Source organism: Microbacterium sp. NPDC091382 (assembly GCF_044757025.1).
Lineage (GTDB): Bacteria > Actinomycetota > Actinomycetes > Actinomycetales > Microbacteriaceae > Microbacterium.
The window spans coordinates 453,394-510,379 of the sequence record NZ_JBIVUD010000002.1; the positions used below are offsets into that span (position 1 = coordinate 453,394).

Sequence of the window (56,986 nt, forward strand, 5' to 3'; positions counted from 1 at the left end):
CGCCCCGCCAGGCGGGACAGCTCGGCGACGTACATCATGCCGATCGAGATGGCGGCGCCGTGACGCCAGCGGTACCGCTCGGCGTGCTCGATCGCGTGTCCGAGGGTGTGTCCGTAGTTGAGCACTTCGCGCAGGCCGGCCTCGCGGAAATCCTCGCTGACGACGCGCGCCTTCATCTCGATCGCGAGTTCGATGCAGCGGCGGAACTCCTCGGTCGAGGGGTCGACGGCGGCCTCGGGGTCGCGCTCGACGATGTCGAGGATCTCGGGGAACCAGATGAAACCGGCCTTCAGGACCTCGGCGAAGCCGGCGACCGTCTCGTTGCGCGGCAGCGTGTCGAGCACGTCGAGATCGCAGATGACCGAGCGCGGCGCCCAGAAGGCGCCCACGAGGTTCTTGCCCTCAGCGGTGTTCACCCCGGTCTTGCCGCCGATCGCGGCATCCACCATTCCGAGGACCGTCGTGGGGATCTGCACGACCTGCACGCCGCGCAGCCAGGATGCCGCCACGAAACCTGCGAGATCGGTGACGGCGCCGCCACCGAAACCGATGACGGCGTCGGTTCGGGTGAAGTCGGCCTGTCCCATGACCTGCCAGCAGAACGCCGCGACCTCGATGCGCTTGCCGTCCTCGGCGTCCGGGACCTCGGCGGTGAGCACCTCGAGAGACCCGTCGGCGAGCAGGAGTTCGCGGAGGTCGGCCGCCTTCGCACCCAGTCGCGGGGTGTGGACGATCAGCACCTTCTTGACCGTCGGCGCGAAGTGGTCGCGGACGCCGGCGAGCAGGCCGCGGCCGACGTGGATGTCGTACGGCGAGTCGCCGGTGACGCTGATGGTGGTGTGGGTCATGGGGTGACTCCCGAGGTGTCGGCGGCGGGCGCTGCCCAGTCCGCGATGGCGGTCACGATGTTCTCGAGCGGCCCCGACGAGGTGTCGAAGGTCGCGTCGGCGATGGCCTCGTAGACGGGCCGCCGTTCGGCGTAGATGCGCTCCCAACGCTCGATCGGCGTCTCACCGTCGCCGGACAGCAGCGGACGGGATGCCGCTTCGCCCAGCCGCCGGGCGACGACGCGCGGGGCGACGGTCAGCAGGGCCACCCGGTGGGAGCGCAGTCGCTCCCGGGTGGTCTCGTCGAGCACGGCGCCGCCTCCCAGCGAGACGACGCCGCCGGACTGCAGGGCTTCCGCGACCGCATCGCGTTCGAGAGCCCGGAAATGCGGCTCCCCCTGCGTCGCGAACAGATCCGCGATCGGTCCGTGCGCGCGAACGATGATGGCATCCGTGTCGTGGAAGGTGCGCCCGAGTCGTTTCGCGACTCGTTTGCCGACGCTCGTCTTTCCGGCCCCCATGGGACCGATGAGCACGATCGCCCGCGGATCAGGCGAGGTCATGCGCGAGGAGAGCCGCCTCCGACGCGGGGGTCGTCTTCAGCGTCTCGGGGATCGCCGCAAGGTAGGTCTCGAGGTTGCGACGGGTCTCGCGGATGCTGTCGCCGCCGAACTTCTCGAGCACGGCGTCGGCCAGCACGATGGCGACCATCGCCTCAGCGACGACGCCCGCCGCGGGGACGGCGCAGACGTCGGACCGCTGGTGGTGCGCCGCGGCGGTCTCCCCCGTGGCGACATCGACGGTGCGCAGGGCGTGTGGGACGGTGGCGATCGGCTTCATCCCGGCGCGGACGCGGAGGACGGTTCCCGTCGACATCCCGCCTTCGGTTCCTCCGGCACGGTCGGAGGCCCGCGAGATGCCGTCCTCGGTCGCGAACAGCTCGTCGTGGGCGGCCGAGCCGCGACGACGCGTGGTCTCGAAGCCGTCGCCCACCTCGACGCCCTTGATGGCCTGGATGCTCATGAGTGCCTGGGCGAGCTTGCCGTCGAGGCGGCGGTCCCAGTGCACGTGCGATCCGAGACCCGGGGGCAGGCCGTAGGCGAGGACCTCGACGATCCCGCCGAGGGTGTCGCCGTCCTTCTTGGCGGCATCCACTTCGGCGACCATGCGCTCGGAGGTGGCGGCATCGAAGCAACGGAGCGGATCGGCGTCGAGCGCGTCGACATCATCCGGCCCCGGAAGCTCTGCACCGTCGGGCACCTGGACCGGACCGATCGACAGCGTGTGGCTGACGAGACGGATGCCGAGTTCCGACAGGAAGCTCCGGGCGATCGCGCCGAGGGCGACGCGCGCCGCGGTCTCGCGTGCGCTCGCGCGCTCGAGGATCGGACGGGCCTCGTCGAAGTCGTACTTCTGCATGCCGACGAGGTCGGCGTGGCCGGGACGGGGACGCGTGAGGGCGGCGCCGCGGCCGCGGGAGCGTTCGCTCAGCTCCGTGGGTTCGGGGTTCATGACCTCGATCCACTTCGGCCACTCCGTGTTGCCGATGCGCAGGGCGATCGGGCTGCCGAGCGACAGACCGTGACGGACGCCGCCCGAGAGGTTCAGCTCGTCCTCTTCGAACTTCATCCGCGAGCCGCGGCCGTAGCCGAGCTTGCGGCGGGCGAGGTCGGCGCGGATGGCGTCGAGCGAGACGGGGACGCCGGAGGGCAGACCCTCCATGATGGCGACGAGTTCGGGGCCGTGGGATTCGCCGGCGGTGAGCACGCGGAGCATTGGTCTAGTCTCCCATGAGCGCGCGGCGCATGACGGACACGACCTCAGCCTCGCGGGGCAGCGGATCGTCCACCCCGCCGCTGGCGAACGCGCGGATCTGCAGCACGGCCTGGTGCAGCAGCATCCCCTCTCCCCCACGTGCGGACGCTCCGGCGCGCGCCCACGCCCGCGACAGATCGGTCGGCCAGTGCCCGTACACGACGTCCATGAGGGGGCCGCCGGTCGCGGCGAGACCGTCGGCCACCGCGTCGTCGATCGAGACGCCTCCTGGGAGGGTGGCTATCGTCACATCGACCGCCCGCCGCGCGGGCTCGACCAGGGGCACCGCCGTGACCGCTACGCCGAGGCGCTCGCCGAGCCCGACGAGCGGCGCCGCGGCGTCCGGACGACGTGCGGAGATCTCGACGTCTCGCACCCCGAGCTCCGACAGCGCGACGAGAGCAGCGGATGCCGTCGCCCCGGCGCCCACGATGCGCGCGCGATCGACCGTCGGGACCCCCTGTTCTCGCACAGCCGCGACGACGCCACCGACGTCCGTGTTGAACGCCCGCCACCCGTCGGTCGTCCTCACGAGCGTGTTGGCCGCGCCGGTCAGGATCGCGCGCGCATCCCTGTCGTCGCTCACGGCGAAGGCGGCGTGCTTCAACGGCATCGTCAGCGACAGCCCGCGGTGCGAGGCATCCAGTCCCGCCAGCTCCGCGAGGAAGGAACCCTCGTCGACCCGGCGCCGGCCGTACGTCCAGTCCCATCCGAGCAGCGCGTACGCTGCCCTGTGCATGGCGGGCGAGCGGCTGTGTCCGATCGGATCGCCCCAGACCTCCAGGGCGACACCGGTCATCAGGAGCAGCCCCCGTCGGGATTGTCACGGCACCACTGCTGGTACTGCGTCACGGCCTTCTCGTGTTCGGCGAACGTGGCGGAGAAGACGGTCTCGCCCGTCTGGAGGTTCACGGTGACGAAGTACTGCCAGGGGCCGTCCGCCGGTTCGAGCGCGGCCTTCATCGCCAGCTCGCCGGGGTTCGCGATCGGAGTGACCGGGAGTCCCTTCTTCTTGTAGGTGTTCCAGCCGTTGTCGTCCTCGAGCTCCTCGGCTCGCGAGCTGGCGCCGCCTTCGCGGTCCTGGAAGGGGTACTGCGCGGTCGAGTCCATCTGCAGCAGCCCGTTCGTGTCGCTGATGGCGGGGTCGAGGCGGTTCTCGATGACGCGCGACACCTTGTAGAAGTCGTCCGCGCTCCGCGCCTCCTTCTCGATGATCGAGGCGACGGTGAGGATCCGTTCCCGCTGATCGGCGGGGACGCCGACCTTGTCGAGGGCCTGAACCGTCCGGTCGACCATCCGCTGGATGACGTCCTTCGCCGTGACGTCGGGGTCGAAGGTGTACGTGGCCGGGAACAGCCACCCCTCCAGACTCTCGGCCTTCACCCCGTAGACGCTCGGATCCTCGACGGCAGCCTCGACGTCCTTCAGCGGCAGGCCGATCCCTTCCGCGATGCGCGGAACCGACTGGGCGACGGTCAAGCCCTCGCGCAGCTGAGCGGTGTACTCCTGCCTGTTCTCCGGATCGAGCAGAGCCTGGTAGGCGGCCTCGGACGTCATCTTCTTCTGCAGGGAGTAGACCCCCGGCTTGAGTGCGCTCGTGTCCTCCGCGCTGTCGATCAGGTACGAGTAGAAAGCCCCGGAGGTCTTCGTCACCCCGGCGTCGAAAAGGGTTCGCGAGATGTCGGCGCCGGTCTGACCCGAGAGCACGGTGACGCTCGCCTCGCCTTCGGCCATCCCCGCCTCGAAGTCCTTCGGCTCCTCCCAGCCCATCACCTTCCGGATCTGGTCCTCGTACGTGTTCCAGACGGCGACACCACCCCCGACCAGACCGCCGATGATCACGAGGACGATGGCGAACACGCCCCAGGCCGCCACCCGGCTCTTGCGGCGATCCTTGTCATGCCGTTTCGAGGAACTCGACGGAGCCCTCAGCCCGTTCTCCTCGAACAGCGCGTCGATCGGTGCGGTCGTCGATGCGATCGACCTCTCCGGCGTGCGCGGCCGTGGAGCGGGCGCGGATGCCGCGGGCACGGCAGCAGCCGGCCGACCCACTCCGTCTTCGCCGGGCACCGACGTCTGAGCGTCGGAGGCGTCCGGGGCGACACCGCGCTGGGCTTCGCGCGCTGCTCGACGGGACGACGGGGCCTCGGAGCGCACGCCGCCGAGCTGGTCTCCGCGGAAGTCGTCGGGGCGGTCGCCGGGCGACGGGGTCTCGGGCATCGGTGGACTCCTGCGTCTCCTACAGCACTGCGCCGGCCGGGTTACCGGTGCTCTTCTCGACGTCGATCGCCTGCTGGAGGAGGACGACCGCGGCGATCTGGTCAACGATCCTACGAGATGACTTCTGCGATCGCCCGTTCTGACGCAGCACGGCGTTGGCCGAGACGGTGCTCAGACGCTCGTCGACCAGGCGGATGGGTACCTCGACCGCGGCGCCGAGCTCGGTCGCGAACTCCCGGGCATCCGCCGTCGACGCGGTCTCCGATCCGCCCAGACTGATGGGCAGCCCGACGAGGATCTCGATCGGCTCGTACTCGCGGGCGAGCTCGAGAATACGCGCGACAGAGGTGTCCGCCCGCGGGACGGTCTCGACCGGGACCGCGAGCATCCCGTCGGGGTCGCATCGCGCGACTCCGACGCGGGCTCGCCCGACGTCGATGCCGAGACGGACCCCGCGACGGAAACCGCTCACGCGGTCGCACCCTCCAGCGCCGCGACGATGCCGCTCAGCGCAGCCGGCAGGGACGCGGCATCCGTCCCGCCGCCTTGGGCGACGTCGTCGCGACCGCCGCCGCCGCCGCCGAGGACACCCGCAGCGGTCTTCGCGAGAACACCCGCCTTGGCGCCTGCCGCGCGCGCCGCCTCGTTCGTTGCGACGATGACGACCGGGCGACCGCCGGCCTCGCCGGCGAGAGCGACGACGGCGGCATCGGAGCCGAGACGCTCCCGCACCTGAAGCGCCAGGGTGCGGAGATCGTCGGCCGAACCGACGGCCCCGACCGACTGCGCGACGACCCGGTGGGCACCGGCGGTGACGGCGGATGCCGCCAGGGCCGGCACACGCTCACCGAGCGCCTTCGCCTCGAACTGCGCGATCTTCTTCTCGGCGGCCTTCAAGCTGGCCTGCAGCTCGGCGATGCGGGCCGGCAGCTGGTCACGCGGGATCTTCAGGCCCGATGTGAGCTGCGAGACGATCGCCCGCTCGGCCGCGAGCTCCCGGAATGCGTCCTGCCCGACGAGCGCTTCGACACGTCGGTTGGAGGCCCCCACCGAGGACTCGCCCACGAGATTGATGAGGCCGACCTGTGCGCTCGAGGCCACGTGGGTTCCGGCGCAGAGCTCGCGTGACCAAGGACCGCCGATGTCGACCATCCGGACCGTGTCGCCGTACTTCTCGCCGAACAGGGCCATTGCGCCCGCGGCCTTCGCGTCGTCGAGAGACATGACGCGGGTCGTGACCTCGAGGTCGTCCCGGACGGCGTTGTTGGCGATCTCCTCGATCTCGCTCCGTGTCTCCGGTGAGAGCGCCTGCCCCCACGAGAAGTCGAACCGGAGGTATCCGGCGCGGTTCAGCGAGCCCGCCTGCGTCGCGCTCTTGCCGAGCGTGTCGCGCAGTGCCGCATGAACGAGGTGGGTCGCGGAGTGCGCCTGAGCGGCCGCGCGGCGGTTGGCGGCATCCACCACCGTCGTCGCGGCGTGACCGACGGCGACCTCACCCGTGGTCACCTCGACGGTGTGGCTGATGAGGCCGGGGACGGGCTTCTGCACATCGAGGACCTCGAGCTCGTATCCCGGACCGACGATGACGCCCTTGTCGGCGACCTGCCCGCCGGACTCCGCGTAGAGCGCCGTCTCCGCCGTGATGACCTCGGCGATCTGCCCCTGCGAAGCGCGGTCGGCCGGGGCACCGTCGACGAGGATGCCGAGGATCCGGGATTCCGTCTCGAGATCGGTGTATCCCGTGAAGACGGTCTCACCCAGGGCGCGGAAATCGCGGTAGACGCTCGTGTCGGCCAGCTGCCGCTTGCGGGAGCGGGCATCGGCCTTCGCGCGGTCGCGCTGCTCCTTCATGAGGGTGTCGAAACCGGCTCGGTCGACCGAGAGACCCGCCTCCTCGGCGATCTCGAGCGTGAGATCGATGGGGAAGCCGTAGGTGTCGTGCAGCAGGAAGGCCTGCGACCCGCTCAGCGAGGTCGCCTGCGTCGACTTCGCCGACTCGATCGAGGTGTCGAGGATCTCGGAGCCGCTGGCGAGCGTTCGGAGGAACGTCGCCTCCTCGGCCAGCGCGTACTGCGACAGGCGAGCGTAGTCCGTCTCGACGACCGGGTAGGACTCCTTCATCGCGTCGCGTGAGACCGCGAAGAGCTCGGCGAACGTCGGTCCCTCCACGCCGAGCAGACGCATGGAGCGGATCGCGCGGCGCATGAGGCGGCGCAGGATGTAGCCACGACCGTCGTTCGCCGGTGTCACTCCGTCGGAGAGGAGCATGAGGGAGGACCGGACGTGGTCGGCCACGACGCGGAAGCGGACGTCGTCGTCGTGGTTCTCGCCGTACCGCCTGCCCGACAGCTCGACGGCCTTGTCGAGGACGGGACGGACCTGGTCCGTCTCGTACATGTTGTCGACGCCCTGCTTGATGAATGCGACGCGCTCGAGACCCATGCCGGTGTCGATGTTCTGGGCGGGGAGGTCCCCGATGATGTCGAACTCGTACTTCGAGCGCACGTTCGTGATCTCGTACTGCATGAACACGAGGTTCCAGATCTCGACGTAGCGATCATCGTCGGTCGCAGGGCCGCCGTCGACGCCGTATTCGGGACCGCGATCGAAGAAGATCTCGGAGCAGGGACCCGCCGGACCGGGCAGGCCCGTCGTCCAGTAGTTCGTGTCCTTGCCCAGCCGCTGGATGCGCTCCTCGGGAAGGGTCGAGTGCTCGAGCCAGAGCCGGATCGCCTCGTCGTCCTCCTCGTAGACCGTCACCCAGAGGTCCTTCGGGTCGAAGCCGAGACCGCCGTCCTCGTCCGGCGTGGTCAGAAGCTCCCACGCGTAGCGGATGGCGTCCTTCTTGAAGTAGTCGCCGAAAGACCAGTTGCCGAGCATCTGGAAGAACGTTCCGTGCCGCGGCGTCTTGCCGACCTCTTCGATGTCGTTGGTGCGGATGCACTTCTGGTTGTCGGCCGCCCGCTTGTAGGGCGCGGGGACATCGCCGGAAAGGTACGGGATGAAGGGGACCATGCCGGCGACGGTGAACAGCAGCGCCGGGTCGTCGCTGACGAGGGATGCCGAGGGCACGATCGTGTGCCCGCGCTTCTCGAAGTAGTCCAGGTAGCGCCGGGCGATCTCAGCGGTCTTCATCGTGTGTCCTCAAACTGCATGCGGGATCGGTCGCGTCCGAGAGGCCGCGACCGGGAGATGGTGTGTGGTCAGTCGCCCTGCGGGGCGGACGCGGCATCCGTGGCGTCCGCGACGATGCCCTCGATCTTCGCTTCCTGGGTCCGGTAGGCATCGGCCATCCGGTCGGTGAATTCGGAGATGCGGAGGTCGACCTCGGCGAGGAGCTCCTGTCCTCGAGGATCCTTGTTGATCAGGTGCGCGGCGATGAAACCGCCGGCGATGCCCATCAGGAACCAGAGGACTTTCTTCATGGGGTCCATGTTAGGTGCAAAGCAGAAGGGGCGCCGGGAGAACCCGACGCCCCTTCCGACCGTGCGAACGGTCGAGCCCCGCTCAGCGCGCGGCGTAGTTGAACTGTTGTCTGCTCCGCAGAGGTACTACGCCTCGCTCAGCGCGCGGCGTAGTACTCGACGACGAGCTGGACTTCACAGGTCACCGGAACCTCGGCGCGCTTGGGGCGACGCTCGAGACGGGCCTGGAGCTTGTCGAGCTCGACCGACAGGTAGCCGGGAACGGGGGGCAGGACCTCGGCGTGACCGCCGGCGGCTGCGACCTGGAACGGCTCGAGAGCCTCGCTCTTGGCCTTGACGTGGATCGTCTGGCCCGGCTTCACGCGGAAGGACGGGCGGTCCACAAGCTGGCCGTCGACGAGGATGTGACGGTGCACGACGAGCTGACGCGCCTGTGCCGTCGTGCGGGCGAAGCCCGAACGGAGCACGAGCGAGTCGAGACGCATCTCGAGGAGCTCGACGAGGTTCTCACCGGTCAGACCCTCCGTGCGACGGGCCTCGTTGAACGTGTTGCGCATCTGCTTCTCGCGGATGCCGTACTGCTCGCGCAGACGCTGCTTCTCGCGAAGACGGACGGCGTAGTCGCTGTCCTGCTTGCGCTTGGTGCGGCCGTGCTCACCGGGAGCGTAGGGACGCTTCTCGAGGTAGCGGGCGGCCTTGGGGGTCAGTGCGACGCCGAGGGCGCGCGAGAGGCGCACCTTGCGGCGGTCCTGGGACTTCGTTGCCACGAAATCTTCCTTCCATGACGTGGCCATGTCTTTCACGGCTCACGGGCGTATCGCCTTCTCTCGCCCTTGCGGACTGCACGCCGGGGCACGCCGAAAGGTGGGAAAGAGAGAAGAGGATGCCCGAAAACACGGTTTCGAGCCGATTAAGCCTAGCAGACGGGTCGGATCACCCCTGGCCGCGCGCCAGATCCAGCGCACCGGGCGGGTAGAAGGGGAACGCATCCGGGTCGAGGTCGTGGATCCGGTACCAGCCGACCGAAGTGTCGCCGTCGAGCACCTGGATGCGCTCGTCGTCGCCCAGCGTGTCGAGCTCCGGACTGCGCACCGCGAAGACATACGCGATCTCGTGTCCGGACCGCCCCTCGTTGTCGAAGATGTTCTCGACGACGCCGAGCAGTCGGGCGTCGGACACCGTCGCTCCAAGTTCCTCGGCGAGCTCGCGTCGAACGGCCGCCTCCGCCGTCTCCCCCGGCTCGACGCCGCCACCGGGGGCTCGAAGGAAGGATGCGCGTTCGGGCGTCGCCCGATACTCCTCTCCCAGGACGGCTCCGTCCCGCAGGACGATCGCCACGGCGATGACGCGGATGCGGGGGCGCGTCGTGATCTCCGAGGCATACGACCGCAAGGCCCGGTTGTAGAGCGGGATCTCGTCGGACAGCGCCTCGAGCGCGGTCCGAAGGGCACGCACGGCTTTGTCGTCGTCGTAGAGCGCGAGGGCTTGGAATCCCGCCGCGGCCGTGGCCAGCGGATCAGTCGGCGAGATGTCCTTCAGAACGGCGATCGCTCCCGAGGCGTCCCCGACGTTCCGAAGCGAGCTCGCCAATTGGATCTTCGCCTGGGTCTCGTACGGAGGAGCGAGTTCGGCGGCCAGCGCAGCCCGGTACAGCGGTATCGCGGCTGCCTCCTGGCCGAGGTAGTCCTCGACCGAGGCACGCTCGAACAGCGCCCGCGGGTCGTGTTCGGGAACCTCCGACAGCACGTCCTCCATGGCGGCTCGCAGCGCCTCTGGCTTGTTGTCGTCGGCCCGTGCCCAGACCTCGTCGATCCGCCGCCGCCAGTCCACGTCCGCCCCCTCGACGTCACTCACCGAGGATCTTCCTGATCTTCTCGAGACGGGCTGAGATGTCGCGTTCCACGCCGCGAGCGGTCGGCTCGTAGTAGCGGCGACCGCGGAGCTCGTCGGGCAGGTACTGCTGCGTCGCGACGCCGACCTCCAGATCGTGCGGATACACATAGCCCTTGCCGTGGCCGAGGCGCTTCGCCCCGGCGTAGTGCGCGTCGCGCAGGTGCACCGGGACGCGCCCGAAACCGCCGGCTCGCACATCCGCGATCGCGGCGTTGATGGCGCTGTAGGCGGCGTTGGACTTCGCCGTCGTCGCCAGGTACGCCGTGGCCTCCGCGAGCGGGATGCGTCCCTCCGGCATCCCGATGAAGGCCACCGCGTCGGCGGCCGCGACCGCGATCTGGAGGGCCTGCGGGTCGGCCAGCCCGATGTCCTCGGCGGCCGAGATGACGAGACGTCGCGCGATGAACCGCGGGTCCTCTCCGGCTTCGATCATCCGGGCGAGGTAGTGCATCGCGGCATCCGGGTCGGACCCTCGAATCGACTTGATGAAAGCGCTGATGACGTCGTAGTGCTCATCGCCCTGCCGGTCGTACCGAAGGAGCGCACGGTCGACGGCCTGTGCGACGTGCTCTGCCGTGATGACCGCCCGCTCAGCCGGGGCATCCTCGTCGCCCTCCGACGACTCAGCGGGCTCGGCCATCGACGCCGCAGCCTCCAACGAGGTCAACGCACGACGCGCGTCACCGGACGCGAGATGGACGAGCGCGGCCCGCGCCTCGTCCGACAGCTCGACGGCGCCGGCGAGGCCACGGGCATCGGTCACGGCGCGATCGATGAGCATCCCGAGGTCCGCGTCGGTGAGCGGCTGCAGCGTCAGCAGGAGCGACCGGGAGAGCAGGGGCGAGATCACGGAGAACGACGGGTTCTCAGTCGTCGCGGCGATGAGGATGACCCATCCGTTCTCGACACCCGGCAGCAGGGCATCCTGCTGCGCCTTGGTGAAGCGGTGGATCTCGTCGAGGAAGAGGATCGTGGAGGCACCGTACAGGTCGCGCTGCGTCATCGCCTCCTGCATGACCTCACGGACGTCCTTGACGCCGGCGGTGACGGCGGAAAGCTCGACGAATCGACGACCGGAGGTCCGCGCGATCGCCTGCGCCAGGGTCGTCTTGCCCGTCCCCGGCGGCCCCCACAGGATGACGGACACCGCGCCGGTGGTCGCGCGCCCCGGGTCGGCGAGGGCGACGAGCGGTGAGCCCGGCCGCAACAGGTGGGTCTGACCGGCGACCTCATCGAGCGATGCCGGGCGCATCCTCACGGCCAGAGGCGTCGCTCCACGGAAAAGCGCGTCACTCTGTGCCATCCCTCCAGGCTAATCGCCCCCACCGACGTCGCGCCGCCGGCTCGGATACCGGGTTTGCCGCACGCGCGGGGCCCGAATAATCTGCAGGAGGCTGCGCTCACGCCAGCCTCGACGGGAGGTTCGCCGTGGCGACGGGCAAGGACAGGACACGCGCGACCGCGCAGGGTCGCGAGCGCGCACGTCTCTACGAGGCGCGTCGGCGTTTCCACGCGTCCGTCATCCAGCGTCGACGTCGCGACAACGTGATCGCCGGCATCGCCGGCGGCGTGCTTCTGCTCGCGGTGCTGGGCGGACAGGTCGCCTTCTACACCCTCGGTCCCGGCGCTCCCGAGCCCGCGCCGTCTCCGTCCCCGTCTCAGAGCCCGGACACGACTCCCGCTCCCTCCCTCGCGCCGTCGGATTCGCCGACTCCCACTCCGACTCCGTGACCGACGCGTACTAGGCTGAGTCACCAATCCGACCCCCATGCGGCGCATGCCGCCGACGAGGTGACCCCCGTGAGTTCCGCCACCCCCGAATCCGCCGAGACCCAGCCGTGGGGCCGTGTCGATGACGACGGCACCGTCTCCGTCCGAGAGGGCGATCAGTGGCGTGTCGTCGGTCAGTATCCCGACGGCACCCCAGAAGAGGCACTCGCCTACTTCGAGCGCAAGTACGCCGACCTCGCCTCCGAGGTCACGCTCCTCGAAGTACGCCACCGCCGCGGCGGTGCGTCGGCGTCCGATCTGCGCAGCACCGCCCGCACCATCCGCGAGCGACTCGACGGCGCGGCCGCCGTCGGTGACCTCGCCTCGCTCGACGCCCGCGTGACGGCGCTCGAGGGGGCGCTGTCCGAGGCGAGTGCGGAAGAGGCGCAGGCCCAGCGTGCTGCCGTCGACGCCGCTGTCGCCGAGCGGGAGGGCATCGTCGCCGAGATCGAGGCGATCGCCGCGAAGGATCCGCGGTCGATCCAGTGGAAGCAGACGACGGCGGATGTCGCGGCGCTCTTCGCCCGCTGGCAGGAGCACCAGAGCACCGGCCCCCGCCTGCCCAAGGCGGTCGGTCAGCAACTGTGGAAGCGATTCCGCGATGCCCGTGCCGTCGTCGACAAGCATCGCCGCGAGTTCTACTCGAGCCTCGACGAACAGCACAAGAGCGCCCGCGATGCGAAGACGCGCCTCGTCGAACGCGCGGAAGCCCTCGCCCCGCAGGGAGAGGACGGCATTCCCGCCTACCGCACGCTTCTCGATCAGTGGAAGAACGCCGGCCGTGCCGGCAAGAAGGCCGATGACGCGCTGTGGGCTCGGTTCAAGGCCGCGGGAGATGTCCTCTACGGCGCACGCATCGAGCGTGAGAACGCTGATGTCGAGGCTTCCAAGGAGAAGATCGAGGCCAAGCGCGCTCTCCTCGACGAAGCCGCCGGTGTATCGAAGGAGAAGGACAACGCCAAGGCCCGTGCCCTCCTCACGGGCATCCAGCGTCGGTGGGACGAGATCGGTCGGGTCTTCCCGCGCGACACCGAGCGCGGACTCGACGATCAGCTCCGCAAGGTCGAGACGGCGCTGAAGTCGCGCGAGGACGAGGACTGGAAGCGCAACAATCCCGAGACCAAGGCGCGTCAGAGCGACATGGCGAGTCAGCTGCAGGACGCGATCTCGAAGCTCGAGGACGAGCTGGCTGCTGCCGAGGCCACGAAGGACAAGGCCGCCATCGCCAAGGCGAAGGACGCGCTCGAGGCCCGCAAGGGCTGGCTGCGCGCCCTCGGCGGCTGAGAGGGCTCATTCGCTGAGAGCGGGGCACTCCTCCCGGGGTGCCCCGCTCTCGGCGTTTCTCCACAGCCGCGTCGACCCCCGGACGACGGCGCATCCGGATGGCGCAGACTGCCCTCATGTGGCCGTTCCTCTACTTCGCCGGCGAACGCTTGTCGACCGCTGAGCTGACGGCAGCTCGCATGGACGGCGACCTGGTGGAGATCGGTGACGCGTTCATGCCGGCGGACGCCGTCGAGACCCGCGAGCTGCGCGCGGCATCCTTCCGCCCGGTAGGCGGGCCGGAGCGCGCCGTCACCCATGCGAGTGCCGCGTGGGTGCACGGAGCCGTCCCGGACCCGCCGCTCGTGCACAGCCTGCAGCGCGCCGGCCGACGGCGCGCGTCGTTCCCGGTCGACGCCCGGATCCGGTTCCGTGACGTCGCGCTGCCCTCCCACGACGTCGAGATGATCAGCGGCGTCGCCGTCACGACGCCGGTTCGGACGCTCATCGACCTCATCCGCGAAGCATCGATCGGCGCGTCAGCACACCGCCTCGTCGACGACATGCTCGCCTGGCGCCCGGACCTGCTCGACGACGCCGTCTCATGGATCGAGCACGCCGGACCGGTCCACCACAAGCGAGCGGCGGCAGCCGAGCTGCGGCGACGTCAGGAGGAGGTGACGCGATACACGTCGTAGACCGCGTCGATGCGCCGGACGGCGTTCAGGACGCGGTCGAGGTGGACCGTGTCCCCCATCTCGAACACGTAGCGGCTGAGCGCGAGACGGTCGTTCGTCGTCTGCACGGATGCCGAGAGGATGTTCACGTGATGCTCGCTGAGCACTCGCGTGATGTCGCTCAGGAGGCCGGAACGGTCCAGCGCCTCGACCTGGATGTGGACGAGGAACACGCTCTTCGAGGTTGGAGCCCACGACACCTCGATGAGGCGGTCCGGCTGGTCACGGAGCGCGCCGGCGTTCGTGCAGTCGGCCCGGTGCACGGAGACTCCGCTGCCGCGGGTGACGAAGCCCACGATCTCGTCGCCAGGAACAGGCGTGCAGCACTTCGCGAGCTTGACGAGGATGTCGGGTGCACCGCGAACGAGGACGCCCGAGTCTCCGCCGCGCGGCGCCTTCGACCGGCCGACGGCCGGGAGGTCGATGGGGCCGGTGGAGGTGTCCTCCTCCTCGGACCGCACGAGAGCGGTGACCTTCTCGATGACCGACTGCGTCGAGACGTGACCCTCGCCCACGGCGGCGTAGAGGGCGGTCACGTCCTCGTAGCGGAGCTGGTGCGCGACCGCCGTGAAGGAGTCCTGGTTCATGAGGCGCTGCAGCGGCAGATTCTGCCGGCGCATCGCGCGAGCGATGGCGTCCTTGCCCTGCTCTACGGCTTCGTCACGTCGCTCCTTGGTGAACCACCCGCGGATCTTGTTGCGCGCTCGGGTGCTCTTGACGAACGCCAGCCAGTCCTGGCTGGGGCCGGCATCCGGATTCTTCGAGGTGAACACCTCGACGACGTCGCCGGAATGAAGTTCCGACTCGAGCGGCACCAGTCGCCCGTTGACCTTGGCCCCCATGGTCCGGTGACCGATCTCGGTGTGCACGGCGTAGGCGAAATCGACCGGCGTCGCGCCGGCGGGGAGCCCCACGACACGACCCTTCGGCGTGAAGACGTAGACCTCTTTCGCACCGATCTCGAAGCGGAGGGAGTCGAGGAACTCGCTCGGGTCAGCCGTCTCGGCCTGCCAGTCGGAGATGTGCGCGAGCCAGGCCATGTCCTGATCGACCGCTTTGGAATCGGCCTTGCCGCCGGCGACCTGCTCCTTGTACTTCCAGTGAGCCGCCACGCCGTACTCGGCCTGCTGATGCATCTCGTGGGTGCGGATCTGGATCTCCACCGTACGGCCGCCGGGACCGATGACCGTGGTGTGGAGCGACTGGTAGAGATTGAACTTCGGCGTCGCGATGTAGTCCTTGAAGCGCCCCGGGATCGGCGTCCACCGGGCGTGGATCGCGCCGAGCACCGCATAGCAGTCCCGCACGGTGTTCACCATGACGCGGATGCCGATGAGGTCGTAGATGTCATCGAACTCGCGACCGCGGACGACCATCTTCTGGTACACGGAGTACAGCTGCTTCGGACGTCCCATGACGCGGCCGCGGATGCGCAGATCACGCAGGTCCGCCTCCACGTTGTCGATGACCGTGTGCACGTACTGCTCGCGCTGCGGGGTGCGCTGCTTGACGAGCGAGTCGATCTCGGCGTACAGCTTCGGATGCAGAACGGCGAAGGACAGATCCTCCAGCTCGCTCTTAGCCGTCTGGATGCCGAGGCGGTGCGCCAGCGGGGCGTAGATCTCGAGAGTCTCGCGTGCCTTCTTCGCAGCTTTCTCCGGTGGGACGAAGCCCCACGTGCGCGCATTGTGCAGCCGGTCGGCGAGTTTGATGAGGAGGACGCGGATGTCCTTGGACATCGCCACGATCATCTTGCGCACGGTCTCCGCCTGCGCGGCGTCGCCGTACTTCACCTTGTCGAGCTTCGTGACGCCGTCGACGAGCATGGCGACCTCGTCGCCGAAGTCCGCGGTCAGCTGCTCGAGCGAGTATTCGGTGTCCTCGACCGTATCGTGCAGGAGGGCGGCTGCGATCGCGCGCGGACCGAGACCGAGCTCGGCGAGGATCTGGGCCACGGCGAGCGGGTGTGTGATGTAGGGCTCACCGCTCTGGCGCTTCTGCGAGGCGTGAGCCTTCGCCGCCGTCCGATAGGCGCGCTCGACGATCGCGATGTCACCCTTCGGATGGTGCATGCGCACCGTCCGCATGAGTTCCTCGAGCGCATCGCGCGACGGTGCGCGGGAGAAGATGCGCGGGACGAGCCTGCGGAGGGACTGCCCGCCCGTCGCCGACCCCGTCGGAGTGACCGCTTCAGCCATGCGATCGCCTCCTGCCTGCCTCTGCGCGCGTGGAACTGGAGGTCAATCCTACGCCCGCGGCCATGCCGCTCAGACCGTGGCGACAGCGGCCGAGCGGGACTCGAGGACCCGCTGATCGCGCGCCTTCAGGTCGACCTCGTTCTCACGCAGCAGCGAGTAGAGCGGCGCGGCCACGAACAGCGTGGAGTAGGCCGCGACGATGGTGCCCACGAAGATCGACAGGGAGATGTCGGTCAGCGTCTGAGCGCCGAGCCACAGCGCACCGATGAAGAGGATCGCCCCCGTGGGGAGGACGGCGACGACGGTCGTGTTGATCGACCGGACGAGGGTCTGGTTCACCGCGAGGTTGACCGACTCCCCGAAGGTGCGGCCGGACTTCTCTCCGTCCTCGAAGGTGTTCTCACGGATCTTGTCGAAGACGACCGTGGTGTCGTAGAGCGAGTACGACAGGATCGTCAGGAAGCCGATGACGGCTGCGGGCGAGATCTCGAACCCGAAGAGGGCGTAGACGCCGACGGTCACGACGAGCACGTCGACCAGACCGATCATCGCGGCGACGGACATCTTCCACGTGCGGAAGTAGAGCGCCAGGATGAGGAAGGTCAGCACGAGGAAGATCGCGAGGCCCCAGAGGGACTGCCTCGTGACGCTCTCACCCCAGCTGGGTCCGATGAAGGACGAGCTGACGCTGTCGTCCGACACGCCGTACGCCTTCACGAGCGCGTCCGTGACCTCGCGCGTCTCGATCTCGCCGAGCTGGTCGGTCTGGATACGCACGCTGTCATCGCCGACCGTGGTGACGCGGGTCGCGGCATCCCTCACCACGGACTGAACCGCCTCGGTGGCGATGAGCTGATCGGGGTTGGCGACATCGTTGACCGTGAACTGCGACCCACCGGTGAACTCGATCGAGAACTGGACGGGACGGAAGACGGGAACGAGCGCCGAGCCGATGACGAGGATCGCGGCGATCAGGAACCAGAGGCGGCGACGCCCGACGAACGGGAAGGAGACCTTCCCGGTGTAGAGGTCGTTTCCGAAGTCACTCATGGAACGCATCAGTCGTCCCCCTCCCCTGCCGAGCGCGTATCGCCGCTCTGCTGCGCCAGCTTGCGCTCGGCGATGGTCTGGCGGCGGACCGCCTCACTACGAGAACGCGACGACCGCTTCTCAGCCTGCGACTTGCCCCCCGTGGCCACCGGCGCGCGGAACTGCGCACGACCGCGATAGACGGCGCCGAGCGCCGTCGGGTCGAGACCCGACAACGTGTGGCCACCGCCGAAGAAACGCGTCCGGGCGAGGAGCTGCAGCACGGGGTGGGTGAACAGGATGAAGATCAGGATGTCGATCACGGTCGTGAGGCCGAGCGTGAACGCGAAGCCCTTCACGGTCGCGTCCGCGAGGATGTAGAGCACCACGGCGGCGAGGATGTTGATCGACTTCGAGATGTAGATCGTTCGCTTCGCGCGCGCCCAGCCGTCCTCGACGGCGCCGGTGATGGACTTGCCGTCGCGCAGCTCGTCGCGGATGCGTTCGAAGTACACGATGAACGAGTCCGCGGTGAAGCCGATCGTGACGATGAGGCCCGCGACACCGGCGAGCGACAAGCGGAAGCCCATGCGCCACGCCAGGATGCAGAGCGTGATGTAGGTCAGGATGCCCATGACCGCGAGCGACGCGATGATCACGAACCCGAGCGCGCGATAGACGGTCAGGGAGTAGACCGCGACGAGGGCGAGACCGATGAGCCCGGCGACGAGACCGATGAGGAGCTGCTGAGACCCGAGCGTCGCCGAGATCGCGTTGCTGCTCTGCACCTCGAAGCTCAGCGGGAGCGCGCCGTACTTCAACTGGTCGGCGAGCGTCTTCGACGTCTCCTGGTCGAAGTTGCCCGTGATCTGCGGCTTGCCGTCCGTGATCACCGCATTCATCGACGGGGCGGAGATGACCTCGCCGTCGAGGACGAAGGCGAACTGGTTCTGCGGCGACTGCAGGTTGAACAGGCGCTGGCTGATGTCGCCGAAGGTCTTGGTGCCCTCGCCGTTGAAGACGATGTTGACGGCCCACTGGCCGTTCTGGGAGTTCAGGCCGTTGGTGGCGTCGGAGATGGCGGATCCGTCGAGTTCCACCGGACCGAGGAGGTACTTCGCCGAGCCGTCCGTGTCGCAGGTGATGAGGGGCTCGTCCGCCGGTTCCTGTGCCGGATCGGTCGCCGGCTTCGCGCAGTCGTACGCGAGGAACTGCGCCTGCAGCTCTTCCGTCGCCCACGACAAGTCGCTGCCGTTGGTCGGCGCCGGGGTGGGCGTCGCGTTCAGCGACGGGCCGGGCGTCGGGTACGGCGTCTGCTTGCCGTCGTCACCGACGAAGGTATTGCTCGGCGCCGCCGTGTAGAGGACGGCGCGCAGCTGCATCTGCGCGGAGCGACCGATGCGGTCACGGGTCTCCTCGTCGGCGATGCCGGGGAGCTGCACGACGATCTGGTTGCCCGCCTGGGTCGTGATGTCGGTCTCCCCCACACCGGAGGCATCCACGCGCTGGCGGATGATCGAGACCGCCTGCTGCATCTGCTCGGGCGTGGGATCCGTGCCCGCCTTCGTCTGCGCCTGAAGGATGATCTGCGTGCCGCCCTGGAGGTCGAGGGCGAGCTCGGGGACCCAGGAGCTCCTCTCGAAGAGGTACACGCCCGCGGCGTTCACCCCGAAGAGGACGGCTGTCAGAGCGAGGAGTCCGATGAGTGCGCGCCAGGCGCGGCGGACGGGGGTGGATGAGGCCACGGAGGGAGCTTTCGTCAGGGACCGCCGGAGCGGGAAGGTCAGGCCTTGGGCTTGTCGTCCGCGTCGGGCGTACCGTCGGTGGGACGGGAGTCGAGGATGGTCTCGTCGCGCGAGACGATGACGTCGTCACCGGCGACCTGGTCGGTCTCCTCGACGACGGGCTCCTCGTCCTCGACGATGCGCAGAATCGCCTGGCTGTGGACCTCGACGACCATGCCCGGAGCGAGCTCGACGTGGGCGGGCTTGGAGAGGTCCGTCGGGTCGTACTCGACGATCGTCCCGTAGAGACCGCCCTGCAGAAGGACCTTCACGCCCGGAACCATCTGCTGAGCCTTCTGCTCCTGCTGTTCCTTCATCTTCTTCGTGCGACGACGGGAGCTGATGAACATGAAGACCAGCAGTGCCGCCAGCAGGATGAGCAGGCCGTAGTCCGTGAAGAAGTTTCCTCCGGTGGGGGCCTGCTGGGTGTTCTGCTGGGCGAGGAGCAACATGGACGCGGGTCCGCCTTTCGAGAGGGCACGCCGCATCGATGCGGCGAAGAGGGTGGGAGGCCGGAGCCTTCAGCGATTATAGGTCATCGAGGGTGAGCGCCCCGTCGTGACGGGCGATCCCCAGGTGCGCATACGCCTCGGGCGTGGCCACGCGGCCCCGGGGTGTGCGTCCCATGAAGCCGATGCGGACCAGGTAGGGCTCGACGACCGACTCGATCGTGTCCGCCTCCTCCCCCACGGTGACGGCGAGCGTGTTGAGCCCGACAGGCCCGCCTCGGAACCGCCGCACGAGGGCGTCGAGCACCGCCCGGTCGAGCCGGTCGAGCCCCAGATCGTCCACGTCGTAGAGGTCGAGCGCCGCCGAGACGTCGGCCGTCGAGGCCTGCGTCGACGACCCGCCGTGCACGACGACGTAGTCGCGCACGCGCCGGAGCAGTCGGTTCGCGATGCGAGGCGTGCCCCGCGAGCGTCGGGCGATCTCCTCACGGGATGCCGCGGGCACATCGACGTCGAGCATCACGGCGGAGCGGGCGATGACCTGCTCGAGCTCGACGGGCTCGTAGTACTCGAGATGCGCGGTGAATCCGAAACGGTCGCGCAGCGGGTTGGGCAGAAGGCCGGACCGCGTGGTCGCGCCGACCAGGGTGAAGGGTGCGAGGTCGAGCGGGATGCTGGTGGCACCGGCGCCCTTGCCGACCATGATGTCGATGCGGAAGTCCTCCATGGCGAGGTACAGCATCTCCTCGGCGGAGCGAGCCATCCGATGGATCTCATCGATGAACAGCACCTCGCCGGGGACGAGGCTCGACAGGAGCGCGGCCAGATCGCCCGCATGCTGGATCGCCGGGCCGCTCGACATCCGGAGCGGGCGATCGCTCTCGTGCGCGACGATCATGGCGAGTGTCGTCTTGCCGAGTCCCGGGGGGCCCGACAGGAGGATGTGGTCGGCCGGTCGCTGTTGGATGCGGGCGGCGTCCAACAGCAGCTGCAGCTGACCTCGCACCTTCATCTGGCCGATGAACTCGGCGAGCGAGCCCGGACGGAGCGCGCCTTCGACGGCCAGCTCGCTCTCGTCCTCGGGCAGACGCTGGTCGCGCGCGTCAGACACCGCTGCGCTCCGCGCGCGCCGGACCCAGTTGGGCGAGTGCGAGCTTGAGGAGGGCCGGCACGGTGGCCCCGGCCGGCGCGTCGGACAGCACGCTCTCGGCCGTCTCGGAGGCGACGCGCTCGTTCCATCCGAGCGCCGTGAGCGCGGCGGAGACCTGCGCTCCCAGTCCCTGCGGCGCGGGCGCTCCCGCGGCGGTGCGGGCGGGCGGGGTGAGCTTGCCCGCCAGCTGCACGACGATCAGTTTCGCGGTCTTCGGTCCGATGCCCGAGACCCGCCGGAACGGGGCGTCGTCCTCGTCGGCCACCGCCGTGGCGATCTGGTCCACGGTCAGCGACGAGAGGACGCCGAGCGCCGACTTCGGCCCGACACCCGAGACGCTCAGGAGCTGGCCGAAGACGTCGAGTTCGGAGCGCTCCTCGAAGCCGAAGAGGAGCATCGCGTCCTCGCGCACGATCATCGCGGTGTGCACGAAGACCTCGTCGCCCGGATGCAGCTGCCGCGCGTGCTGCGCGGTGACCGCCACAGCGTAGCCGACGCCGTGCACGTCGATCACGACGGAGTCCGGTTCGAGGTGCAGCACGCGGCCGCGCAGCGAGGAAATCATGGTCCGAGCCTACGGGAGCGTTCGGACGTATGTTCGAGCGACACGCATCAGCGTCGCGACGCCTTCTCGGCCTCGGCCCACGCGCGCTGCGCCGGCGTCAGCACGGCACCGACCGTCGCCGACGGTCCTCGACGCCACGCGTGGCACAGGGCGAGCGCGAGTGCGTCGGCGGCGTCCGCCGGCTGCGGCAGCGCATCCAGCCCGAGGACCCGGGCGACCATCGTCTGGACCTGCAGTTTCTCGGCGCTCCCGTACCCGGTGATCGCCGCCTTCACCTCGGACGGCGTGTGCGTCGCCGCGGGCAGACCGTGCTCGGCCGCGAGCAGCAGGGCTATGCCGCTCGCCTGCGCCGTACCCATCACCGTGCTGCGGTTCTGCTGCGCGAAGACGCGCTCGACGGCCACCACGTCCGGCCGGTGTTCCGCGAGGACCGCTCGGATCCCGGCCGCGATGGTCGCGAGGCGCTGTTCGATCGGCGCCTCGGGCGAGGAGCGGACGACTCCCACGTGGACGAGCGATGCCGACCTGTCGCGGCGGACGTCGACCACGCCGACCCCGCATCGGGTCAGTCCCGGGTCGATGCCGAGAACGCGAAGAGCGGATGCCACTCCCCCACGCTAGGCGGGAGGTGCGGCATCCGCTCGTCGGCGCGCCCGGTACGGCTTACTCGGACTCGTCGTCCTCGAGCTCTGCCTGCACCTCGGCGGTGAGGTCGAAGTTGGCGTAGACGTTCTGGACGTCCTCGCTGTCCTCGAGGGCGTCGATGAGCCGGAAGACCTTGCGGGCCGTGTCGGCGTCGATCTCGACCTTCAGATTCGGGACGAACTCGACATCTGCCGACTCGTACTCGATGCCCGCGTCGGTGAGCGCGGAGCGCACCGTGACGAGATCGGATGCCTCGGTCACGATCTCGAAGCCCTCAGAGTGGGGTTCGATCTCCTCCGCACCGGCCTCCAGGGCCGCCATCATGACGTCGTCCTCGGTCGTGCCCTCGCCCGAGACGACGATGACACCCTTGCGGGCGAAGTTGTAGGCGACCGACCCCGGGTCGGCGAGCGTGCCGCCGTTGCGCGTGAGAGCCGTTCGGACCTCGGCGGCGGCGCGGTTCTTGTTGTCGGTCAGACACTCGACCATGAGTGCCACGCCGTTCGGACCGTATGCCTCGTACATGATCGAGGTGTACTCGACCGACTCGCCGCCGATGCCCGCGCCGCGCTTGATGGCGCGGTCGATGTTGTCTTTGGGGACCGACGTCTTCTTGGCCTTCAGGACGGCATCGAACAGCGTCGGGTTGCCCTGCAGATCGGCACCGCCGAGCTTGGCGGCGACCTCGATGTTCTTGATGAGCTTCGCCCACGACTTCGCGCGACGCGCGTCGATCACGGCCTTCTTATGCTTCGTGGTTGCCCACTTGGAATGTCCGCTCACGGGACTCCTCTCGGAAAAAGCGCAGGTCCTAGTCTACGACCGCCCTCGCGCCCGTCCGCTACGCGCGGCGCGCAGCGTCCAGCAGCAGGCCGTGGAAACGCGTCTCGCCCTCCAGCTCGGGATGGAAGGAGAGACCGACCAGCGAACCCTGGCGCACCCCGACGATCCCTCCCTCGGGAAGACGCGCGATCGCCTCCACCGAGGGGCCGACCTCGCTCACGATCGGCGCCCGGATGAAGGTCGCGTGCACCGGGGCCTCCCCCACGGCGGCCACCTCGAGATCGGTCTCGAACGACTGCGTCTGGGATCCGAACGCGTTCCGCCGCACCGTCACGTCCAGCCCGCCGAGGGTCTGCTGACCTGCGATACCGTCCTCCAGCCGATCCGCGAGGAGGATGAGACCTGCGCACGTGCCGAGTACCGGCATCCCTTCGGCGATCGCCGCTCGGAGAGGATCCCGCAGGCCGAAGGCACGCGACAGCTTGTCGATGACGCTTGACTCCCCGCCGGGCAGAACGAGACCTCCCACTGCGGCGAGATCCTCGGGTCGGCGGACGAGCCGGACGTCGGCACCCAGGTCCGTGAGCACCGTGACGTGCTCGCGGACGCCACCCTGGAGGGCGAGGACGCCGACGCGCGGACCCGTCACCAGCCCCGGTCCGCCAGCCGGTGGGGAGCCGGAAGGTCGGACACGTTGATGCCGACCATGGCTTCGCCGAGGCCGCGCGAGACGTCGGCGACGACCTTCGGATCGTCGAAGAACGTCGTCGCCTTGACGATCGCGGCTGCTCGTTCGGCCGGGTTCCCGCTCTTGAAGATGCCGGAGCCGACGAAGACGCCGTCGGCGCCGAGCTGCATCATCATGGCCGCATCGGCAGGGGTCGCGACGCCGCCGGCGACGAACAGCACGACGGGCAGCACCCCGGTCTCCGCCACCTCGGCGACGAGCTCGTACGGTGCCTGAAGCTCCTTCGCGGCCACGTAGAGCTGGTCCTTCGAGAGCGCGGACAGCGCGGCGATCTCACCGCGGATCTTCCGGATGTGCTTCATCGCCTCGGAGACATCCCCCGTTCCCGCCTCACCCTTCGAGCGGATCATCGCCGCGCCCTCGGTGATGCGGCGAAGGGCTTCGCCGAGATTGGTCGCGCCGCAGACGAACGGCACCGTGTAGTCCCACTTGTCGATGTGGTTCACGTAGTCGGCCGGCGAGAGCACCTCGGACTCGTCGATGTAGTCGACGCCGAGCTCCTGCAGCACCTGAGCCTCGACGAAGTGGCCGATCCGAGCCTTGGCCATCACGGGGATGGAGACCGACGCGATGATGTCGTCGATGAGATCCGGGTCGCTCATACGCGCAACGCCGCCCTGCGCGCGGATGTCGGCGGGGACGCGCTCGAGTGCCATGACGGCGACCGCTCCGGCATCCTCAGCGATCTTGGCCTGGTCGGCGGTGACGACGTCCATGATGACGCCGCCCTTGAGCATTTCGGCGAGACCGCGCTTGACGCGCCCCGTCCCGGTGGAAGTTGTTGGCATAGGCCAAAAGTTAGCATGACCCGGACATAGACTCGACGACATGACGAACGATGTCCTGGCGATCAGCGGCGACACCGCGGTCGAGATCGCCGACAGCATCCGTTCCCTCATCGACCGCGGCGATCTCGGTCCGGGCGCGGCGCTCCCACCGGTACGCACTCTCGCAGACATGATCGGCGTGAACCGCAACACGGTCGTCGCGGCCTATCGCCACCTCGCCGCCGCCGGAGCTGTCGAGACAGCCGGTCGCGCGGGCACGCGGGTGTCGCCGCGCTCGGATCCCGCGCAGGAGGGATTCGCAGCCGACACGGTCCTCCGGGACATCGCCACGGGCAACCCGGACCCTTCCCTCATCCCGGACCCCTCCCGAGCCCTGTCGAGCCTCGCCGGTCGCCCGGTGCTGTACGGAGAACCGACGATCGACCCCGACCTCGACGCGTGGGCGGCCCGATGGATCGAGAGCGACCTGCCGGGTCGCGACGACCTTCGGCTGACGATCACCGGCGGGGCAGTGGACGCGCTCGAGCGTCTCTTCGCCGACGCGCTGGCGCGCGATGATGCCGTCGGCCTCGAGGATCCCTGCTTCCTGTCGGCGCTGCGAACCGTCCGGATCGGCGGGTACCGCCCCGTCCCCATCCCGATCGACGAACACGGGATGACGGTGGCCGGCCTCCGGACCGCGCTGGACGCGGGAGTCCGCGCCATCGTCTGCACGCCCCGGGCGCAGAACCCCACCGGCGTGAGCCTCACCGCCGAACGGGCGGCCGATCTCCGCGCCGTACTGGAGCGGCATCCGTACGTCCTCGTCATCGAGGACGATCATTTCTCGATGCTCTCGCGCCAGCCGTACCACTCGATCATCGGCCCGGATCACCGGCGCTGGGCTCTGATCCGGTCGGTCTCGAAGTTCCTCGGCCCCGACATGTGCCTCGCGGTGACGGCGAGCGACCGCGAAACGGCGGAGCGTCTGGCGCGCCGTCTGAGCCCCGGGTCGACCTGGGTGAGCCACCTCCTGCAGCGCCTCGCCGTCGCGCTCGTGTCGGACCGCGACGCCATGGCGGTTGTCGAGCGTGCCGCGCAGCACTATCGGTCTCGCAACGAGGCGTTCGCCGCGGAACTGACCCGGCAGGGCCTGCCCACGTCGGCCGGTGACGGCCTCAGCGTGTGGGTACGCGTGCCCGCGACGGCCCGAGCCGTCGCCGAGCAGCTGATGCGACGCGGCTGGCTCGCGCGACCCGGAGACGAGTTCGTCCTGGCGGACGACGCCGCGTCCCGACGACTTCGACTCACCGTCCACGATCTGTCCGACCCCGACCTCGCGCGGCTCGCCGCCGACGTCGCCGCCTCGGCGCGAGCGATCGCGCCCTCACCGGAAGCGAGTACCTCCCTGTGAAGATCCTCTCCATCCAGTCCGCCGTCGCCTATGGTCACGTCGGCAACTCCGCCGCCGTGTTCCCACTGCAGCGCATCGGGGTCGAGGTGTACCCGGTCTACACCGTGAACTTCTCGAATCACACCGGCTACGGCGCGTGGCGCGGCCCGCTGATCAGCCCGCAGGACGTCGCCGACGTCATCACGGGCATCGAGGAGCGCGGCGCCTTCGGCGAGATCGACGCGGTCCTCTCGGGCTACCAGGGTGGGGAGGGGATCGGCGACGTCATCCTCGACGCCGTCGCACGCGTCAAAGCCGCCAACCCGAACGCCATCTACGCCTGCGACCCCGTGATGGGCAACGCGAAGAGCGGATGCTTCGTGGCCCCCGCGATCCCGGTCCTGCTGCGCGAGCGGGTCGTCCCCGCGGCGGATCTGATCACGCCGAATCAGTTCGAGTTGGGATTCCTCACGGGAACGGAGCCGAGCGATCTCGAATCCACCCTCGTCTCCGTCGATGCCGCGCGCGCGATGGGCCCGTCCACGGTGCTGGTCACGAGCGTGGAACGCCCGGACCGCCCCGAAGGAACGATCGAGATGCTCGCAGTGACGGACGACGGCGCGTGGATCGTCCGCACGCCGCACATCCCGATGAAGGCGAACGGGTCCGGCGACGTCACGGCGGCACTGTTCACCGCGCACTTCCGAGACAGCGGTGACGCCGCCGACGCACTGGCGAAGACGACGTCGAGCGTGTTCGACCTGTTGCAGAACACCTACGACGCGGGTACCCGCGAACTCCAGCTCGTCGAGTCGCAGGACGCGTACGCGAACCCGCGCATGCAGTTCGAGGTCACGCAGGTCCGGTGATCCCGCAGGGCGGCCGGCCCGTCAGAGAACGGGCCAGCCGTCCGCCACCGACTGACGCACCTCGCCGAGCAGTTGGGGCAGAGCCTTCGTCTTCGCGATGATGGGGAAGAAGTTCGCGTCCGTCGCCCAGCGCGGGACGACGTGCTGGTGCAGGTGCGCGGCCACTCCCGCTCCGGCCACCTCACCCTGGTTCATCCCCAGGTTGAAGCCGTCGCAGTTCGCGACGGTCCGCAGCACCCGCATGGCCACCTGCGTCAGGGCGCCGATCTCGGCGACCTCCTCGGGGGTGGCTTCGTCGTAGGTGCCGAAGTGGCGGTACGGGCACACCAGCAGGTGACCCGAGTTGTAGGGGAACAGGTTCAGCAGGACGTACGCGGTCTCGCCGCGGGCGACGATGAGCCCCTCTTCATCCGATTTGCCGGGGGCTGCGCAGAACGGGCAGTCGTGCTTCAGCGGCTCGGGACCCGCCTGGATGTAGGCCATCCGATGCGGGGTCCACAGGCGCTGGAACTCGTCCGGCACACCCGCGAAGTCGATGGACGACTCGCGGGCTACGTCGCCCGCCTCGCTCATGCGAGATCCTCCGCGGTGTTGACGAGCAGGCGACCCGTGATCGCCGCGACGATCTTGTCGATCGCCTCATCCACCGGGATGCCGTTGGTCTGCGAGCCGTCCCGGAATCGGAACGACACCGTGCCGCCGGAGCGGTCCTGCTCCCCCGCGATGAGCTGGAGCGGCACCTTCTGGGTTGTGTGCGTGCGGATCTTCTTCGGCATCCGGTCGTCGGAGTGGTCGACCTCGGCGCGGACGCCGGCCGCACGGAGCCGCGCGAGGATGTCGTCGAGGTAGGAGCCGTACTCCTCGGCGACGGGGATGCCGACGACCTGGACCGGCGCGAGCCAGACCGGGAACGCCCCGGCGTAGTGCTCGAGCAGGATCGCGAAGAAGCGCTCGATCGAGCCGAACAGCGCGCGGTGGATCATGACGGGACGGTGCTTCTCGCCGTCGGGGCCCGTGTATTCGAGCTCGAACCGCTCGGGCTGGTTGAAGTCGAGCTGGATTGTCGACATCTGCCAGGTGCGACCGATCGCGTCGCGCGCCTGAACGGAGATCTTCGGACCGTAGAACGCTGCGCCGCCCGGGTCGGGCACGAGCTCGAGCCCGGATCCCTCGGCGACCTCGCGCAGGGTCTGCGTCGCCTCATCCCACAGTCGGTCGTCGCCGATGAACTTCGGGTTGCCCTCCTCCTTCGTGGACAGCTCGAGGTAGAAGTCGTTGAGACCGTAGTCCCGCAGCGTCTGCAGCACGAACTCGAGGCTGTGCTCGAGCTCGCCCTTGACCTGATCGGACGTCACGTAGATGTGGGTGTCGTCCTGCGTCATCCCGCGCACTCGGGTGAGACCGGCGAGCGTGCCGCTCTTCTCGTATCGGTAGACCGAACCGAATTCGCTGAGACGCAGGGGGAGCTCGCGATAGCTGCGTCCGCGGGAACGGAAGATCAGGTTGTGGAACGGGCAGTTCATGGGCTTCAGGTAGTACTCCTGGCCCTCGCGTGAAACGTGGCCATCGGCATCCACCACCTCGTCCAGCACCATCGGGGGGTACATGCCGTCGGCGTACCACTGCAGGTGACCGCTCGTCATGAACAGATCGCCCTTGGTGATGTGGGGCGTGTTCACGACCTGGTAGCCGTTGGCGAGGAGTCGTTCGCGCATGTAGCGCTCGATCTCGTACCGGATGATGCCGCCCTTGGGGTGGAACACCGAGAGCCCTGGCCCGATCTCTTCGGGGAACGAGAACAGGTCGAGATCCTTCCCGAGCTTGCGGTGGTCGCGCTTGGCAGCCTCCTCGAGCCGGTGCTGGTAGGCGCGCAGCTCGTCCTTCGTCGGCCACGCGGTGCCGTAGATGCGCTGGAGCTGCGGGTTCTTCTCGCTGCCGCGCCAGTACGCACCGGCGACGCGAGTCAGGTCCCAGCCGTTGCCGACGAGGCGCGTGCTGGGCACGTGCGGTCCGCGGCAGAGGTCCTTCCACGCGGTTTCGCCGTCCCGGGTGACGTTGTCGTAGATGGTCAGCTCGCCGGCGCCCACCTCGACCGAGGCACCCTCGGCCGCCTCCTGCGATCCGCCCTTGAGTCCGATGAGCTCGAGCTTGAACGGTTCGTCGGCGAGCTCGGCACGCGCCTCGTCGTCCGTGACCACACGACGGACGAAGCGCTGACCCTCGCGGACGATGCGCTCCATCTCCTTCTTGATGGCCTTGAGATCCTCCGGAGTGAACGGGTCGTCGACGCCGAAGTCGTAGTAGAAGCCGTCGGTGATCGGCGGACCGATACCGAGGTTCGCCTGCGGGCGGACGCGCTGCACGGCTTGCGCGAGGATGTGCGCGGTCGAGTGCCGCAGAATGTTCAGCCCGTCGGGGCTCGAGACGGTCACGGGCTCGACGCCGTCGAGCGTGTCGACGAGCGTCGCCAGGTCCTTCAGCTCGCCGCCGATGCGGAGGGCGATGACGGAGCGGTCAGGGAACAGGGCGAAGCCGTCGGCGGGAAGGTCGACGTCCGCCGGGGCGATCAGATCAGTCAAGGGGAGATCTCCAGGAAGTGGCTCGGATCAGGGTGGTCAGCTTCGAGCGCACGACGCGCTCCGCCCGCTCAGGCCCGCGGCGTTCGCGTGCCGGCGAGGTGGGACGACCTGCCGTTCTGCATCCTGCGAGTCTACTGGGCACGCGGGAGGCGCGATGATGGATGCCGTGAAGCTCGCTCTCGCGGGACTCGTCCTGCTCCTGGGGGCGACCGCCGCCCTCGTCACCGGCATCCTTCCCCTCGCCGACCTCGGCGACGTCGCGGAGCGCGTGCTCCCGATCCTCGCCTTCGTCGTCGCGGTCACGATCGTGGCCGAGCTCGCCGCGAGAGCGGGTGTCTTCGACGTCTCCGCGTCGTGGCTCGCGCGCCTGTCCCGCGGACGCACGACGCTCCTCTGGACCCTCGTCGTGATGCTCGCCGTCGTCACCACGGCGTTCCTCTCGCTCGACACGACCGCCGTCCTCCTGACACCGGTCGTCATCGCCGTCGCGCGCGCCAACGGCCTCCCGCCGCTGCCCTTCTCGCTCACGACGGTCTGGCTCGCCAACACCGCATCCCTCGTCCTGCCGGTATCGAATCTGACGAACCTCCTCGCGTTGGGACGGATGCCGGGGGGCGGTGACGCGGCATCCTTCGTCCTCCTGCTCGGCCCGTCCGCCGTCGTCGCCGTCCTCGTGACGGTCGCCCTGCTGTGGGCGTTCCACCACCGGTCCCTCGTGGGCACCTTCACGGTCGCCGCGCCACCTCGGGTGAGCGACCGGGTGCAGCTGGCCGCGGCATCCGTCATCGTCGTCGCACTGCTGCCGCTTCTCGTGAGCGGACTCGAGCCGTGGATCCCGGCGGCAGGCGCCGCGCTCGCACTCCTCGCCCTGTTCGCGTGGCGCTCGCCGAGGGCGCTGAGCGTACGGCTCGTTCCTTGGTCGCTGCTCGTGTTCGCGGCCGGGCTCTTCTCCGCTGTCGCGGCACTCGAGACGTGGGGGTCCGGCCAGCTCGCCACGGCCGTCGCAGGATCCGGGTCCGCGCCGCTCGACCTGTTCCGGGTGTCCGGGACCGCGCTGGTCGCGGCGAACGGTCTCGACAACCTGCCCGCCTATCTGCTCCTCGAACCCACCGCGGACACGTCCGAGCGCCTCGCGGCGCTCCTCATCGGCGTTAACGCTGGCCCGCTCATCACCCCGTGGGCGTCGTTGGCGACGTTGCTCTGGCACCAGCGTCTGGTCGCCGCAGACGTACACCTGCCCTGGCGTCGATTCATCTCCTGGGGGCTCATCGCGGCGCCCCTCGTCGTCGCTGCCGCGACGCTACCGCTGCTCCTGCGCTGACGCGGGTCGCAGGTGCCTCACCGCCTCGCGGCGGCTGAGTGGGCTGAGTGCGTGCGCTGCAACGTAGGCTTCACCCACTCCGGGAACCAACGCGCCGCATCCCGCAGCGCCCACCCGATCGCCTTCCGGATGAAGAACTCGCCGTCGCGCAGGTTCGGCCGGAGAGCGTCCCCCAGCAGATGCAGACCGGTCTGCCCGCGGCGCCCGAGCTGGCAGAGGATGGCGAGGCGGCGAAGCCACATCTCCTCGCTGACGCACCAGCCGCGCACGAGCGCTTCGCCGTCTCGCGGGTGGGTCTCCAGCAGCTCGCGGATGCGTCCGCTGAGCTCGTCGGTGATGTCCCACCACCGACCGCACGGACCATGCGCTCGATCAGCGGGACGACGCGCAGGTCCGCCCGTGCGGGAGGAACGGCGAGGAGCATCATCGCCGCGTAGCGTTCCTCACGATGGGATGCCGCATCCCACAGCTCTCGGGCGTCATCGATGAGCCGAGAGGCGTCCGACTCCCCTGCCGCCGCGGCGCGAGCGATACGCCGGGTATCAGGCACTCGGGCGCCGAGAAAGGGGAGCTCGGACCTCATGCCTTCAGCGCGCGACGGGTCCGCTGCTGCCCGCAGGCGGGCACGGATCTCGTCGACGCGGGTCACGTCAGGCGACGGTCAGGTCCACCTGGATCTCGCCCGCGAGCTCTTCCAGCGCCTGTGAGACCGCCGTCGCATCCGCATCGGCAGGAAGCCGGAAGGCGACGGTCGCCTCGAACAGCGTCCCGCCGGCCATGGGCGCGTCGAGGGTCCGGCTGCGGAACGTGTCGATGCTGAGGGCGTGGTCCGCGATCGCTGCAGTGACGTCGCGCACGATCCCGGGCCTGTCGTTGCCCAGGACCGTCACCTCGAGCGAACGCTCGGCACCTTCGGCATCGACGGCCGGGCGGCCCCCGTGCACACTGACGCGCAGCATCCCGTCCAGTCCTTCGAGGGCGGAGACCAGATCGGCCTCGCGCTCGTCGTCGATCGTGACCAGCACGATGCCGGCGAAGGCCCCGGCGAGTTCCGCCAGCTCGCTGCGCTCCCAGTTGCCGCCGACAGCGGAGACCTGCTCGGCGAGAGCGTTGACCAGTCCTGGTCGATCATCACCGACCACTGTGAGCACGAGGTGAGCCATGGCCGGATACTACCGCCCGGGTCGCGACGGCGCATGGCGGTGACGGCGGCTGCGACGGGCGCGTAGCGTGCCCGGCATGAAGGCACTCCAGTACACACGCATCGGTTCACATCCTGAGGTCGTCGAGATCGAGAAGCCCTCTCCCGGCCCCGGTCAGGTCCTGCTGAGGGTCACCGCCGCCGGGGTCTGCCACTCCGACGAGTACGTCATGAGCCTCAGCGAAGAGGACTATACGGCGGCTGGGTACCCCCTGCCGCTCACCCTCGGACACGAGGGCGCCGGCATCGTCGAGGAGCTCGGCGACGGTGTCGAGCACGTCCAGGTCGGTGATGCGGTCGCGGTGTACGGACCGTGGGGATGCGGCCGCTGTCGCAACTGCGCCCAGGGCAAGGAGAACTACTGCACGAACGCGCAGGCCGAGGGGATCATGCCCCCGGGCCTCGGCGCCCCCGGGTCGATGGCGGAGTACATGATCGTCGACAGCGCCCGGCACCTCGTGCCGCTCGGGGAACTGGATCCCGTCGAGAACGTCTCGCTGACGGATGCCGGTCTGACTCCGTACCACGCGATCAAGACCTCCTTGCCGAAGCTCGGAGCGGGCACTACGGCCGTCGTGATCGGGACGGGCGGCCTCGGGCACGTCGCGATCCAGATCCTCCGCGCCGTGTCGGCCGCCACGGTGATCGCGCTCGACGTGAGCGAGGAGAAGCTGCAGCTCGCGCGCGAGGTCGGTGCGCACCACGCCGTCATGAGCGACGAGAACGCCGTGTCTCGGATCCGCGCGATCACCGACGGGCTGGGAGCGAACGCCGTCTTCGACTTCGTCGGCGCAGAACCGACGATCGCGACCGCGGTCGCGGCCGCGGCCCTCGATGCCGACGTCACGATCGTCGGCATCGGCGGCGGGACGGCGCACGTCGGCTTCGGATCCATCGCTTATGACGCCGCGCTCCGCATCCCCTATTGGGGTTCGCGCAGCGAACTGGTGGAGGTCCTCGACCTCGCGCGTTCGGGTCAGGTCGGCGTCGAGGTGCAGCGCTACTCCCTCGACGACGGGCCGGAGGCCTATGCGGCTCTCGCTGCAGGCAGGGTCCGCGGCCGAGCCGTTATCGTCCCCTGAGGCGGCCCGGGGTCGCGATCAGGCCTCGCCGGTGTCGGCGACGACCGGCGCGAGGATGATGATGGCGGCCCCGACCAGGGCGATTGCCGATCCGACGTAGTCCCAGAGCGTCGGACGGAATCCGTCCACGACGATCCCCCACGCGAGAGAACCCGCGATGAACACGCCTCCATAGGCGGCGAGGACCCGTCCGAAGTTCGCGTCGGGCTGGAACGCTGCCACGAATCCGTACGCTCCCAGCGCGACGATCCCGAGGAGGGCGAACCACCAGCCGCGGTTCTCCCGCACGGCCTGCCAGATCAGCCAGGCGCCGCCGATCTCAGCGAGAGCGGCGATGACGAAGAGGGTGACGATCCGAGCGGTGGTCATGCGGTCAGTCTGTCAGCGCCCGATCACGGGGATGTGACACGGGTGACCCGGCACGGCACTGCGTCCGTAGGGTGACAGAATGTCAGAGGAGACCGCAGCTCCACCCTCTCTGTACGCCTAGACCTGGGTCGGTTCCATGGGACTCCTCTCCTACAACGCCACGACGCGATTCGACATCGACGACCGGACGCTCGTCCACCTCGAGGCGGTCATCTACGCCAAGCTCCGCCGAGGCGAGTCCTTTCTGTTCACGTGGTCGCGTGCCGCCGGCGAGGGCACCGGACGCACGACCGTCTGGATGAACCGTGCATCCCACCTCGTGTTCCGTCGCCGCCACGACGCGCGCATCCCGCTCAACCACGAATGGATCGAGCGCCTCATGGTGGCGGCCAACTCCCCCGCCGGCCTGCATGATCTGCCGGAATCCGAGAGCGGCAGCGCGGTCGGCTGAGCGCGCGGACCGCAGGATCGACCCCCCGCGGGCAACAAAAAACCCCCGGGAAACCGGGGGTTTGTCTGTGCGCGATACTGGGATCGAACTAGTATCGGCCGGTTTTTCCGCGACACTGATTTGAGCTCGTCCGACCATCAAGCGCCCGCGATTCTGGCACCACTACACGGATCGATGCGAGTCTCGCCCGCGAACCAGGATGAAATCATGAACTGGACGTCGGATGACCCAGGGGCTGGGAGCCCGCCGGATGTAAGAGCTGACGCGGCCCGTCGAGCGACCACTGCGAAGCTCATGCGAGAGGCCGCGAAGAGCGCGGACGCATCAGCTCTGACCGCTTCCCAGTGGGAGGGAGGCGCGGCCAACGCCGTCAGCCTCAAAAACCACGCGTATACGGAGGCGCTGAGGGCGTTAGCAAGCCGTCACGGCGTTCTGACCGTCGCCCTGCAGCAATACGCCTCTGAGATCGAACGGATCAAGTCTCAGCAAGCGGGCATACTCGCAAAAAGGACTGAACTGGAAGCCAACATCGCCGCAGCGACAGGACGAATCGGAGAACTGCGGTTCCAGATCGGTGCGCCTGGAGAAGAATTCACTCGCGCCCAAAATGCGCTAGCAAATCTCCGCGAGTCATCCGCCACACTTTCTAACCAGATGAGCCAACTCGCCGAACAACGTCGCGCAGCCGACACGGTCGCGATCAGCGTGATATCCGGTGCCACCGCCCGAGGGGGGCTCGGCGGACTGCTCTCTGCTGGGACACTATCTCCGTCGTTGCCGCTCGTCGCACCTTCTTTGCAAGATCTGACAGCGTTGACTGAGAACGAATTGCGAGTTCTCTTCTCCCTTCACCCAGATCTCGTCGCGCAAATCCAGCAACACAGTTCCGCGGAAGAAGTTGCTTCATGGTGGACTCAGCTCAGCTCCGACGAGCGGCAGACGCTCATGCTCGGTGCTTCCTCCTTGATCGGTTCACTCAATGGAGTGAGTCCCTCCGCGCGCGTAGGTGCAAATCTCTTGAACGCTTCGGCCCGCCAGCGCGAGGTGGCGAGCGAGATTGCAGCCTTGAAGGCCGAGAAGACGGCGCCTGGATTCGGTAACGAGGTCGCAATCCAGAAGCTGCAGGCAGAACAGGGGTACCTGCAGAAGGTCACGGCTGGGGAGATCCAGCTGTACCTCTATGACTCGGACTCTGCCTCCATCATCGAGATGATCGGAACGCCGAGCATCGCGACGGCGCGAACCCTTACGTACGTCCCCGGCACGTTCACCAGCGAGCTCAGCTTCTATAAGAACGAAGTGCAGCCGGTTGCTCGCTGGCTTACGAAGCGCGACACAGAGATGGTCGCCTTCGTGTGGAAAGAAGGTTCCTTTCCCGGGGAGGATCCGCAACAGGGCAACATTGACCTCCTGCGCATTGGCGAGTCGAACGATGACGAACGCGCCGCCACCAGCGGCCAAATGCTGCGAGAGTTTGAGGTGGGGCTACGTGCCTCGAGTGATCACCTCGCGGCAACGACTCAAATCGCAGCTGGTCATTCCTGGGGTCTTCTTCCGATCACAGAGGCTGAGGAGCTCGACGTCCATTTCGATCAGGTCCACTCTCTAGCGGGTGCCGGAATGCCGGAGAACTGGCGCCGCGACGAGGAAACTAGCTACCACCACTGGGCATACCTCGACATACTCGGAATGGCACAGGTGACGGGGCAGGTCTGGGATGGAAGAGTTCCCCAGTACAACGAGATCTTCTCGCAGCACCTGCAGATGCGAGACGATGAGCCCCTGGGATATTACGTGCCTCTGAGCGATCGACTGATGGACAACCACAACCTCATAGCCAGCGACCGCCCCGAGAACCAGGAGATGTTGGATGATCTCCGATTCTCCATGACTGCCAAGTGAGCCCATCAGGATGAAACGTTCCGCAGGTGTGGCCGCAGCCGTCTTCATAATCGCGGCTGTGGCCGGATGCTCTTCGACGACGAACGTGAACCCAGGAGGAGACGCCGTGAACGGTACGCAACCGGGGCTGACCGTTGGCGCAGCCAAGAAGATCGCACAGGACGTCGAGGATGAGATCGTCTCGAAGCTGCCGGCGGAAAGTATCCGAGCTGCGGACCAGGAGGCCACAGGTGTTCTCATGCCGTGCAGCGCGCAAGGCGCGTATGCCTGGACCGGAGGCACCACGATCGAGCTGTCCCCGAGTGCAGATCCATCCAAACTGATATCGATGGTGTTGGATGCCTACCGTGACAATTCTGAGCTGAAGCCCAAGGACATCACCAAAAACGGTCGTGCCCGCGCGCAACTTGTTGGCCCCTACGGGTCGGGTTACATCATCGCGGACTACCAGAACGGTCACTTAGAAATCAGCTCGTTCTCGCCGTGCTTCGTCCTCCCCCCCGACAAGGCCCCCGAGGACGAGTACTAGGCCTGTCGGCGTGCCGTTCAAGGTCGTCAGCGCCAAAGGTGAGGACCCCGGTCGTGTGCTGAGGGCACTGGCCGCGTCCGATGGTCTCGCTCCCGTAACGGTGTCTCCCCCGGTGCCGGCACTGTCGGACACATCCATCAGGATGAATCTGGGAAGCGCCTATCAGTCCTCGTCCCGTTCGCCCTGCTCGCCTTCTTGACCCTCGCCGGCTGTTCAGCCCCCGCGGCTCAGACTGCCCCGGCACCCGCCCCGCAGGCTACGACCGAGGTCGAGGTGGACGCGCCCGAGGCGGAGATCCCTGCCGGGCCGTCGTTCGTCGACGGCGTGCTGACGACCGATGACGTGATGATCAAGATCACCGACTCGAAGGTCATCCCGGTGGGCGAGAAGGGCAACGAGTATGGCGACAAGCCCGTCCTCGCCATCTGGTATGACACCACGAACCTCGGCACGTCCGACCAGGAGATCACCCCGAGCGAGTTCATCTTCCAGTTCGAGGCGTTCCAGGATAACGACCCGAACCGCGAGAACACCCTCGACGTCGCAGGTCTCCCTGACGACCAGTTCCTCGATAGCCAGACCGAGAACATCAAGGCCGGTGGCACCGTCGCGAACGCGATCGCCTACTCGCTGGACGACACGACTACCCCCGTCGACCTCGTCGCCGGGCGCTTCGGTGATGAGATCGGCCGGATGACCTTCAAGCTCGGCTGAGCATACGGGCACTACGGTGACGACGTGAACGTCCAGTGGACCCGGGTTGGCTTCGAGCGGCCGCGATTTGTCGACTGGAGACAGTTCGGGAAACTCACGAGCACGGACGTGCCCGTCAGGCTGGGCGTTTGCGTTGTCGTCGCCTCTCCCCCGCTGCGCGGCCAGCTTGGTCCGGGTGAACGTGTGTTCATGGCATCCTCCCCGCGGGGACGGCCGCGTCCACCATCTCACCTCTGGCGCGCGGCGCCCACGTTCCTCAATATCCGAGCTTATTCAGGCCGGTGTTCATGGTGCCTGCAGAGGCCGCTGGACGCCTGGCGGCGGGTATCACGTTGAGATCGGCGTGAACGACACGGTTGTAGTGCACGGCGTCGGATGGATCGGAGGCGAACGGGCCGGTGTCCTCGCGCCCTGAAAGCGCGGCGACACCGTCTGTCTCACGCAGTTCCACTACGACGTCTCAAGCGAGGTAGCGGGCGAACTAGCTCACCTCGGAGTGGTGCAGGAAGGTGGGCGCGTCGCTCATGCGGATGCGCTACACGCCGGCAGGAGGAGCGCTAACTTAGCTGCGCGCGGCGACGAGAGCTTCCAGGCTCATCCTGACGACCGTTGCTGCGTCATCTGGGGATACCAGAGAGCCGGAGGAGATGACCCAGTACCCGTCCGCGAAGCCGTAGGCCAGGCCGTATCCGATGCCGCTGTCCCAGACTCGTGAGTAGACGGTCCGCGTGAACTCGCGGTGCTCCGTCCAGACGTCGGAGCCAGCGAGTGCCTCTGTGAGCTGGGTTCGGTCTTCGGCTTGGATGGCGTAAACGCTGGCTCCGAACCCGCCGTCGGTGTGGGGAATGCCCCAGCCGCAGACGCGGAGAAGATCGGATCTTTCGAGGGCGGTCTGCGCAACCGGGCCAGGTTGACCTGGCTTTTCGCTGCTGGTGGCGGTGTAATCGTCCGGGCCCTCTACGCGAGGATCCAGCGCGCTCTGTGCCCAGTTCACATCTAAGAGACTGCCGCAGTCGGGGGCTGAGGTGGGCTTCTCGGCGGCGAATTCCGCAGGCGTCGGGGAGGGCGACGGCGCCGACCCCGTCGGAGTGGCTGCGGTCGGAGTGGCTACCACCACAGGTGACTCGGAGTCCGATCCCACGAGTCCACCGCCACTGTCACCGGGGTTGCACCCGCTCAGCACGACGATCGCGAAGGCGAAGGCGGGGATGGCGAGGAGGTGGCGGTGCATTTGGTCAGCGTATCGGCGGCGACGGATCATCATGGTCTCCGTTCGGCCGCAGGCACCGGGCCGGCTGGTGTGCCCGCGCGGCCCGACCTGCTTAGCGAGATGTGCCCGACCCGGACCAGTTCTTCCCAAGATCCCGTACGCGAAAGTTGCGCGAATGCCGCGATCCGAGAAGGCCCCAGAACGCGAAAAACCCCCGGCAGGCCGGGGGTTTGACTTTGTGCGCGATACTGGGATCGAACCAGTGACCTCTTCCGTGTCAGGGAAGCGCGCTACCGCTGCGCCAATCGCGCCTGTGAAGGCTGTTGAGTTGTGAGTGGAGGTGGCGACGGGATTCGAACCCGTGTGGACGGCTTTGCAGGCCGCTGCCTAGCCACTCGGCCACGCCACCGTGTGTGGTTTGACCCACGTGACGCGATCTCCCCGGAGGAAGATCCCCACACTCGAGCGGATGACGAGATTCGAACTCGCGACCCTCACCTTGGCAAGGTGATGCGCTACCACTGCGCTACATCCGCATTTCGTTCCGGATCTCTCCGGCACTCGTTAAACATTAGACGATTCCTGCGCCAGTGCAAAACCGGCGCCGCCCCGCGCGTGTCTCGCCGCAACGGACTCCGCCGGTTCGGCGGGGGTCGCCGGATCCGGTATGCTCGGTCATCGGCCCGAGTGTCATTCGGGCGATTGGCGCAGTTGGTAGCGCGCTTCCTTCACACGGAAGAGGTCGTCGGTTCGAGTCCGGCATCGCCCACCGAGAAGCCCCCGGAATTCCGGGGGCTTTCGCCGTTTCCGGGCGTCACGCGGACCAGCCGTAGCGCGCTCCAAGGGCGGTTGCCACACGATCGAAGCGCGCCTTGTCGAGAGCGGCCCCCTCGCGGCGCACCCCGCCGCGAGGGACGCTGTAGAGGTGGCCGAGGTCCACCCAGGACGGGCGACCGGCGGCATCCCACTCCCCCGGCCCGAGAGCGAGATGCTCCCCGTCGCGGTCGTGCGGCTTGCTCGTCAGCCGCACCGCGTACAGTCGGTCCCCACCGTGAAGACCGATGACCAGGACCGGGCGGTCCTTGCCGCGCCCATCGGCCTCGTCGAACGGAACCCAGGTCCAGACGATCTCACCCGCATCAGGATCACCGTCGGGCTCGGGCCGGTAGCTGATGCGGAGGTCACGGACCTGACCGGGCATCACACGCACGGTTCTGGCGGCCGGTTGCGCCGTCGGCGGCGTCCGGAACAGGCGGACGAGGGCGGAGATGAGGCGCGATGTCACGCCGTCACCTTAGCCCTCGTCCGCGGATCCGGTCAGGAGTTCAGGATCACGTCCGCTTCGGCGAAGAACTCCTCCACCGCGGCATCCACCGTCTTCGTTCCGAGACCGAGCTCCTTGCCCAGATCCCAGAACTTCTGCTCCAGCGAGCCGTAGCCGACCACGGCCGGCGGCGGAGCGTCGCCGATGCGGGCCGATACGGACTCGATGTAGTCCGCCACCTGCTTGTCGGGGCCTTCGAGCGTGGTGCCTTCGAGCTTGCTGCTGGATGCCGGGAATCCGAGCGTCGTGCCGAAGATCTCCCCGGATTCGGGGCTGTTGACGACGTAGTCGAGGAAGATCGCCGCAGCCTCGGGGTGCTTGGTCCGCGAGGAGATCGCAACCTGCAGCCCGCCCTGACGGTACAGGTCCTTGGCCCCGGTATCCGTCGTCGGCGGCGCCACGATGGCGATGGACGAGGCTCCGGAGTCGGCCAGGTATCCGCCGAGGAAGTTGCTCCAGCTCATCTCGCTCAGCGTTCGGGTCGATCCGAAGCCGGAGATCGGGCTGATCTCCTCGAGCTGCTGCTGCGGGATCGTGATGCCGTCGCGCAGCGAGGCGCCGGATTCCCAGAAGTCCGCCAACTCATCCTTCGTGAAGCCGAGCTCCCCCTTCTCTGTGTACAGGGCCTTCCCCGCGGCTCGGAGCTGCAGCTCGAACACCTGGATGCGCTGGGTGTAGTCCGTACCGCCGAAGGGGTCGTTATCGGTCTTGTCGGCGACCTCGGCGAGCCAGTCGTTGAACTCGTCGAACGACGACCCGCTCGCGGGCAGCTCGAGACCGTGCTTCTGCAACAGGTCTTCGTTGACGAAATTCGCCCACAGGCTGTAACCGGTCGGGAGCGAAAACTGCGTGCCGTCGAGGCGTCCGGTGCCGAGAAGGCTGTCGTCGAACGTCGTGAAATCGATCTGGTCGGCCACCTCGTCCAGGTCGAGGATCGCGCCGCTCTCGCCGTACTGGCGCAGGTAGCTGTCGGAGAACTGGAAGACGTCGGGCAGGCTGCCGCTCGCGGCTTCGACCTGCCGCTGCTCCCAGTAGCTCGGGAAGTCGGTGAAGGTCGTCTTGATGGTGATGTTGGGATGTTCCTCGTTGAAGGCATCGATGAGCTTCGCGTAGCGAGCCGCGCGGTCGTCGTTGCCCCACCACGCGAAGTCGAGGGAGACCTTCTCATCGGGGTCGAACGAACCGCCCGCCTCGGAGGCGGCGGGGCTGCAGCCGGCCAGCGAAACAGCGAAGACGGCTGCGGCCGCCCAGGCGGCGGTCTTTCGGATGCGGGACATCGTCGTCCTTCCTCGTCCGTCAGTGGACGAAATAGAATGCTGGAAAGCGCTTCCCGCTCACCGTAGGGCAGCTCGGTGTCGCCGCACAAGGTGAAAATGAAACGAATCAGTGTGGGCCGACGATGCGGGCCTGGTGCGCCGCGGCCGCGATCCCCCGCGTCCACGGCTCCCCGTGTCCGGGCAGAACGACAGCGGCCTCCGTCCGCTGCAGGCGGTCCAGCGATCGGACGGCTGCGGCACCGTCCGCCGTCGCTGCATCTGCAACGATCTGCGGTCCGCTGATGCCGGTGTACGGGTCCAGCGTCACGAGGGCGTCGCCGGAGACGAGGACGTCGTGCGATCGCGAAGAAGAACGCGCAGTGGCCCTCGGTATGGCCCGGTGAGTGGACTGCTGTCGGACCGCCCGGAACGTCGACGGTCTCGCCGTCGCGGATCGGGAGGTTCGCGTCGACCCCCCTCACCGTGAGAGCCCCGGCCGCAGTCATTCGTCCGATGACGGGGAGCCCACCCGGGTGCGCGAGAAGATAGGGCACCCGAGCGGCGGCGGGTCGGTAGCTGTAGGGATGCCGGGCCAAGCGGCGGTCGCCGTGGTGCACGTGAACAGGGACGCCGTCCGCCCTCAGCCCGCGTGCGAGTCCTACGTGATCGAAATGCCCATGAGTGAGAAGGACCGCGTCGATGTCGCGTCGAGTCAGCCCGAGATGCCGGAGGAGCTCGCTCAGCACCCGACCGGTTGCCGGGAGTCCTCCATCGATGAGAGTGACGCCCTCCGACGTCTTCACCAGGTAGCAGTTGGTCGCCGCGACGGTGAGCCGGAAGAACCCGGGTCGCTCTTCGACCCATCGAGCGGCCGACGCCACGGTCAGTCCTCCGGTCCACGGCCGGCGTCGAACTCAGCCGCGTACCGCCGGGCAGCCTCGTCGAGCAGGGCCGGCTCGAGGATGGCGACGGGCTCCGCGTCGGCGATCAGCGGCTCGCAGTCGGGACCGCGCCCGACGTGCTCACCCCGCAGGACCCACGCGATCCGTTCCGGGTTGTCCACGGCCAGGTGACGGTACTGCGACAGCTGACGCGCCAACCAGTCCTCGAGCGGGCGGGTCCACCACGCCTCCGCGTCCAACGGGTTCACCGAGAGGCCCGGGAGGCGAAGACCGCTCTCGGAGTCGACACTCGAACGGGCGGCATCCTTCTGCGGCCCCTCGGACCACCGGACGTGCAGTCCGCGGGTCGCGTGCACGAGAGCTGCCAGCTCCGCGAGGCGGCGGACGACGGGGAGATCGTCATCTCTCGATGCGGTGTCGATGTGGGACATGGTCCGGACGCTACGAAATCGATGGCAAGCGGTCGGAGGGCCTTGACACCGGGGTAGGACATCGCCGGGGAGGACGACGGAGGGCGCCGCGGGTGACCCCGCGACGCCCTCCGTGCGATCGGACGGATCAGGCCTTGGCGTCCTCCAGGACGTAGCCCGCCTCGCCGTGGACGACCGTGTCGATGCCGGCGATCTCGTCTTCGTTCTTGACGCGGAAGCCGATCGTCTTCTCGATCGCAAACCCGATGATGAAAGCGAGCACGAACGAGTAGGCCAGTACGGCGATGGCCGCGATCGCCTGGACGATGAGCTGCGACGCGTCGCCACCCATGAACAGGCCGGTTCCGCGGGCGAAGAAGCCGAGGTAGAGCGTTCCGATGAGGCCGCCGACGAGGTGGATGCCGACGACGTCGAGCGAGTCGTCGAAGCCGAGCTTGTACTTCAGCTCGATCGCCAGGGCGCACACCGCTCCGGCGACGAGGCCGAGGACGATCGCCCACACCGGGTCCAGGTTTCCGCAGGCCGGGGTGATCGCGACGAGACCCGCGACGGCACCGGACGCCGCACCGACCGACGTCGGCTTGCCGTCCTTGATCTTCTCGACGAGGAGCCACGCGAGCAGGGCCGCGGCGGGAGCGGCGATGGTGTTGACGAAGGCGAGCGCGGCGGTGTTGTCTGCCGCGAGCTCCGACCCGGCGTTGAAGCCGAACCAGCCGAACCACAGGAGGCCGGCGCCGAGGAGGACGAACGGCGGGTTGTGCGGGACGTGGACGCCCTTCTGGAAGCCGACGCGCTTGCCGAGGACGAGGGCGAGGGCCAGAGCGGCCGCGCCGGCGTTGATGTGGACCGCCGTGCCGCCGGCGAAGTCGATGGCGCCGACGCCGAAGACGTCCTGCAGGCCGTGGGTGATCCAGCCGCCGTACTCGAACGAGCCGTCGTCAGCGAGACCGAAGTTGAAGACCCAGCTGGCGACCGGGAAGTAGACGACCGTCGCCCAGACCCCCGCGAAGATCATCCAGGCGCCGAACTTGGCACGGTCGGCGATGGCGCCGGAGACGAGCGCGACGGTGATGATCGCGAAAGTGGCCTGGAAGGCGACGAAGGCCAACGGCGGGTACGTGGCACCCTCGGCGGGCTCGAGGAGGCTCGTCAGGCCGAGAGCACCGCCGTCGATGGACCACGGCGCCAGGGTGCCGCTGTCGCCGGGGAAGGCGATCGCGTAGCCGTAGAGCACCCACAGGACCCCGATGAGGCCGAGGGCGCCGAACGACATCATCATCATGCTGATGACGCTCTTCGCCTTGACGAGACCGCCGTAGAAGAACGCGAGACCTGGGGTCATCAGCAGGACTAGTGCGGCCGCGATGAGTATGAATGCGGTGTTGCCTTGATCCATCTCGAAGGGAACCTCTCTGCAGGGACGCAGGTGTAGCGTCGGGTGCCCCCAGTGTCGAGGTCCGTGGTTTCGCCCGACGGCGCACGGGTGTTTCGCGCCGGTTACGAGCGTGCTGAGAAGGTAAACATCAGGTTTCCCGCGGCCCCGAGAAACGTCTGATGTCGGTTACGAGTGAGTGAGAGCGACCAAGCGCGAGACGGCGCGCAGGTACTTCTTGCGGTACCCGCCGGCGAGCATGTCCTCTCGGAACACCGCGTCGAGGGGGACGCCGGTGGCACGGATGGGGATCTGCGCGTCGTACGCACGGTCGACGAAGGCGACGAAGCGCAGGGCTGCCGCCTGGTCGTCGAAGCCGACGACGTCCCGCAGGCCGATGGTCCCGACGCCCTCGATGAGACGGATGTAGCGGGACGGATGCACCGAGGCCAGGTGGCGGATGAACCCCGCGAAGTCGTCATCGGAGACCAGAGTGGATGCCGCGGCATCCGTCATCGCGCTCTCGTAGGCGGCGTCGTCGAGGACGACCGCGTGCCCGTCGACGGCACGCTGACGGTAGTCGGTGCCGTCGATGCGGATGGTCTGGAAGTGCTCGGCCATCGCCTGGATCTCGCGGAGGAAGTCCTGGGCGGCGAAGCGTCCCTCGCCGAGGGCGTTCGGGGGCGTGTTCGAGGTCGCGGCGAGCTTGGTGCCGGTCGGGACCAGCTCCGCGATGAGTCGGGTCATGACCATCGTGTCGCCCGGGTCGTCGAGCTCGAACTCGTCGATGCAGAGCAGATCGGCACCGCGGAAGAGTTCGACGGTCTTCTGATAACCGAGCGCGCCGACGAGCGCGGTGTACTCGATGAACGATCCGAAGTACTTCCGACGAGCCGGCATCGCGTGGTAGATCGCCGCGAGGAGGTGCGTCTTGCCGACGCCGAACCCGCCGTCCAGGTAGACCCCCGGTTTCATCGGGGCCTCACGCTTGGCGCGGCGGAAGAAGCCGCCTCGCGCCGCCGGGGCCCCGCGGCCAGAGCTGAAGACCTCGAGCAGGTCCTTCGCTTCCTGTTGCGAAGGGTAGGACTCATCGGCTCGATAGGTGGCGAACGTGGCCTCGTCGAACTGCGGCGGCGGAACGAGCGCCGCGACCATCTCGGCTCCGCTCACCTTCGGATCGCGTTCGCTCAGATGAGTGGTTCCGGATGAGGTCACAGGCACCCGACAAGCCTAGTCGTCGCGGCCGCGTCCGCTCCGCGGGGACCGTCCGTGCGAGGATGGCGGCGTGTGGCTGACAGAGGTGCTTCCGACCGCCGGTGAGCGAGTGGATGCCGCGAGCCCGGAAGGCCGTCGTTGGATCGCCGACCGCTACGCCCCTCCCCGGGAGGAGTGGGTGCGGCTCAACATGATCACATCGCTGACAGGATCGGCCGTCGGCCCCGACGGCACGAGCAACACGCTCACCAATCGCGCCGACCGCGCGATTCTCGGAGTGATCCGCGCGAGTGCCGACGCGATCATCGTCGGCGCGCAGACCGTGCGCGCCGAGGGCTATCTGCTCCCCCGCCGGTCCCGCCTCGCGGTCATCACCGGCTCCGGGGATCTCGGCGGACACCGGCTCGACCCGGATCCCGACGGGCCCGACGATCAGGTGCTGCTCGTGATGCCGCAGGGCGCCGAGGCCCCGCCCGTAGAGCACGGGATCGCCGTGGTGCACGTCCCGGCGCCCGGGGACCGGATGTCCGCCACCGGCATCCTCTCGGCCCTCACCGACCGCGGCCTTCGCCACATCGTCTGCGAGGGCGGGCCCATGCTGGCTGCGCAGTTCGCCGCCGACGACCTCATCGACGAGTACTGCGTGACAGCCGCTCCGCACCTCGTCCCCACAGCGGGACCCTTCCTGCCGTTACGTCGTCCCATCGACACGACGCCGGCGGGTGTCCTCATCGACGATGACGGCTTCAGCTATCTGAGGCTCCGCCGCCGCTGAGACCGCGCGCCACCAACCAGTCGCGAACGCGCGAGGTCCAGCGCTGCTCGTCGTAGTTCCAGAGCTTCGTGTGTCGAGCGCCGTCGAACTCCTCGAGGTCGACGAGGTCGGGGCGCCGATCACGCAGAGCACGTGATGCTCCGATGGGAACGAAGTCGTCGTCCTCGCTGTGCAGGATGAGGATCGGGGCGACGAGGGCTCCCGCGTGCGACAGCAGGTCGAGGCGGTCCCATGGGATCGGATCGGCCGCCCCCGTCAACGGGGCGGCCCACCGCTTCGTCAGCGCCTCGAGCGCCGCCCGGGTGAGCGGCTTCGGGATGCCGCTGAGGCCGGCGTGGTGCTCCAGCACCTGTCGCCAGTCGACGACCGGCGAATCGAGGACCAGCGCCACGATGAGGTCACGGTGCGCCGAGTTCAGGGCGAGTTGCAGAGCGATCGCCCCGCCCATCGACCACCCCACCAGCACGATGCGCCGCGCGCCGGCGCGACGCGCGTAGCCGATCGCCCGATCGATGTCCCGCCACTCGGTCGCCCCGAGGGCGGACGCCCCTCCCCTGCTGCGCGGCGCGTCGCCGTCGTTCCGGTACGAGGCCAGCACGGAGGTGATCCCGGCGGCATGGAACACGGGCACACCGCGGAGCGTCTCGGCGCGCGTGGTCCCGCGGCCGTGGATGTGGATCGCCCAGACATCGGTGACTGCCGGCGCAGGGAAGAGCCACGCCGGGCAGGAACCGAGGGCGGTCGGGATCGAGACGTCTTCGAACGGCAGGTGGAGCTCGCCGGGCTCGGCGAAGTACCACCCGCTGAAAGCTGCGGCAGAGGTGAGCCGGTCGGTCTCGTCGATCTGCGTCAGGAGCTTGCGCGTGACGGAATCCGCTCGAGCAGTCAGGACCGTGCCCACCTTGACGTAGGACTGCGTCCCCGTCGTGAACAGGCCGTACCTCCCCGGCAGGACCGTGTCGGCCGAATGCGACAGGGTGATCGTCTGCGCGGTCGTGTCGACGTCGACGATCGTCGTGTCGGTGCCCCGCGCCGCCGGTGTCACCACTCGGCGCGCGACGCGTCCCGCAAGAAGCGCGAGCAACCCGGTCGCGCTGAGGAACGCGGTCGTCAGCGCGACGATCGCGCTGCGGGCCGCGACGACGGTTCCCGGCCGTGCGTCCTCGGGAACGGCGCGCCTGGAAGCCTTCATGGTGCCCTCACTCTAGTCTGTCGCCGTGACCGAACCCCCGTCCGGGACGCCGGAATTCATCGCCGTCGGCGACGCTCTGCGCGGCCTGCGTTTCCGCGACGACTTCGTGGTGCGCGAGATCGCCGCACCTGCCTCGCTCGCCCCCGACGCCATCGCGTTCGCGGGAGACGTCCGCCCCGAGGACGACGGCGAGTCGATGTACGGTACGGGACGCATCGTCATCCTTCACGACGAGTCCGAACCGGATGCCTGGGGCGGCCCCTGGCGGATCGTCTGCTTCGCGCAGGCGCCGCTCGAACCCGAGATCGGCACCGATCCCCTTCTCGCCGACGTAGCCTGGTCATGGCTGGTCGACGCCCTGGCCGCACGTGGAGCGACGCTCCACGCGGCATCCGGCACAGCGACGAAGACCCTGTCGAAGGGTTTCGGAACGTTGGCCGCGGAGGGCGACGGTGCACAGATCGAGCTCCGTGCATCGTGGTCCCCCGAGGGAGACCTGACCAGTCACATGGATGCCTGGGGTGAGTTGGTCTGCATGTTGGCAGGTCTCCCCCCGGGCTCGGAGAACATCGCCGTGTTCGGCGGGCAGCGGAGTACACGTGGCTGAATACGAGGTCATCGCCGATCGGGAAGCGGCGGCGGCCGCTGCATCGCGCCTGGCAGCCGGACACGGCCCCGTCGCCGTCGACGTGGAGCGGGCATCCGGGTTCCGGTACTCGCAGCGCGCCTACCTCATCCAGGTCTACCGGCGTGGGAGCGAGGTGTTCCTCTTCGATCCCCCGGCGATCGGCGATCTGTCGGCTCTGCAGGCGGGGATCGGCGACGAGGAGTGGGTGCTCCATGCGGCGAGCCAGGATCTGCCGTCTCTGCGCGAGGCCGGCCTCGAGCCCCCTCGCATCTTCGACACCGAGCTCGCCGCCCGTCTCCTCGGACATGATCGCGTCGGGCTCGGCGCGGTGGTGGAGCACACGCTCGGGATCACTCTCGCCAAAGCGCACTCGGCCGCGGACTGGTCGACCCGGCCCCTTCCTCAGGGATGGCTGGAGTACGCCGCACTCGACGTGCTGCACTTGGTCGACGTCCGCGACGCCCTCGCCGCTGAACTCGAGGAGCAGGACAAGGTCGCCATCGCCGAGGAGGAATTCGAGGCCGTGCGCACCCGTGCACCGAAACCCGCTCGCGAGGAGCCCTGGCGCCGCCTGAGCGGACTGCACACGGTCCGCGGGCGCCGTGCGCTGGCCGTGGCGCGGGCGTTGTGGACGGCGCGGGAGGAGTACGCCCGCGACGAGGACGTGTCTCCGGGACGACTCGTTCCCGACCGTTCGCTCGTCGCTGCCGTGATCGCCGATCCCGCCTCGAAGCAGGACCTGGCGCGGGTGAAGGACTTCACCGGTCGCGCGAGCCGCAGCCAGCTCGATCGCTGGTGGACCGCCATCGAGGCAGGGCGCGCCGACCCCGTGCTGCCCTCAGAGCGTGGCCCCGGCGACGGGATGCCGCCGCCGCGCGCCTGGGCGGATCGCAATCCGGCTGCGGACGCCCGGTTGAAGACCGCCAAACCTCTCGTCGACGCCCGCGCTGCGGAGCTGCGCATGCCGACTGAGAACCTCCTCACGCCCGATCTCCTGCGCCGGGTGGCGTGGAATCCCCCCGCCGAGATCACGGCGGGATCGGTTGGCGAGGCGCTCCGCGACCTCGGCGCGCGCGAGTGGCAGATTGCACAGACTGCACAGGTGATCGCCGCAGCTTTTGTCGATTCCGTGCAGACCCCCGACCCGGCGTCCGAGACTGCTTCGTAGGTTCGAACCAACCGATTTTCGCGGCTTCCGGGCCTCTCTAGGCTGGGTGGGAACCCAATCTTTGGAGGCAGTGTGGCCGAGCTTTCGGACGTCTATTTCGTCGACGGAATGCGCACCCCGTTCGGGCGTGCCGGCGAGAAGGGCATGTATTGGAACACTCGGGCCGATGACCTCGCCGTGAAGGCGACGATCGGTCTGATGGAGCGGAATCCGGGCGTTCCGGCGGAGCGAGTCGACGACGTCGCGATCGCCGCGACGAGCCAGACCGGTGAGCAGGGACTGACGCTCGGTCGATCGGTGGCGATCCTCGCCGGGCTCCCCCAGACGGTCCCCGGCTTCGCGATCGATCGCATGTGCGCGGGTGCCATGACGAGCGTGACGACGATGGCGGCGTCGATCGGCGTCGGCATGTACGACGTCGCGCTCGCGGGCGGTGTGGAGCACATGGGGCACTACCCGATCGGGGGCAATGCCGACCCGAACCCCCGCTTCGTCGCGGAGAAGATGGTCGATCCCGGCGCCCTGAACATGGGCGTGACGGCCGAGCGCATCTTCGACCGGTACCCGCAGCTGACCAAGGAGCGCTCGGACCGCTTCGGCATGCTCAGCCAGCACAAGGCGCAGGCGGCCTACGAGGCGGGCAGGTTCCAGCCCGACCTCGTGCCCGTCGCGGTGAAGGATGCCTCCGGGGCGTGGGGCCTCGCGACGGAGGACGAAGGCCGTCGCCCGCAGACGACGATGGCCGATCTCGCCGCGCTGAAGACGCCGTTCCGCCCGCACGGGCGCGTCACCGCGGGAACCTCCTCGCCCCTCACCGACGGTGCCACCATGTCGCTGCTCGCCGGCGGCGGTGCGGTCAGAGAACTGGGGCTCGCTCCCAAGATGCGACTCGTGTCCTTCGCGTTCGCCGGTGTGCAGCCCGAGATCATGGGTATCGGCCCCATCCCGTCGACGGAGAAGGCTCTCAAGAAGGCCGGTCTGACGATCGACGACATCGGCCTGTTCGAGCTCAACGAGGCGTTCGCCGTCCAGGTGATCTCCCTGCTCGACCATTTCGGCATCGCCGACGACGATCCGCGTGTCAACCCCTGGGGTGGTGCGATCGCGCTCGGGCACCCGCTCGCGGCATCCGGTGTCCGCCTCATGATCCAGCTGGCGGCCCACTTCGCCGAGCGTCCCGATGTCCGCTACGGCCTCACCGCCATGTGCGTGGGGCTCGGCCAAGGCGGCTCGGTCATCTGGGAGAACCCGCACTACAACGGCAAGAAGAAGAAGTGAGGCAGCCGACGATGACGAACTACGACCAGATCGACTTCTCGCCCCTGCTCGCCCTCTCCGACAGTGAGGTCGTGACGAACTCTCCGGTGCGCGACGTCACCCTCGCCAGCGGCAAGGTCCTCGCCCTCATCACGCTCGACAACGGGCGCGACCACACGCGACCCAACACCCTGGGTCCCGCGACGCTGACCGCTCTGAACGCCACCCTCGACACCCTTGCCGCTCGGGCGCGGGCCGGCGAGATCGACGCCGTCGGCATCACGGGAAAGCAGTACATCCTCGCCGCCGGTGCCGATCTCAGCGAGGTCAGCAATGTCGGATCCGTCGACAACGCGCGACTCATCGCTCAGCTCGGTCACCACGTGCTGGGCAAGCTGTCCGACCTCGGGGTCCCGTCGTTCGCCTTCGTGAACGGTCTCGCTCTCGGAGGCGGCCTCGAGATCGCGCTCAACTCGACGTATCGGACCGTGGATGCTTCGGCCGCGGCGATCGCGCTGCCCGAGGTCTTCCTCGGAATCATCCCCGGGTGGGGCGGCGCCTACCTGCTGCCGAACCTCATCGGCATCGAGAACGCTCTCGAGGTCGTCATCTCGAACCCCCTCAAGCAGAATCGCGTCCTCAAGCCGCAGCAGGCGTTCGAGCTCGGCATCATGGATGCGATCTTCCCCGCCTCCAGCTACCTCGAATCGTCGCTCCGGTGGGCCGACGGCGTGCTGAACGGGTCCATCAAGGTCGAGCGCAAAAACGCGCCCGGGAAGATCGAGCGGCTCACGAAGTGGCCCATCGCCATCAAGATGGCGCGCGGCATGCTCGAGTCGAAGATCGGAACCGTCCCGCGCTCCCCCTACGTCGCGCTCGATCTGCTCGACAAGGCGAAGAGCGGCACGAAGGCCGAGGGGTTCGCTCGCGAGGATGAGGCGCTGGCCTCGCTCGTCACAGGAGACCAGTTCGCGGCATCCATGTACGCGTTCGACCTGGTGCAGAAGCGGGCGAAGCGCCCCGTCGGCGCCCCCGACAAGGCGCTCGCCAAGAAGGTCACCAAGGTCGGCGTCATCGGCGCAGGTCTCATGGCCAGCCAGTTCGCGCTGCTATTCGTCCGGAAGCTGCAGGTACCCGTCCTCATCACCGACCTGGATCAGGCGCGCGTCGACAAGGGTGTCGCCTACATCCACGACGAGATCGGCAAGCTCGAGGGCAAGGGTCGAATCGACGGCGACACCGCGAACAAGCTCCGGGCTCTCGTCACCGGGACGACCGACAAATCCGCGTACGCGGACTGCGACTTCGTCATCGAGGCGGTCTTCGAGGAAGTCGGCGTCAAGCAGTCCGTGTTCGCCGAGATCGAGGCCGTCGTCGCCGAGGACGCGATCCTCGCGACCAACACCTCGTCGTTGTCGGTCGAGGAGATCGGCGCGAAGCTCGCACACCCCGAGCGACTCGTCGGCTTCCACTTCTTCAACCCGGTCGCGGTCATGCCGCTCATCGAGGTCGTGAAGACGCCGCGCACCTCGGATGCCGCTCTCTCGACCGCGTTCGTCGTCGCCAAGGGCCTCGGCAAGAACGCCGTCCTCACCGCCGACGCACCCGGGTTCGTCGTGAACCGGCTGCTCGCGAAGGTCATGGGCGAGGCGGCCCGCGCGGTCTACGAAGGCACCCCCGTCGCCGATGTGGAGAAGGCATTCGCACCCCTGGGACTGCCGATGGGACCGTTCCGGCTCATCGATCTGGTCGGGTGGAAGGTGGCCGCGCACGTACAGGACACGATGGTGCGCGCCTTCCCCGACCGTTTCTACGCGAACGAGAACTTCCACGAGCTCGCCGCGCTGGACGAGGTCGTCGAGAAGGACAAGGGCGGCCGCGTGACCGGGTTCACGAAGGCTGCGGAGAAGGTCGCGAAGAAGGCGACCGGCTCCACCCCGGCATCCGCCGACGAGATCCTCCGCCGCGTGCAGAACGGGCTCGCGCAGGAGATCAAGCTCATGCTGGACGAGGGCGTCGTGCCCGAGGTCGAGGACATCGACCTCTGCCTGATCCTCGGCGCCGGTTGGCCCTTCATCGACGGCGGCGCGACCCCGTACCTCGACCGCGAGGGCGCCAGCGACCGGGTGTTCGGCGACACGTTCCACCACCCGCCGATCCGCGGCATCGCCTGAGGGACGCGGGAACGAGAACGGCCTCCGGAAAACCGGGGGCCGTTCTCGTTCGTCAGAGTCGCGCCTGGGCTTCGCGGACCCTCAGGTCGCGCGCGAGGTGGTCGCGCTGCTCGATGACGATGCGTCGGAGCGAACCGGGAGCGTCGGAATGGGCCTCCAGCCACGCGTCGACGGCCGAGGTGTCCTCCGTGGCCGGGAAGAGGCCGCGCACGAGACGCGCAGCGATCTCGATGCTGCGCGACCGCCACACCGGCAGGATGCGCGCGAAGTACTCGGCGTCGAACTCCGCGACGAGGTCACGGCTCTCGCCCGCCCTGGCGCCGCGGATGGTCGCGTCCAGGTGCTCGTTCGTGAGCGACTCGTCCTCCCACGCGCCGCGCCAGGCGTCCCGACGGACGGCCGCCTCGGGCCGCGCCGCGAGGGCAGCGAGACGTGCCGTGCGGCCCGACGCGGTGGCATCGCGTTCGGCTTCGGCCTCGATGCGTGCGGCGTCGACGTGACCGGACGCGGCGAGGCCGAAGATCCACCCCCAGCGCAGGTCAGGGTCCAGTGGCAGCCCCGCCGGTGCAGGGGCGTCCCCCGCGAGGATCGCCGACATCTCCCGCGCCCGGTCCGCGCACAGCTCGGCAGCCACGCCGACACTTCGCGCCCAGATGAGCTGCGCGTCCGAGCCCGGTTCCGCGGTCTCCATGGCGTGCCAGGCGCTCTGCAACCACCCGGAAGCGGCGCGCCCGACGTCGGCGACGTAGTGACGGATGGCGAATGCCGCGTGAGCGAGGACGTCGCCCAGGAGCGCCGGGTGCGACTCGCGAGGGGCGTGATCGGCCGCGATCGCCAGATAGGTGGATGCCGCCAGATCGCCGTCGCGCACCGCGTTCCAGAGCGCCGCCCAGACGACGCCCCGCGCGACGGCATCCGCCATCGTCGACAGGCCCGCAGCGACCGCCGCGACGGACCGCTCGTCGAGACGTACCTTCGCGTAAGAGCGGTCGTCGACGTTCGCGATGACGAGGGCCGTATCGGGGAGAACCGGCGCATCGACGACGGTGCGTTCCTCGAACAGGTCGACTGCGACCTCGCCCCGCGCGACGAGGGCCCCCGCCTCGTCGTCCCACAGGCCGACGCGGACCGCGTGGGGACGGCCGACGTCCTGCACGATCGTGAGCGGATACCGCTCCACGATCAGCGTCGGCAGACCTGTCGTCTCGAGCCACGCCGTGCTCCAGGACCGGAGGTCGCGACCCGATGCGTCCTCGAGCGCGCTCAGCAGGTCCTCGAGGGTCGTGTTGCCGTAGGCGTGCGCCGCGAAGTATCGCCGAGCACCGCGGAAGAACGCGTCCTCGCCGACGAACCCGACGAGCTGCTTGAGCACTGAAGCGCCTTTCGCGTAGGTGATGCCGTCGAAGTTGAGCTTGGCCGCCTCGAGGTCCGGGATGTCGGCGACGATCGGGTGCGTCGTGGGCAGCTGGTCCTGGACGTACGCCCAGCCTTTCCGCCGGCTCGCGAATGTGACCCACGCATCAGGGTGGAGTCCCGTGGCGACGTTGGCGTGCGTACCCATGAAGTCGGCGAACGATTCCTTGAGCCACAGATCGTCCCACCACCGCATCGTCACGAGATCTCCGAACCACATGTGCGCCATCTCGTGGAGAATCGTGTTCGACCGCGCTTCGCGCTGCGCGGCCGTGGCCGCGCCCCGGAAGACGTAGGCCTCGGTGAACGTGACGAGTCCGGGGTTCTCCATCGCGCCGAGGTTGTACTCGGGGACGAAGATCTGGTCGTACTTGCCCCACGGATAGTCCTGGTCGAACGCAGTCGTGAAGAAGTCGAGCCCGCGGCGGGTGATGTCCAGGATCTCGTCGGCGTCCAGATGCTCGGCGAGAGAGGCCCGGCAGAGCACGGCGAGGTTCACGCTCTGGCGATCGCCTTGCCACACTCCGTCGACGCGGTGGTACGGCCCGACCGCGACCGCGGTGACGTAGCTCGACAGGAGCGGCGTCTCGGTGAACGAGACCCGCACTCCGCCGTCGAGCTCGGTGCGCGACGACTCCGCCCCTCCGGAGAGGATGACGCCGTCACCCGACGCCGTGATGTGGAAGGTCCACCGGGCCTTCAGGTCGGGCTGCTCGAAACACGGGTAGACCCGGCGGCTGTCGGCCGGTTCGTACTGCGTGTAGAGGTAGACCGCACCGTCGACGGGATCGGTGAACCGGTGCAGGCCCTCGCCCGACCGGCTGTACCGACCGCGGGCGCGGATACGGACGGTGTTCTCGTCGGCGAGGCCGGTGAGGCGGATGCGGGCACCGTCCCACTCCACCGGGTGCGGCGCCCCGTTGACCTCGACCTCGTCGACCGAGACGCCGAGGAAGTCCACCCACGTCTGCGGGGAGGACGCTCGGAAGCGCAGTGTGCTCTGCGTGACGAAGTCCTCGCGAGCCGGATCGGAAGCGGAGCGGACGTCCAGGTCGACCTCGATCGCGTCGAGATCGACCACGGATGCCCGGGCCGCGGCATCCTCTCGACTCAGGTTCTCATCGCCGGAATGCTGCCGTGTCTGCATCCCTCCATGCTGTCACGCGGTCAGTCGGAACCCGCGTCGGTCGGTCCGCGGAGTTCGACCTCGTGCGAGGTCCACACCGCGTCGTCCGTCGACTGGCGGGCGACGGGCACGCGCGTACCGAGCACCTGCGCTACGACGTCCTGCGCGATCTTCGACGCCGTCAGCCCCGCGTCCACGAGGATCTGTTCGCGTGTCGCATGGTCGATGAACTCATCGGGGAGGCCCAGTTCGTCGACCGCCGTCGAGACGCCCGCTTCGCGCAGCACCTGCCGCACGCGTGTCCCGACCCCTCCGACGCGGATGCCGTCCTCGATCGTGATCACCAGGCGATGGGATGCCGCGAGTTCCACGATGGCGGGTCGGATCGGCACCGCCCACCGAGGATCGACGACGGTCGAGCCGATCCCCTGGGCGCGGAGACGTTCGGCGACCTCGACGGCCATGTGCGCCATGGGCCCGATTCCGATGATGAGTACGTCTTCGGAGCCGCTCCGGAACAGCACATCCGTGCCGTCCTCGAGCCGCTCGATCGCCTCGAGCGAATCAGGGACCGACCCCTTCGGGAATCGCACGACGGTCGGGGCGTCCTCGACGGTGACCGCCTCGTCGAAGAGCTCGCGGAGCCGCTCCGCGTCGCGCGGCGCGGCGATGCGGATCCCGGGCACCAGCTGGAGCATCGCGAGATCCCAGATGCCGTGGTGGCTGGGGCCGTCCGGGCCGGTGACGCCGGAGCGGTCCAGGACGAAAGTCACGCCGGCCTTGTGCAGGGCGACGTCCATCATGACCTGGTCGAACGCGCGGTTCATGAAGGTGGCGTAGATCGCCACGACGGGGTGGAGTCCTCCGAAGGCGAGCCCGGCAGCCGAGGCGACCGCGTGCTGTTCGGCGATGCCGACGTCGTAGACGCGCTTCGGGAAGCGCTGCGCGAACTCCTGCAGACCCGTGGGTCGCAGCATCGCGGCGGTCATCGCGATGATGTCGCTCCGCCGCTCACCGGCGGCGACGAGCGCCTCGGCGAAGACGTCGGTCCACGCGACGGCATCCGAGGACCCGATCGGCTCCCCCGTGACCGGGTCGATCTTGCCGACGGCGTGGAACTGGTCGGCCTCGTCGCGACGAGCGGGCTCGAAGCCGCGCCCCTTGTCGGTGATGGCGTGGACGATGACCGGCGCGCCGTATTGCTTCGCGAGGCGGAGCGTCTCCTCCATCGCGTCGAGGTCGTGGCCGTCGACGGGTCCGAGGTATTTGATGTCGAGATTGGAGTACAGCGCGACGTTGTTCGTGAACCGGGACAGGAAGCCGTGCGTACCGCCTCGGACGCCGCGGTAGACCGCCCGCCCGATCGGCCCGAGCAACCGCGACACGTGAGCGGAGCTCTGCCGGAGGGTCTTGTAGCTGTCGGCTGTGCGGACGCGGTTCAGGTACCTCGCCATACCGCCGATCGTCGGCGCGTACGAGCGGCCGTTGTCGTTGACGACGATGACGAGGTTGCGGTCGTTGTCATCGGAGATGTTGTTCAGCGCCTCCCACGTCATCCCGCCCGTGAGAGAGCCGTCACCGACGACCGCGACGACGTGGCGGTCCTTGCGGCCGGTGACGGTCAGCGCACGCGAGACACCGTCCGCCCAGCTCAGCGAACTCGACGCGTGCGAGGACTCGACGACGTCGTGCGGGCTCTCGGAGCGCTGCGGGTAGCCCGCCAGCCCGCCGCGGGAGCGGAGCTGGGAGAAGTCCTGCCGACCGGTGAGCAGCTTGTGCACGTAGGACTGGTGGCCGGTGTCGAAGATGATCGGGTCGTTCGGCGAGTCGAAGACCCGGTGCAGCGCGATGGTCAGCTCGACGACGCCGAGGTTGGGACCGAGGTGGCCTCCGGTGCGCGAGACGTTCTCGACGAGGAACGTACGGATCTCGTCGGCGAGGACGTGGAGCTCCTCGCTGGAGAATCGATCGAGGTCGCGCGGACCGGAAATTCCCTCGAGAAGACTCATGTCAGGAGTCTACGTGCCCGCATACGAGAGGACCCCGACTCCACGCGGAGCCGGGGTCCTCTTGACAACCGGGGTCAGACCAGCGAACGCAGCACGTACTGCAGGATGCCGCCGTTGCGGTAGTAGTCCGCCTCACCGGGGGTGTCGATGCGGACCACGGCGTCGAACTCGATCGTCTGCTTGCCCTCGGGCGAGAACTCGCTCGGCTCGGCGACGACCTTCACCGTCTTCGGCGTGACGCCCTCGTTGAGCTGCTCGAGGCCCGTGATGGAGACGATCTCGGTGCCGTCCAGGCCCAGCGAGCTCCAGCTCTCACCGGCGGGGAACTGCAGCGGGACGACGCCCATGCCGATGAGGTTCGAGCGGTGGATGCGCTCGAAGCTCTCGGTGATGACCGCCTTGACGCCCAGGAGGCTCGTGCCCTTGGCCGCCCAGTCGCGCGACGAGCCGGAGCCGTACTCCTTGCCGCCGAAGACGACGAGCGGGGTGCCCTGCGCCTGGTAGTTCTGGCTCGCGTCGTAGATGTAGGACTGCGGGCCGCCCGGCTGCGTGAAGTCACGGGTGAAGCCGCCCTCGACGACCTTGCCGTCGTTGACGGCGGCGACGATCTCGTTCTTCAAGCGGATGTTCGCGAACGTGCCGCGGATCATGACCTCGTGGTTGCCGCGACGCGAGCCGTAGGAGTTGAAGTCCTTCTGCGCGACGCCGTGCTCGGTGAGGTACTGAGCAGCCGGGGTGCCGGCCTTGATGTTGCCCGCCGGGCTGATGTGGTCGGTCGTGACCGAGTCGCCGAGGGTAGCCATGACGCGCGCCCCCGAGATGTCGGTGACGGCCGCCGGCGTGCGCTCCATGCCGTCGAAGTACGGCGCCTTGCGGACGTACGTCGAGTCCTCGTCCCATTCGAAGATGGGGCCGGTGGGCGTGGGCAGGTTCTGCCAGCGCTCGTCGCCGTCGAAGACGGTCGAGTACTGCTTGATGAACTGCTCGCGCGAGATGGAGTGGTCGATGACCTCCTGGACCTCGTCGGGCGAGGGCCAGATGTCCTTGAGGAACACG

Annotated in this window: 53 protein-coding genes, 4 tRNA genes and 2 pseudogenes (2 of these 59 running past the window's edge); 17 read left to right on the forward strand and 42 right to left on the reverse strand. The window is 68.5% G+C overall.

Going from position 1 to position 56,986, the window contains the following annotated elements; genetic code table 11:
- The 11 genes from aroB to ACIQLK_RS09715 form a co-directional block, all read right to left on the reverse strand.
- Positions 1-848, reverse strand: the 5' portion of a protein-coding gene (aroB, locus tag ACIQLK_RS09665; RefSeq protein WP_400364518.1) for a 3-dehydroquinate synthase. It extends 232 nt beyond the left edge of the window; 848 of the gene's 1,080 nt are visible here — the first part of the coding sequence; it begins with the start codon at positions 846-848; its stop codon lies off the left edge, out of view.
- Positions 845-1,390, reverse strand: coding sequence for a shikimate kinase (locus ACIQLK_RS09670; protein WP_400364520.1), 546 nt, complete (start codon positions 1,388-1,390; stop codon positions 845-847). Before ACIQLK_RS09670 ends, aroB begins: the two co-directional genes overlap by 4 nt.
- Entirely contained in the window at positions 1,377-2,603 is a 1,227-nt protein-coding gene (aroC, locus tag ACIQLK_RS09675; RefSeq protein ID WP_400364521.1) for a chorismate synthase, read from the reverse strand. Before aroC ends, ACIQLK_RS09670 begins: the two co-directional genes overlap by 14 nt.
- Positions 2,604-2,607: 4 nt before the next feature.
- Positions 2,608-3,441, reverse strand: coding sequence for a shikimate dehydrogenase family protein (locus tag ACIQLK_RS09680; RefSeq protein ID WP_400364522.1), 834 nt, complete (start codon positions 3,439-3,441; stop codon positions 2,608-2,610).
- Complete coding sequence (mltG, locus tag ACIQLK_RS09685) at positions 3,441-4,862, reverse strand: endolytic transglycosylase MltG (protein WP_400364523.1); 1,422 nt, start codon at positions 4,860-4,862, stop codon at positions 3,441-3,443. Before mltG ends, ACIQLK_RS09680 begins: the two co-directional genes overlap by 1 nt.
- A gap of 19 nt (positions 4,863-4,881) precedes the next feature.
- Positions 4,882-5,334, reverse strand: coding sequence for a Holliday junction resolvase RuvX (ruvX, locus tag ACIQLK_RS09690; protein ID WP_400364525.1), 453 nt, complete (start codon positions 5,332-5,334; stop codon positions 4,882-4,884).
- A complete protein-coding gene (alaS, locus tag ACIQLK_RS09695; RefSeq protein WP_400364527.1) occupies positions 5,331-7,997 on the reverse strand; it encodes an alanine--tRNA ligase in 2,667 nt (888 codons plus the stop codon). Before alaS ends, ruvX begins: the two co-directional genes overlap by 4 nt.
- Before the next feature lie 68 nt (positions 7,998-8,065).
- On the reverse strand, positions 8,066-8,287 hold the full coding sequence (locus tag ACIQLK_RS09700) for an ATPase (RefSeq protein WP_400364528.1): 222 nt from the start codon (positions 8,285-8,287) through the stop codon (positions 8,066-8,068).
- A 137-nt stretch (positions 8,288-8,424) separates the two neighbouring features.
- Entirely contained in the window at positions 8,425-9,081 is a 657-nt protein-coding gene (gene rpsD / locus ACIQLK_RS09705) for a 30S ribosomal protein S4 (RefSeq protein ID WP_018186731.1), read from the reverse strand.
- Positions 9,082-9,220: 139 nt separating this feature from the next.
- Positions 9,221-10,141, reverse strand: a complete 921-nt coding sequence (locus ACIQLK_RS09710; RefSeq protein ID WP_400364529.1) for a tetratricopeptide repeat protein — start codon at positions 10,139-10,141, stop codon at positions 9,221-9,223.
- Entirely contained in the window at positions 10,134-11,483 is a 1,350-nt protein-coding gene (locus ACIQLK_RS09715; protein ID WP_400364530.1) for a replication-associated recombination protein A, read from the reverse strand. Before ACIQLK_RS09715 ends, ACIQLK_RS09710 begins: the two co-directional genes overlap by 8 nt.
- Before the next feature lie 125 nt (positions 11,484-11,608).
- Here ACIQLK_RS09715 and ACIQLK_RS09720 point away from each other — a divergent pair, with 125 nt between their 5' ends.
- The 3 genes from ACIQLK_RS09720 (at position 11,609) to ACIQLK_RS09730 (ending at position 13,911) form a co-directional block, all read left to right on the forward strand.
- Entirely contained in the window at positions 11,609-11,911 is a 303-nt protein-coding gene (locus ACIQLK_RS09720) for a dioxygenase (RefSeq protein ID WP_400364532.1), read from the forward strand.
- 69 nt (positions 11,912-11,980) lie between these two features.
- Positions 11,981-13,234, forward strand: coding sequence for a DUF349 domain-containing protein (locus ACIQLK_RS09725; protein WP_400364534.1), 1,254 nt, complete (start codon positions 11,981-11,983; stop codon positions 13,232-13,234).
- Between the two features lie 98 nt (positions 13,235-13,332).
- Positions 13,333-13,911, forward strand: a complete 579-nt coding sequence (locus ACIQLK_RS09730) for an SAM-dependent methyltransferase (protein WP_400364536.1) — start codon at positions 13,333-13,335, stop codon at positions 13,909-13,911.
- Here the strand turns inward: ACIQLK_RS09730 and ACIQLK_RS09735 are convergent.
- The 10 genes from ACIQLK_RS09735 to pdxS all read right to left on the reverse strand — a co-directional run bounded on the left by ACIQLK_RS09735 (position 13,881) and on the right by pdxS (position 24,089).
- Positions 13,881-16,148: a RelA/SpoT family protein gene (locus tag ACIQLK_RS09735; protein WP_400364538.1), complete on the reverse strand. Its 2,268-nt coding sequence runs from the start codon at positions 16,146-16,148 to the stop codon at positions 13,881-13,883. The two genes, ACIQLK_RS09730 and ACIQLK_RS09735, sit on opposite strands and share 31 nt — an antisense overlap.
- Positions 16,149-16,217: 69 nt before the next feature.
- Positions 16,218-17,207: a protein translocase subunit SecF gene (secF, locus tag ACIQLK_RS09740; protein WP_400364539.1), complete on the reverse strand. Its 990-nt coding sequence runs from the start codon at positions 17,205-17,207 to the stop codon at positions 16,218-16,220.
- Complete coding sequence (secD, locus tag ACIQLK_RS09745) at positions 17,207-18,922, reverse strand: protein translocase subunit SecD (RefSeq protein WP_400364540.1); 1,716 nt, start codon at positions 18,920-18,922, stop codon at positions 17,207-17,209. The genes secF and secD overlap by 1 nt, the downstream gene beginning before the upstream one ends.
- Positions 18,923-18,960: 38 nt before the next feature.
- Positions 18,961-19,413, reverse strand: coding sequence for a preprotein translocase subunit YajC (locus tag ACIQLK_RS09750; protein ID WP_400364542.1), 453 nt, complete (start codon positions 19,411-19,413; stop codon positions 18,961-18,963).
- 76 nt (positions 19,414-19,489) lie between these two features.
- Complete coding sequence (ruvB, locus tag ACIQLK_RS09755) at positions 19,490-20,521, reverse strand: Holliday junction branch migration DNA helicase RuvB (protein ID WP_400364544.1); 1,032 nt, start codon at positions 20,519-20,521, stop codon at positions 19,490-19,492.
- On the reverse strand, positions 20,514-21,125 hold the full coding sequence (gene ruvA, locus ACIQLK_RS09760; RefSeq protein ID WP_400364545.1) for a Holliday junction branch migration protein RuvA: 612 nt from the start codon (positions 21,123-21,125) through the stop codon (positions 20,514-20,516). Before ruvA ends, ruvB begins: the two co-directional genes overlap by 8 nt.
- Positions 21,126-21,172: 47 nt before the next feature.
- Positions 21,173-21,733 (reverse strand): crossover junction endodeoxyribonuclease RuvC, encoded by a 561-nt coding sequence (ruvC, locus tag ACIQLK_RS09765; RefSeq protein WP_400364546.1) that lies wholly within the window; start codon positions 21,731-21,733, stop codon positions 21,173-21,175.
- 55 nt (positions 21,734-21,788) lie between these two features.
- Positions 21,789-22,553 carry a YebC/PmpR family DNA-binding transcriptional regulator gene (locus tag ACIQLK_RS09770; protein ID WP_400364547.1) on the reverse strand — a complete coding sequence of 255 codons (765 nt, stop codon included), beginning with the start codon at positions 22,551-22,553 and terminating at the stop codon, positions 21,789-21,791.
- Positions 22,554-22,611: 58 nt separating this feature from the next.
- Entirely contained in the window at positions 22,612-23,202 is a 591-nt protein-coding gene (gene pdxT / locus ACIQLK_RS09775; RefSeq protein ID WP_400364549.1) for a pyridoxal 5'-phosphate synthase glutaminase subunit PdxT, read from the reverse strand.
- On the reverse strand, positions 23,199-24,089 hold the full coding sequence (gene pdxS / locus ACIQLK_RS09780) for a pyridoxal 5'-phosphate synthase lyase subunit PdxS (RefSeq protein WP_400364550.1): 891 nt from the start codon (positions 24,087-24,089) through the stop codon (positions 23,199-23,201). Before pdxS ends, pdxT begins: the two co-directional genes overlap by 4 nt.
- A 40-nt stretch (positions 24,090-24,129) precedes the next feature.
- Between pdxS and ACIQLK_RS09785 the strand changes: the two genes are divergently transcribed.
- The gene (locus ACIQLK_RS09785) at positions 24,130-25,482 is read left to right on the forward strand and encodes an aminotransferase class I/II-fold pyridoxal phosphate-dependent enzyme (protein ID WP_400364551.1); all 1,353 of its coding nucleotides are present in this window, start codon (positions 24,130-24,132) and stop codon (positions 25,480-25,482) included.
- On the forward strand, positions 25,479-26,330 hold the full coding sequence (gene pdxY, locus ACIQLK_RS09790) for a pyridoxal kinase PdxY (protein WP_400364552.1): 852 nt from the start codon (positions 25,479-25,481) through the stop codon (positions 26,328-26,330). The genes ACIQLK_RS09785 and pdxY overlap by 4 nt, the downstream gene beginning before the upstream one ends.
- A 21-nt stretch (positions 26,331-26,351) precedes the next feature.
- Here the strand turns inward: pdxY and ACIQLK_RS09795 are convergent, their stop codons facing one another.
- Positions 26,352-26,903 carry an HIT family protein gene (locus tag ACIQLK_RS09795; RefSeq protein WP_400364554.1) on the reverse strand — a complete coding sequence of 184 codons (552 nt, stop codon included), beginning with the start codon at positions 26,901-26,903 and terminating at the stop codon, positions 26,352-26,354.
- Positions 26,900-28,909 (reverse strand): threonine--tRNA ligase, encoded by a 2,010-nt coding sequence (gene thrS / locus ACIQLK_RS09800; protein ID WP_400364556.1) that lies wholly within the window; start codon positions 28,907-28,909, stop codon positions 26,900-26,902. The genes ACIQLK_RS09795 and thrS overlap by 4 nt, the downstream gene beginning before the upstream one ends.
- A 154-nt stretch (positions 28,910-29,063) precedes the next feature.
- Between thrS and ACIQLK_RS09805 the strand changes: the two genes are divergently transcribed.
- A complete protein-coding gene (locus ACIQLK_RS09805) occupies positions 29,064-30,230 on the forward strand; it encodes an SLC13 family permease (protein ID WP_400364557.1) in 1,167 nt (388 codons plus the stop codon).
- A gap of 17 nt (positions 30,231-30,247) precedes the next feature.
- On the opposite strand, the pseudogene ACIQLK_RS09810 reads toward ACIQLK_RS09805, so the two are convergent.
- Both ACIQLK_RS09810 and ACIQLK_RS09815 read right to left on the reverse strand, forming a co-directional pair.
- Positions 30,248-30,813 (reverse strand): annotated as a pseudogene (locus ACIQLK_RS09810) (DNA alkylation repair protein).
- Between the two features lie 67 nt (positions 30,814-30,880).
- A complete protein-coding gene (locus ACIQLK_RS09815; protein WP_400364558.1) occupies positions 30,881-31,393 on the reverse strand; it encodes a glycine cleavage system protein R in 513 nt (170 codons plus the stop codon).
- Between the two features lie 76 nt (positions 31,394-31,469).
- On the opposite strand from ACIQLK_RS09815, the gene ACIQLK_RS09820 reads away from it, so the two are divergent.
- A complete protein-coding gene (locus ACIQLK_RS09820; RefSeq protein WP_400364560.1) occupies positions 31,470-32,513 on the forward strand; it encodes an NAD(P)-dependent alcohol dehydrogenase in 1,044 nt (347 codons plus the stop codon).
- An 18-nt stretch (positions 32,514-32,531) separates the two neighbouring features.
- On the opposite strand, the gene ACIQLK_RS09825 is transcribed toward ACIQLK_RS09820, so the two are convergent.
- Positions 32,532-32,882, reverse strand: a complete 351-nt coding sequence (locus ACIQLK_RS09825) for a YnfA family protein (protein ID WP_400364561.1) — start codon at positions 32,880-32,882, stop codon at positions 32,532-32,534.
- Positions 32,883-33,018: 136 nt separating this feature from the next.
- Between ACIQLK_RS09825 and ACIQLK_RS09830 the strand changes: the two genes are divergently transcribed.
- The 4 genes from ACIQLK_RS09830 to ACIQLK_RS09845 all read left to right on the forward strand — a co-directional run bounded on the left by ACIQLK_RS09830 (position 33,019) and on the right by ACIQLK_RS09845 (position 36,478).
- On the forward strand, positions 33,019-33,333 hold the full coding sequence (locus ACIQLK_RS09830; RefSeq protein ID WP_400364563.1) for a hypothetical protein: 315 nt from the start codon (positions 33,019-33,021) through the stop codon (positions 33,331-33,333).
- A 207-nt stretch (positions 33,334-33,540) separates the two neighbouring features.
- On the forward strand, positions 33,541-35,235 hold the full coding sequence (locus ACIQLK_RS09835) for a hypothetical protein (protein ID WP_400364564.1): 1,695 nt from the start codon (positions 33,541-33,543) through the stop codon (positions 35,233-35,235).
- Between the two features lie 106 nt (positions 35,236-35,341).
- Positions 35,342-35,764 carry a hypothetical protein gene (locus ACIQLK_RS09840; RefSeq protein WP_400364565.1) on the forward strand — a complete coding sequence of 141 codons (423 nt, stop codon included), beginning with the start codon at positions 35,342-35,344 and terminating at the stop codon, positions 35,762-35,764.
- Positions 35,765-36,037: 273 nt separating this feature from the next.
- Positions 36,038-36,478 (forward strand): DUF5067 domain-containing protein, encoded by a 441-nt coding sequence (locus tag ACIQLK_RS09845; protein WP_400364567.1) that lies wholly within the window; start codon positions 36,038-36,040, stop codon positions 36,476-36,478.
- A gap of 256 nt (positions 36,479-36,734) precedes the next feature.
- Here ACIQLK_RS09845 and ACIQLK_RS09850 read toward each other — a convergent pair whose 3' ends face one another.
- From ACIQLK_RS09850 to ACIQLK_RS09870, 5 genes are all read right to left on the reverse strand, one after another.
- Positions 36,735-36,929 (reverse strand): hypothetical protein, encoded by a 195-nt coding sequence (locus tag ACIQLK_RS09850; RefSeq protein WP_400364568.1) that lies wholly within the window; start codon positions 36,927-36,929, stop codon positions 36,735-36,737.
- Between the two features lie 111 nt (positions 36,930-37,040).
- On the reverse strand, positions 37,041-37,709 hold the full coding sequence (locus tag ACIQLK_RS09855; protein ID WP_400364569.1) for a hypothetical protein: 669 nt from the start codon (positions 37,707-37,709) through the stop codon (positions 37,041-37,043).
- A 218-nt stretch (positions 37,710-37,927) separates the two neighbouring features.
- A tRNA-Val gene (locus ACIQLK_RS09860) sits at positions 37,928-37,999 on the reverse strand.
- Positions 38,000-38,023: 24 nt separating this feature from the next.
- Positions 38,024-38,097: transfer RNA gene (locus ACIQLK_RS09865), tRNA-Cys, on the reverse strand.
- Between the two features lie 55 nt (positions 38,098-38,152).
- Positions 38,153-38,224: transfer RNA gene (locus ACIQLK_RS09870), tRNA-Gly, on the reverse strand.
- A gap of 160 nt (positions 38,225-38,384) precedes the next feature.
- Here ACIQLK_RS09870 and ACIQLK_RS09875 point away from each other — a divergent pair.
- Positions 38,385-38,457: transfer RNA gene (locus ACIQLK_RS09875), tRNA-Val, on the forward strand.
- A gap of 45 nt (positions 38,458-38,502) precedes the next feature.
- Here ACIQLK_RS09875 and ACIQLK_RS09880 read toward each other — a convergent pair.
- The 7 genes and pseudogenes from ACIQLK_RS09880 to zapE form a co-directional block, all read right to left on the reverse strand.
- Complete coding sequence (locus ACIQLK_RS09880; protein WP_400364570.1) at positions 38,503-38,973, reverse strand: type II toxin-antitoxin system PemK/MazF family toxin; 471 nt, start codon at positions 38,971-38,973, stop codon at positions 38,503-38,505.
- Positions 38,974-39,005: 32 nt separating this feature from the next.
- Positions 39,006-40,289 (reverse strand): ABC transporter substrate-binding protein, encoded by a 1,284-nt coding sequence (locus ACIQLK_RS09885; RefSeq protein WP_400364571.1) that lies wholly within the window; start codon positions 40,287-40,289, stop codon positions 39,006-39,008.
- A 106-nt stretch (positions 40,290-40,395) separates the two neighbouring features.
- A complete protein-coding gene (locus tag ACIQLK_RS09890; protein WP_400364572.1) occupies positions 40,396-40,596 on the reverse strand; it encodes a hypothetical protein in 201 nt (66 codons plus the stop codon).
- Between the two features lie 91 nt (positions 40,597-40,687).
- Positions 40,688-41,149: pseudogene (locus ACIQLK_RS09895) on the reverse strand (MBL fold metallo-hydrolase); the annotation flags it as partial.
- Between the two features lie 2 nt (positions 41,150-41,151).
- Positions 41,152-41,601, reverse strand: a complete 450-nt coding sequence (locus tag ACIQLK_RS09900; RefSeq protein WP_400364573.1) for a DUF6098 family protein — start codon at positions 41,599-41,601, stop codon at positions 41,152-41,154.
- 127 nt (positions 41,602-41,728) lie between these two features.
- Positions 41,729-42,997, reverse strand: coding sequence for an ammonium transporter (locus ACIQLK_RS09905; RefSeq protein ID WP_400364575.1), 1,269 nt, complete (start codon positions 42,995-42,997; stop codon positions 41,729-41,731).
- Positions 42,998-43,162: 165 nt separating this feature from the next.
- On the reverse strand, positions 43,163-44,194 hold the full coding sequence (gene zapE / locus ACIQLK_RS09910) for a cell division protein ZapE (RefSeq protein ID WP_400364576.1): 1,032 nt from the start codon (positions 44,192-44,194) through the stop codon (positions 43,163-43,165).
- A gap of 64 nt (positions 44,195-44,258) precedes the next feature.
- Between zapE and ACIQLK_RS09915 the strand changes: the two genes are divergently transcribed.
- Positions 44,259-44,963 (forward strand): dihydrofolate reductase family protein, encoded by a 705-nt coding sequence (locus tag ACIQLK_RS09915; RefSeq protein WP_400364577.1) that lies wholly within the window; start codon positions 44,259-44,261, stop codon positions 44,961-44,963.
- On the opposite strand, the gene ACIQLK_RS09920 is transcribed toward ACIQLK_RS09915, so the two are convergent.
- Entirely contained in the window at positions 44,935-46,155 is a 1,221-nt protein-coding gene (locus ACIQLK_RS09920; RefSeq protein WP_400364578.1) for an alpha/beta hydrolase family protein, read from the reverse strand. The two genes, ACIQLK_RS09915 and ACIQLK_RS09920, sit on opposite strands and share 29 nt — an antisense overlap.
- 25 nt (positions 46,156-46,180) lie before the next feature.
- Between ACIQLK_RS09920 and ACIQLK_RS09925 the strand changes: the two genes are divergently transcribed.
- The 4 genes from ACIQLK_RS09925 to ACIQLK_RS09940 all read left to right on the forward strand — a co-directional run bounded on the left by ACIQLK_RS09925 (position 46,181) and on the right by ACIQLK_RS09940 (position 51,382).
- Positions 46,181-46,762 (forward strand): DUF3000 domain-containing protein, encoded by a 582-nt coding sequence (locus ACIQLK_RS09925; protein WP_400364579.1) that lies wholly within the window; start codon positions 46,181-46,183, stop codon positions 46,760-46,762.
- On the forward strand, positions 46,755-47,951 hold the full coding sequence (locus ACIQLK_RS09930; protein WP_400364580.1) for a ribonuclease D: 1,197 nt from the start codon (positions 46,755-46,757) through the stop codon (positions 47,949-47,951). Before ACIQLK_RS09925 ends, ACIQLK_RS09930 begins: the two co-directional genes overlap by 8 nt.
- A 72-nt stretch (positions 47,952-48,023) precedes the next feature.
- Positions 48,024-49,229 carry a thiolase family protein gene (locus ACIQLK_RS09935; protein ID WP_400364582.1) on the forward strand — a complete coding sequence of 402 codons (1,206 nt, stop codon included), beginning with the start codon at positions 48,024-48,026 and terminating at the stop codon, positions 49,227-49,229.
- An 11-nt stretch (positions 49,230-49,240) separates the two neighbouring features.
- Positions 49,241-51,382: a 3-hydroxyacyl-CoA dehydrogenase NAD-binding domain-containing protein gene (locus ACIQLK_RS09940; protein ID WP_400364583.1), complete on the forward strand. Its 2,142-nt coding sequence runs from the start codon at positions 49,241-49,243 to the stop codon at positions 51,380-51,382.
- Between the two features lie 52 nt (positions 51,383-51,434).
- On the opposite strand, the gene pepN is transcribed toward ACIQLK_RS09940, so the two are convergent.
- The 3 genes from pepN to ACIQLK_RS09955 all read right to left on the reverse strand — a co-directional run.
- Entirely contained in the window at positions 51,435-53,942 is a 2,508-nt protein-coding gene (pepN, locus tag ACIQLK_RS09945) for an aminopeptidase N (protein ID WP_400364585.1), read from the reverse strand.
- A 20-nt stretch (positions 53,943-53,962) separates the two neighbouring features.
- The gene (gene dxs / locus ACIQLK_RS09950; protein WP_400364587.1) at positions 53,963-55,930 is read right to left on the reverse strand and encodes a 1-deoxy-D-xylulose-5-phosphate synthase; all 1,968 of its coding nucleotides are present in this window, start codon (positions 55,928-55,930) and stop codon (positions 53,963-53,965) included.
- A 74-nt stretch (positions 55,931-56,004) separates the two neighbouring features.
- Positions 56,005-56,986, reverse strand: the final stretch of a protein-coding gene (locus ACIQLK_RS09955; RefSeq protein WP_400364589.1) for an aconitate hydratase. It continues 1,883 nt past the right edge of the window; the window shows 982 of its 2,865 coding nt (coding positions 1,884-2,865); its start codon lies off the right edge, out of view; the stop codon is at positions 56,005-56,007.

Excerpts from the sequence above, each read along its gene's own strand:
- ACIQLK_RS09670 (WP_400364520.1), bottom strand. The coding sequence starts at position 1,390 with ATGACCTCGCCTGATCCGCGGGCGATCGTGCTCATCGGTCCCATGGGG.
- aroC (WP_400364521.1), bottom strand. The coding sequence starts at position 2,603 with ATGCTCCGCGTGCTCACCGCCGGCGAATCCCACGGCCCCGAACTCGTC.
- ACIQLK_RS09680 (WP_400364522.1), bottom strand. The coding sequence starts at position 3,441 with ATGACCGGTGTCGCCCTGGAGGTCTGGGGCGATCCGATCGGACACAGC.
- mltG (WP_400364523.1), bottom strand. The coding sequence starts at position 4,862 with ATGCCCGAGACCCCGTCGCCCGGCGACCGCCCCGACGACTTCCGCGGA.
- alaS (WP_400364527.1), bottom strand. The coding sequence starts at position 7,997 with ATGAAGACCGCTGAGATCGCCCGGCGCTACCTGGACTACTTCGAGAAG.
- ACIQLK_RS09700 (WP_400364528.1), bottom strand. The coding sequence starts at position 8,287 with ATGAAGAAAGTCCTCTGGTTCCTGATGGGCATCGCCGGCGGTTTCATC.
- rpsD (WP_018186731.1), bottom strand. The coding sequence starts at position 9,081 with ATGGCCACGTCATGGAAGGAAGATTTCGTGGCAACGAAGTCCCAGGAC.
- ACIQLK_RS09715 (WP_400364530.1), bottom strand. The coding sequence starts at position 11,483 with ATGGCACAGAGTGACGCGCTTTTCCGTGGAGCGACGCCTCTGGCCGTG.
- ACIQLK_RS09730 (WP_400364536.1), top strand. The coding sequence starts at position 13,333 with ATGGCGCAGACTGCCCTCATGTGGCCGTTCCTCTACTTCGCCGGCGAA.
- ACIQLK_RS09735 (WP_400364538.1), bottom strand. The coding sequence starts at position 16,148 with ATGGCTGAAGCGGTCACTCCGACGGGGTCGGCGACGGGCGGGCAGTCC.
- secF (WP_400364539.1), bottom strand. The coding sequence starts at position 17,207 with ATGCGTTCCATGAGTGACTTCGGAAACGACCTCTACACCGGGAAGGTC.
- ACIQLK_RS09750 (WP_400364542.1), bottom strand. The coding sequence starts at position 19,413 with ATGTTGCTCCTCGCCCAGCAGAACACCCAGCAGGCCCCCACCGGAGGA.
- ruvA (WP_400364545.1), bottom strand. The coding sequence starts at position 21,125 with ATGATTTCCTCGCTGCGCGGCCGCGTGCTGCACCTCGAACCGGACTCC.
- pdxS (WP_400364550.1), bottom strand. The coding sequence starts at position 24,089 with ATGCCAACAACTTCCACCGGGACGGGGCGCGTCAAGCGCGGTCTCGCC.
- ACIQLK_RS09785 (WP_400364551.1), top strand. The coding sequence starts at position 24,130 with ATGACGAACGATGTCCTGGCGATCAGCGGCGACACCGCGGTCGAGATC.
- ACIQLK_RS09795 (WP_400364554.1), bottom strand. The coding sequence starts at position 26,903 with ATGAGCGAGGCGGGCGACGTAGCCCGCGAGTCGTCCATCGACTTCGCG.
- ACIQLK_RS09805 (WP_400364557.1), top strand. The coding sequence starts at position 29,064 with ATGATGGATGCCGTGAAGCTCGCTCTCGCGGGACTCGTCCTGCTCCTG.
- ACIQLK_RS09815 (WP_400364558.1), bottom strand. The coding sequence starts at position 31,393 with ATGGCTCACCTCGTGCTCACAGTGGTCGGTGATGATCGACCAGGACTG.
- ACIQLK_RS09820 (WP_400364560.1), top strand. The coding sequence starts at position 31,470 with ATGAAGGCACTCCAGTACACACGCATCGGTTCACATCCTGAGGTCGTC.
- ACIQLK_RS09825 (WP_400364561.1), bottom strand. The coding sequence starts at position 32,882 with ATGACCACCGCTCGGATCGTCACCCTCTTCGTCATCGCCGCTCTCGCT.
- ACIQLK_RS09830 (WP_400364563.1), top strand. The coding sequence starts at position 33,019 with ATGGGACTCCTCTCCTACAACGCCACGACGCGATTCGACATCGACGAC.
- ACIQLK_RS09835 (WP_400364564.1), top strand. The coding sequence starts at position 33,541 with ATGAACTGGACGTCGGATGACCCAGGGGCTGGGAGCCCGCCGGATGTA.
- ACIQLK_RS09855 (WP_400364569.1), bottom strand. The coding sequence starts at position 37,709 with ATGCACCGCCACCTCCTCGCCATCCCCGCCTTCGCCTTCGCGATCGTC.
- ACIQLK_RS09885 (WP_400364571.1), bottom strand. The coding sequence starts at position 40,289 with ATGTCCCGCATCCGAAAGACCGCCGCCTGGGCGGCCGCAGCCGTCTTC.
- ACIQLK_RS09900 (WP_400364573.1), bottom strand. The coding sequence starts at position 41,601 with ATGTCCCACATCGACACCGCATCGAGAGATGACGATCTCCCCGTCGTC.
- ACIQLK_RS09905 (WP_400364575.1), bottom strand. The coding sequence starts at position 42,997 with ATGGATCAAGGCAACACCGCATTCATACTCATCGCGGCCGCACTAGTC.
- ACIQLK_RS09920 (WP_400364578.1), bottom strand. The coding sequence starts at position 46,155 with ATGAAGGCTTCCAGGCGCGCCGTTCCCGAGGACGCACGGCCGGGAACC.
- ACIQLK_RS09940 (WP_400364583.1), top strand. The coding sequence starts at position 49,241 with ATGACGAACTACGACCAGATCGACTTCTCGCCCCTGCTCGCCCTCTCC.
- pepN (WP_400364585.1), bottom strand. The coding sequence starts at position 53,942 with ATGCAGACACGGCAGCATTCCGGCGATGAGAACCTGAGTCGAGAGGAT.
- dxs (WP_400364587.1), bottom strand. The coding sequence starts at position 55,930 with ATGAGTCTTCTCGAGGGAATTTCCGGTCCGCGCGACCTCGATCGATTC.